Annotated in this window: 44 protein-coding genes and 1 tRNA gene; 23 read left to right on the top strand and 22 right to left on the bottom strand. The window is 63.1% G+C overall.

Features of this window, described 5'->3' with window-relative positions:
* Positions 1 to 157: 157 nt before the first annotated feature.
* The 6 genes from LJ655_RS28740 to LJ655_RS28715 all read right to left on the bottom strand — a co-directional run bounded on the left by LJ655_RS28740 (position 158) and on the right by LJ655_RS28715 (position 7,064).
* Positions 158 to 245 (bottom strand) — tRNA-Ile (locus tag LJ655_RS28740).
* Between the two features lie 152 nt (positions 246 to 397).
* Positions 398 to 2,791, bottom strand: coding sequence for an RNA polymerase sigma factor RpoD (gene rpoD, locus LJ655_RS28735; RefSeq protein WP_230564543.1), 2,394 nt, complete (start codon positions 2,789 to 2,791; stop codon positions 398 to 400).
* A gap of 92 nt (positions 2,792 to 2,883) precedes the next feature.
* Positions 2,884 to 4,758, bottom strand: coding sequence for a DNA primase (gene dnaG, locus LJ655_RS28730; RefSeq protein ID WP_230564545.1), 1,875 nt, complete (start codon positions 4,756 to 4,758; stop codon positions 2,884 to 2,886).
* 120 nt (positions 4,759 to 4,878) lie between these two features.
* A complete protein-coding gene (locus LJ655_RS28725) occupies positions 4,879 to 5,325 on the bottom strand; it encodes a GatB/YqeY domain-containing protein (protein ID WP_018433893.1) in 447 nt (148 codons plus the stop codon).
* A 241-nt stretch (positions 5,326 to 5,566) separates the two neighbouring features.
* On the bottom strand, positions 5,567 to 5,779 hold the full coding sequence (gene rpsU, locus LJ655_RS28720) for a 30S ribosomal protein S21 (RefSeq protein ID WP_008919901.1): 213 nt from the start codon (positions 5,777 to 5,779) through the stop codon (positions 5,567 to 5,569).
* Positions 5,780 to 5,828: 49 nt separating this feature from the next.
* A complete protein-coding gene (locus tag LJ655_RS28715) occupies positions 5,829 to 7,064 on the bottom strand; it encodes a BaiN/RdsA family NAD(P)/FAD-dependent oxidoreductase (protein ID WP_230564542.1) in 1,236 nt (411 codons plus the stop codon).
* A gap of 145 nt (positions 7,065 to 7,209) precedes the next feature.
* Between LJ655_RS28715 and tsaD the strand changes: the two genes are divergently transcribed.
* A complete protein-coding gene (gene tsaD / locus LJ655_RS28710; protein ID WP_230564541.1) occupies positions 7,210 to 8,238 on the top strand; it encodes a tRNA (adenosine(37)-N6)-threonylcarbamoyltransferase complex transferase subunit TsaD in 1,029 nt (342 codons plus the stop codon).
* Between the two features lie 99 nt (positions 8,239 to 8,337).
* Here the strand turns inward: tsaD and folE2 are convergent, their stop codons facing one another.
* The 4 genes from folE2 to LJ655_RS28690 form a co-directional block, all read right to left on the bottom strand.
* The gene (gene folE2 / locus LJ655_RS28705; protein ID WP_230564540.1) at positions 8,338 to 9,144 is read right to left on the bottom strand and encodes a GTP cyclohydrolase FolE2; all 807 of its coding nucleotides are present in this window, start codon (positions 9,142 to 9,144) and stop codon (positions 8,338 to 8,340) included.
* Positions 9,145 to 9,368: 224 nt separating this feature from the next.
* Entirely contained in the window at positions 9,369 to 11,276 is a 1,908-nt protein-coding gene (gene dxs, locus LJ655_RS28700) for a 1-deoxy-D-xylulose-5-phosphate synthase (RefSeq protein WP_230564539.1), read from the bottom strand.
* A gap of 87 nt (positions 11,277 to 11,363) precedes the next feature.
* On the bottom strand, positions 11,364 to 12,245 hold the full coding sequence (locus tag LJ655_RS28695) for a polyprenyl synthetase family protein (RefSeq protein ID WP_230564538.1): 882 nt from the start codon (positions 12,243 to 12,245) through the stop codon (positions 11,364 to 11,366).
* Positions 12,242 to 12,550, bottom strand: coding sequence for an exodeoxyribonuclease VII small subunit (locus tag LJ655_RS28690; protein ID WP_230564537.1), 309 nt, complete (start codon positions 12,548 to 12,550; stop codon positions 12,242 to 12,244). Before LJ655_RS28690 ends, LJ655_RS28695 begins: the two co-directional genes overlap by 4 nt.
* A 320-nt stretch (positions 12,551 to 12,870) precedes the next feature.
* On the opposite strand from LJ655_RS28690, the gene LJ655_RS28685 reads away from it, so the two are divergent.
* Together LJ655_RS28685 and LJ655_RS28680 are read left to right on the top strand one after the other, a co-directional pair.
* Positions 12,871 to 13,977 (top strand): aromatic ring-hydroxylating oxygenase subunit alpha, encoded by a 1,107-nt coding sequence (locus LJ655_RS28685; RefSeq protein WP_230564536.1) that lies wholly within the window; start codon positions 12,871 to 12,873, stop codon positions 13,975 to 13,977.
* A 149-nt stretch (positions 13,978 to 14,126) separates the two neighbouring features.
* Positions 14,127 to 14,996, top strand: coding sequence for a sulfurtransferase (locus tag LJ655_RS28680; RefSeq protein WP_230564535.1), 870 nt, complete (start codon positions 14,127 to 14,129; stop codon positions 14,994 to 14,996).
* Positions 14,997 to 15,092: 96 nt separating this feature from the next.
* On the opposite strand, the gene LJ655_RS28675 is transcribed toward LJ655_RS28680, so the two are convergent.
* From LJ655_RS28675 to polA, 3 genes are all read right to left on the bottom strand, one after another.
* A complete protein-coding gene (locus tag LJ655_RS28675; protein ID WP_230564534.1) occupies positions 15,093 to 15,965 on the bottom strand; it encodes a dienelactone hydrolase family protein in 873 nt (290 codons plus the stop codon).
* Between the two features lie 90 nt (positions 15,966 to 16,055).
* Positions 16,056 to 17,411: an NAD(P)/FAD-dependent oxidoreductase gene (locus tag LJ655_RS28670; RefSeq protein WP_230564533.1), complete on the bottom strand. Its 1,356-nt coding sequence runs from the start codon at positions 17,409 to 17,411 to the stop codon at positions 16,056 to 16,058.
* A 168-nt stretch (positions 17,412 to 17,579) separates the two neighbouring features.
* On the bottom strand, positions 17,580 to 20,321 hold the full coding sequence (gene polA, locus LJ655_RS28665; RefSeq protein ID WP_230564532.1) for a DNA polymerase I: 2,742 nt from the start codon (positions 20,319 to 20,321) through the stop codon (positions 17,580 to 17,582).
* Position 20,322: 1 nt separating this feature from the next.
* On the opposite strand from polA, the gene LJ655_RS28660 reads away from it, so the two are divergent.
* Both LJ655_RS28660 and LJ655_RS28655 read left to right on the top strand, forming a co-directional pair.
* Positions 20,323 to 21,066: an LOG family protein gene (locus tag LJ655_RS28660; RefSeq protein ID WP_230564531.1), complete on the top strand. Its 744-nt coding sequence runs from the start codon at positions 20,323 to 20,325 to the stop codon at positions 21,064 to 21,066.
* Between the two features lie 341 nt (positions 21,067 to 21,407).
* The gene (locus LJ655_RS28655; protein WP_230564530.1) at positions 21,408 to 22,253 is read left to right on the top strand and encodes a glycosyltransferase family 2 protein; all 846 of its coding nucleotides are present in this window, start codon (positions 21,408 to 21,410) and stop codon (positions 22,251 to 22,253) included.
* 96 nt (positions 22,254 to 22,349) lie between these two features.
* Here the strand turns inward: LJ655_RS28655 and LJ655_RS28650 are convergent, their stop codons facing one another.
* Together LJ655_RS28650 and LJ655_RS28645 are read right to left on the bottom strand one after the other, a co-directional pair.
* Positions 22,350 to 24,296, bottom strand: coding sequence for an acyltransferase family protein (locus tag LJ655_RS28650; protein WP_230564529.1), 1,947 nt, complete (start codon positions 24,294 to 24,296; stop codon positions 22,350 to 22,352).
* A 231-nt stretch (positions 24,297 to 24,527) separates the two neighbouring features.
* Positions 24,528 to 26,054 (bottom strand): AMP nucleosidase, encoded by a 1,527-nt coding sequence (locus LJ655_RS28645; RefSeq protein WP_425605847.1) that lies wholly within the window; start codon positions 26,052 to 26,054, stop codon positions 24,528 to 24,530.
* A gap of 190 nt (positions 26,055 to 26,244) precedes the next feature.
* On the opposite strand from LJ655_RS28645, the gene LJ655_RS28640 reads away from it, so the two are divergent.
* The 6 genes from LJ655_RS28640 to LJ655_RS28615 all read left to right on the top strand — a co-directional run bounded on the left by LJ655_RS28640 (position 26,245) and on the right by LJ655_RS28615 (position 30,487).
* A complete protein-coding gene (locus LJ655_RS28640; protein ID WP_230564528.1) occupies positions 26,245 to 26,640 on the top strand; it encodes a hypothetical protein in 396 nt (131 codons plus the stop codon).
* Between the two features lie 177 nt (positions 26,641 to 26,817).
* Positions 26,818 to 27,813 carry a homoserine kinase gene (locus tag LJ655_RS28635; protein WP_230564527.1) on the top strand — a complete coding sequence of 332 codons (996 nt, stop codon included), beginning with the start codon at positions 26,818 to 26,820 and terminating at the stop codon, positions 27,811 to 27,813.
* Positions 27,804 to 28,610, top strand: a complete 807-nt coding sequence (locus LJ655_RS28630) for a BPSS1780 family membrane protein (protein WP_230564526.1) — start codon at positions 27,804 to 27,806, stop codon at positions 28,608 to 28,610. The genes LJ655_RS28635 and LJ655_RS28630 overlap by 10 nt, the downstream gene beginning before the upstream one ends.
* A 157-nt stretch (positions 28,611 to 28,767) precedes the next feature.
* Positions 28,768 to 29,220: a MarR family winged helix-turn-helix transcriptional regulator gene (locus LJ655_RS28625; protein ID WP_230564525.1), complete on the top strand. Its 453-nt coding sequence runs from the start codon at positions 28,768 to 28,770 to the stop codon at positions 29,218 to 29,220.
* A gap of 171 nt (positions 29,221 to 29,391) precedes the next feature.
* Complete coding sequence (locus tag LJ655_RS28620; protein WP_230564524.1) at positions 29,392 to 29,811, top strand: organic hydroperoxide resistance protein; 420 nt, start codon at positions 29,392 to 29,394, stop codon at positions 29,809 to 29,811.
* Positions 29,812 to 30,028: 217 nt separating this feature from the next.
* Complete coding sequence (locus LJ655_RS28615) at positions 30,029 to 30,487, top strand: TspO/MBR family protein (RefSeq protein WP_230564523.1); 459 nt, start codon at positions 30,029 to 30,031, stop codon at positions 30,485 to 30,487.
* A gap of 152 nt (positions 30,488 to 30,639) precedes the next feature.
* Here LJ655_RS28615 and LJ655_RS28610 read toward each other — a convergent pair whose 3' ends face one another.
* Together LJ655_RS28610 and LJ655_RS28605 are read right to left on the bottom strand one after the other, a co-directional pair.
* A complete protein-coding gene (locus LJ655_RS28610; RefSeq protein WP_230564522.1) occupies positions 30,640 to 30,822 on the bottom strand; it encodes a DUF3563 family protein in 183 nt (60 codons plus the stop codon).
* Positions 30,823 to 30,932: 110 nt separating this feature from the next.
* Positions 30,933 to 32,102, bottom strand: coding sequence for an extracellular catalytic domain type 1 short-chain-length polyhydroxyalkanoate depolymerase (locus LJ655_RS28605; RefSeq protein WP_230564521.1), 1,170 nt, complete (start codon positions 32,100 to 32,102; stop codon positions 30,933 to 30,935).
* Between the two features lie 67 nt (positions 32,103 to 32,169).
* Between LJ655_RS28605 and LJ655_RS28600 the strand changes: the two genes are divergently transcribed.
* The 5 genes from LJ655_RS28600 (at position 32,170) to LJ655_RS28580 (ending at position 35,523) form a co-directional block, all read left to right on the top strand.
* Positions 32,170 to 32,364 carry a hypothetical protein gene (locus LJ655_RS28600; protein ID WP_230564520.1) on the top strand — a complete coding sequence of 65 codons (195 nt, stop codon included), beginning with the start codon at positions 32,170 to 32,172 and terminating at the stop codon, positions 32,362 to 32,364.
* A gap of 99 nt (positions 32,365 to 32,463) precedes the next feature.
* On the top strand, positions 32,464 to 33,222 hold the full coding sequence (locus LJ655_RS28595; protein ID WP_230564519.1) for a phosphatase PAP2 family protein: 759 nt from the start codon (positions 32,464 to 32,466) through the stop codon (positions 33,220 to 33,222).
* 118 nt (positions 33,223 to 33,340) lie between these two features.
* Positions 33,341 to 34,114, top strand: coding sequence for a molybdate ABC transporter substrate-binding protein (gene modA, locus LJ655_RS28590; RefSeq protein ID WP_230564518.1), 774 nt, complete (start codon positions 33,341 to 33,343; stop codon positions 34,112 to 34,114).
* 22 nt (positions 34,115 to 34,136) lie between these two features.
* Positions 34,137 to 34,811: a molybdate ABC transporter permease subunit gene (gene modB, locus LJ655_RS28585; RefSeq protein ID WP_230564517.1), complete on the top strand. Its 675-nt coding sequence runs from the start codon at positions 34,137 to 34,139 to the stop codon at positions 34,809 to 34,811.
* Between the two features lies 1 nt (position 34,812).
* A complete protein-coding gene (locus LJ655_RS28580) occupies positions 34,813 to 35,523 on the top strand; it encodes an ATP-binding cassette domain-containing protein (protein ID WP_230564516.1) in 711 nt (236 codons plus the stop codon).
* A gap of 38 nt (positions 35,524 to 35,561) precedes the next feature.
* Here LJ655_RS28580 and LJ655_RS28575 read toward each other — a convergent pair whose 3' ends face one another.
* Positions 35,562 to 36,401, bottom strand: coding sequence for a TOBE domain-containing protein (locus tag LJ655_RS28575; RefSeq protein WP_230564515.1), 840 nt, complete (start codon positions 36,399 to 36,401; stop codon positions 35,562 to 35,564).
* A gap of 155 nt (positions 36,402 to 36,556) precedes the next feature.
* Between LJ655_RS28575 and LJ655_RS28570 the strand changes: the two genes are divergently transcribed.
* Positions 36,557 to 36,805: a hypothetical protein gene (locus LJ655_RS28570; protein WP_230564514.1), complete on the top strand. Its 249-nt coding sequence runs from the start codon at positions 36,557 to 36,559 to the stop codon at positions 36,803 to 36,805.
* 38 nt (positions 36,806 to 36,843) lie between these two features.
* Here the strand turns inward: LJ655_RS28570 and LJ655_RS28565 are convergent, their stop codons facing one another.
* A complete protein-coding gene (locus tag LJ655_RS28565; RefSeq protein ID WP_230564513.1) occupies positions 36,844 to 37,560 on the bottom strand; it encodes a transposase in 717 nt (238 codons plus the stop codon).
* Positions 37,561 to 37,798: 238 nt separating this feature from the next.
* Here LJ655_RS28565 and LJ655_RS28560 point away from each other — a divergent pair, with 238 nt between their 5' ends.
* Complete coding sequence (locus LJ655_RS28560; protein WP_230564512.1) at positions 37,799 to 38,977, top strand: AAA family ATPase; 1,179 nt, start codon at positions 37,799 to 37,801, stop codon at positions 38,975 to 38,977.
* A 64-nt stretch (positions 38,978 to 39,041) separates the two neighbouring features.
* Here the strand turns inward: LJ655_RS28560 and LJ655_RS28555 are convergent, their stop codons facing one another.
* Entirely contained in the window at positions 39,042 to 39,425 is a 384-nt protein-coding gene (locus LJ655_RS28555; RefSeq protein WP_230564511.1) for a tautomerase family protein, read from the bottom strand.
* Positions 39,426 to 39,521: 96 nt separating this feature from the next.
* Here LJ655_RS28555 and LJ655_RS28550 point away from each other — a divergent pair, with 96 nt between their 5' ends.
* Entirely contained in the window at positions 39,522 to 40,373 is an 852-nt protein-coding gene (locus LJ655_RS28550; RefSeq protein ID WP_230564510.1) for a LysR family transcriptional regulator, read from the top strand.
* A gap of 44 nt (positions 40,374 to 40,417) precedes the next feature.
* Here the strand turns inward: LJ655_RS28550 and LJ655_RS28545 are convergent, their stop codons facing one another.
* A complete protein-coding gene (locus tag LJ655_RS28545) occupies positions 40,418 to 41,101 on the bottom strand; it encodes a hypothetical protein (protein ID WP_230564509.1) in 684 nt (227 codons plus the stop codon).
* Positions 41,102 to 41,213: 112 nt separating this feature from the next.
* Here LJ655_RS28545 and LJ655_RS28540 point away from each other — a divergent pair, with 112 nt between their 5' ends.
* On the top strand, positions 41,214 to 41,651 hold the full coding sequence (locus tag LJ655_RS28540; RefSeq protein ID WP_329959749.1) for an MbcA/ParS/Xre antitoxin family protein: 438 nt from the start codon (positions 41,214 to 41,216) through the stop codon (positions 41,649 to 41,651).
* Positions 41,648 to 42,349 (top strand): RES family NAD+ phosphorylase, encoded by a 702-nt coding sequence (locus tag LJ655_RS28535; RefSeq protein WP_230564507.1) that lies wholly within the window; start codon positions 41,648 to 41,650, stop codon positions 42,347 to 42,349. Before LJ655_RS28540 ends, LJ655_RS28535 begins: the two co-directional genes overlap by 4 nt.
* Before the next feature lie 38 nt (positions 42,350 to 42,387).
* Here the strand turns inward: LJ655_RS28535 and LJ655_RS28530 are convergent, their stop codons facing one another.
* Positions 42,388 to 43,128, bottom strand: a complete 741-nt coding sequence (locus tag LJ655_RS28530; protein ID WP_230564506.1) for a metallophosphoesterase — start codon at positions 43,126 to 43,128, stop codon at positions 42,388 to 42,390.
* Here LJ655_RS28530 and LJ655_RS30295 point away from each other — a divergent pair.
* Positions 43,045 to 43,401, top strand: coding sequence for a hypothetical protein (locus LJ655_RS30295; protein ID WP_230564546.1), 357 nt, complete (start codon positions 43,045 to 43,047; stop codon positions 43,399 to 43,401). The genes LJ655_RS28530 and LJ655_RS30295 overlap by 84 nt on opposite strands.
* Positions 43,402 to 43,484: 83 nt before the next feature.
* Positions 43,485 to 44,147: a DUF1345 domain-containing protein gene (locus LJ655_RS28520; RefSeq protein WP_230564505.1), complete on the top strand. Its 663-nt coding sequence runs from the start codon at positions 43,485 to 43,487 to the stop codon at positions 44,145 to 44,147.
* Positions 44,148 to 44,371: the final 224 nt, after the last annotated feature.

The raw sequence follows: 44,371 nt of genomic DNA, 5'->3' as shown, positions 1-44,371 counted from the left end.
CCTCGAGCGTGACCATCTCGAGTTCGTGCTGCATCGGTGTTGGTTTCTTGAGCATGACGCCCATTAAACGACAAAGCCCGGCGTGTGGCCAGGCTTTGGGGGTACTTTGTCAGCAGTCTGAAGGGTTCCGGAATACGGAACCCTTCTTTGGATACTTTGGTGGGCCGGGTGGGGTTCGAACCCACGATGTCCTTTCGGAGGTGGATTATGAGTCCACTGCCTGCAACCAACACGGCGTCCAGCCCAAGAAAAAAGACCCGGTCGTAAGGCCGGGCCCGTTTCATCGATTGGCCGACATACTACACGAAAAAGGGGCCTGCGCAACCGCTTCGCTTCTGCGAAACGACCACGAGGCCCCTTTGATCACGTCTTTTTCAGCCGGCTAAGGCCGCCTCGATCAATTTCCTTCGAGGAACGACTTCAGCTTGTCCGAGCGGCTCGGATGACGCAGCTTGCGCAGCGCCTTCGCCTCGATCTGACGAATCCGCTCGCGCGTCACGTCGAACTGCTTGCCGACTTCCTCAAGCGTGTGATCCGTGCTCATCTCGATACCGAAACGCATGCGCAACACCTTCGCTTCGCGCGGCGTCAGCGAGTCGAGCACGTCCTTCACGACGTCGCGCATGCTCGCGTGCAACGCGGCATCCGCCGGGGCGACCGTGTTCGTATCTTCGATGAAGTCGCCCAGATGAGAGTCGTCGTCGTCACCGATCGGCGTTTCCATCGAGATCGGCTCCTTCGCGATCTTCATGATTTTGCGGATCTTGTCTTCCGGCATCTCCATCTTCTCGGCCAGCGTTGCGGGATCCGGCTCGAGACCGGTTTCCTGCAAGATCTGACGCGAAATGCGGTTCATCTTGTTGATCGTTTCGATCATATGAACCGGAATCCGGATCGTGCGCGCCTGGTCGGCGATCGAACGCGTAATGGCCTGGCGAATCCACCACGTCGCATACGTCGAGAACTTGTAGCCACGACGATATTCGAACTTGTCCACTGCCTTCATCAGGCCGATGTTGCCTTCCTGAATCAGGTCGAGGAACTGCAGACCGCGATTCGTGTACTTCTTCGCAATCGAGATCACGAGCCGCAAGTTCGCCTCGGTCATCTCCCGTTTCGCCTGGCGCGCCTTCAGCTCACCGGCCGCCATCTGACGGTTGGTTTCTTTCAGGTCCTTGAGCGGCAGCACCACGCGCGCCTGCAGATCGAGCAGACGCTGCTGCTGTTCGCGGATCGCCGGAATGTTGCGCGTGAGGATCGCGCTATACGCGTGACCTTCGGCGACGATCTTGTCGGCCCATTCGAGGTCCGTCTCGCTGCCCGGGAAACGTGCGATGAATTCCGCGCGCGGCATGCCGCACTTATCGACGACCGTATGCAGAATCTGACGCTCGACCTGGCGCACCTCATCCACCTGCGCACGCAGCGTGTCGCACAGACGCTCGACGGTACGCGCGGTGAAGCGGATCGTCATCAGCTCGTTCTGGATCGTTTCCTGCGCCTTCAGATACGACTTGGACTTGTAGCCTTCCTTCTCGAACGCACGGCGCATCTTGTCGAACCATTCGCTGATCAACGCGAATTTTTCGAGCGACGCGCGCCGCAGCGCTTCGAGCTGCGCGGCGTTGGCCGTGGCTTGCGCCGCGCCATCGTCTTCTTCCTCGTCCTCTTCGTCCTCTGCTTCGGCTTCCTCGTCTTCGTTCTCGATCGCTTCGGCTTCCTGCGCGGAAAAGCCGTCGGCGTCTTCCGCGTCGGCGTCGATCAGACCGTCGACGAGTTCGTCGATGCGCACTTCGTCGTTGGCGACGCGCTCGGCCATTGCGAGGATGTCGGCGATCGTGGTCGGGCACGCGGAGATGGCCATCACCATGTGCTTCAGGCCGTCTTCGATACGCTTTGCGATTTCGATTTCGCCTTCGCGCGTAAGCAGCTCGACCGTGCCCATTTCGCGCATGTACATGCGCACGGGATCAGTGGTGCGGCCAAATTCGGAATCGACGGTGGACAGCGCGACTTCGGCTTCCTCTTCGACTTCGTCATCCGACGAAGCCGCGGGCGCGTTGTCGTTGAGCAGCAGCGTTTCGGCGTCCGGGGCCTGTTCGTAGACCGCGACGCCCATGTCGTTGAACGTGCTGATGATGCCTTCGATCGCCTCGGTCTCGGTGAAATTGTCCGGCAGGTGATCGTTGATTTCGGCGTACGTGAGGAAGCCGCGTTCCTTGCCGAGCTTGATCAGCGCGCGCAGCTTGGAGCGACGCTCTTCGAGTTCCTCGACCGTGCCCGGCTGCGACGACGCGAACGCGTCTTTTAGCAGCGCTTTTTCCTTCGCACGACGGTCGCGAGCCTTGACCTTCTCCGTCTTGCCCGGTGCGGCGGCAGCGGTTTCTTCGGTCTGGGTTGCATCGTCTTCGACGGGTACTTCGTTCAGCTTTTTCGTCATGGAGTTCGCCGTACCGGCTGTAGTCTCGACCCCCGGCTGTTGAACAACAGCCGGTTGAACCGTGGATACTGGAGTCACGCGCGCTACCGCATCGACCTCAACGGCAGCCGCTTCCCTTGCGCTACTGACACCCGACCGCTTGGCAGCCGGCGGTGCTACAGCTTTCGCCGTCCGAACCTTTGCCGCCTGCGCGGCCGCAGTGGTCGACGACTTCTTCCCGGCAGCGGGCGCAGCGCTGACTGCAGAGGACGTTCTCCTGGCGGACGCAGTCAGTTTGGCTTCGGCAACTTTGCCGGTGCGCTCTTTAGAGCGTGAGCCTGTTGTCTGATTTCCGCCTGTCGTCTTTGCCATCGCATCGCCTTTCGCCTTTGCTAGGAAAACCCTTGAGAAAACAAAACGCTAGAAACTTTTTGATTGTACCATCCGAGGTTTCGGCATCTCCGTTACAGCCCGAGCTGACGCTTCATGTCAGCCCGCTTCCGGTTCAGCTCCGAAAACTCGGCGAATTCTTCCGGCGTATGCCGGGTTTGCCGTGAAAGCTGCTCAAGACGATCGCAATAAGCGTCGTATCGCATTTTCAGAATCGCGGCCTTCAACTCCTCGCCCACAATCCGTTCCTGCTCGCGCCGTTCCTCGATGACGGCCGCGTCCTGTGGGTCTTTCAGCAGCAAATCCCGGACGTTTTCATCATAGTCTAGAATTTTGCGAAAGATTTCCTCGAAAGTTGGGGCGTTCGCACCATTTCGCAAGAGATCGGACAACAACTGGAACGCCGCCGAATCGCCGAGCGCACGTGCGTGCGTCGCCACTTCCGCGAACAGTTCCGCGTGCCGCGTCACGGTGAGCAGCGCCTCTTCGGCCTCTTCGTCGAGCATCGCGATCGTGCGCGGATACATCACCAGATTGCGCAGCGTCTTTTCCTCTATACCGGTCACGCTGCGCCGGTCCTTGCGGGCCGGCGCCTCGCGCGCGGCGGCCGCGATCCGGGCGTCGACCTCGCAAAGGGCCGCGACCTCGCTGAACGGCACATCGAGCCGGTCCGCGAACATGTGCATGATCTGCGCGCGCAGCGCATTGGCCGGCAATGCCTGCAGCAACGGTTTCGCGTCGAACAGCGCGCGGGCCTTGCCTTCCGGCTGATCGAGCTCCTTGCCGGTCAGCACCTCGTTAAGCATGAATTGCGATAGCGGCATCGCCCTTTCGACCTGCTCGGCAAACGCCTCGGTGCCGAACTCGCGCACGTAGCTGTCGGGGTCGTGCTCGGTCGGCAGGAACAGAAAGCGGATCGTCCTGTTGTCGGCCGCATGCGGGAGACAGGCATCGAGCGCGCGACGCGCGGCGCGCCGGCCCGCCGCGTCGCCGTCGAAACTGAAGATGATCGTATCGGTCTGGCGCATCAGTTTCTGCACATGAATCGGCGTGCAGGCAGTGCCGAGGGTGGCGACGGCGTTCTGGAAGCCCAACTGGGCCAACGCGACCACGTCCATATAACCTTCGACGACCAGCACATAGCGCTGCTCCCGAATCGCGAGACGCGCCTCGAATAGGCCGTATAGCTCGCTGCCCTTGTTAAATAGCGGCGTTTCGGGCGAATTCAAATACTTTGGCTCGCCGCCATCGAGCACGCGGCCGCCGAAACCGATCACCTGCCCTTTCACATTGCGAATGGGGAACATGATCCGCTCGCGAAAACGGTCGTAGCGGCGGTTCTGCCCCTGCGCGTCGGACTTTTCGCTGACGATCACGAGACCCGCTTCGACGAGTCCGTCGTCGCGATAATTCGGGAACGCCGCCTCCAGGTTCTGCCAGCCATCCGGTGCGTAGCCGAGCCCGAAGCGCGCGGCGATTTCACCTGTCAGGCCGCGCTTTTTCAGATACTGAATCGCGTCCGGCGCGCCGCGCAGCTGCTTTCGGTAGTAGTCGCAGGCGGTCTGCATGAGGTCGGACAGCGCGGTGGTGACTGCCTTGGAAGCCGCCGGCGCATAGCCGCCGGCGCTCCCGCCCGCGCCACCATATCCGGGCGAAGGTTCGTGCGGCACGGTGAGACCCACCGATTGCGCGAGCTCGTTGACCGCTTCGGGGAACGACGCACCCACGTGCTCCATCAGAAAACCGATGGCAGTGCCATGCGCACCGCAGCCGAAGCAGTGATAAAACTGTTTAGTCGGACTAACCGTAAACGAGGGGCTCTTCTCGTTGTGAAACGGGCACAGCCCCATGAAGTTCGCGCCGCCCTTTTTCAGCTGCACATACCGGCCGACCACGTCGACGATATCGACGCGGTTGAGCAGGTCCTGCAGGAATGACGGTGGGATCACAGTAAATGACGCTGCCAGGAAAGCTTCAAAATCCAAGCCCGGAGTCCGGGCTCGACACCGCGGCCGGGCACGGCGCCTCGCCTTCCACGAAGCACGCGCGACCCGGACAAACCAACGGAGTTACTTCGCGAGCGCGGCTTTGACCTGGGCCGAGACAGCGGTCATATCGGCTCGGCCAGCCAGCTTCGGTTTGAGCACGCCCATCACCTTGCCCATGTCCTGAGGGCCGGCTGCGCCGGTTTGTGCGACCGCCGCCTGCACTTCGGCAACGATTTCCGCTTCGGACATCTGTTCAGGCATGTACGCGGAAAGAATGGCCAGTTCGGCCTTTTCCTTGTCTGCGAGATCCGTGCGTCCCGCGGCCTCGAACTGGCTGATCGAATCCTTACGCTGCTTGATCATTTTGTCGACGACGGCGGTTATACCAGTGTCGTCGAGCGTGACACGCTCATCGACCTCGCGCTGCTTGATCGCGGCGAGCAGCAGACGGATCGTCCCGAGACGCTCGGTCTCGCGCGCCCGCATGGCAGCTTTCATATCGTCGTTGATCCGGTCCTTGAGACTCATCACTCACCTGAATTGCGTTGAAAAGTTGAAAAACCGGCCGGTCGCTGGCGGCAATGCCGCCGCATCAACACAAATACCCGCTTGGGACTTCTTCCTCAAGCGGGCTGGCGCAATATGCGTAGTGGATCCGACCCTGCCGGCTGGCCCGATGGGCCGGGTTTTCCGTGATGACACCTGTCGTGTCGTCATCGGCTTGGATGCTGCCGTGCTGTGTGCGAAGCAGAGCGCGGCAACGCCAGAATCAGTAGAGCTTCTTCGGCAGCATCTGGCCACGCAGACGCTTGAAATGACGCTTCACTGCCGCCGCTTTCTTCCGCTTGCGTTCGGCCGTGGGCTTTTCGTAAAACTCGCGAGCGCGAAGTTCCGTCAGCAAGCCGTTTTTCTCCATGGTCCGCTTGAAACGGCGCATGGCGACTTCGAACGGCTCATTGTCTTTTACGCGGATGGTCGTCATTTTTCAATAACGGAACTTTGTAAAGGTTCAGGAGTATAGCAGAGCTTTCTCACAAAGCCATCGCGCCGTCAAGCCCCCGCGCGTATTCCGCGGCCGCCTCGCCCGCCGCTACGCCTGATGCCCATGCCCATTGGAAATTGTAGCCGCCGAGCCAGCCGGTAACGTCGACTGCTTCGCCGATGAAGTAGAGCCCGGGCACCCGCGAGCTCATCATGGTCGTCGACGACAAGCCGCGCGTATCGACGCCGCCGCGCGTCACTTCGGCCTTGCGATAGCCCTCGGTGCCGTTCGGGGTGATCGTCCATCGCGACAGGGCCTCGCCGATGCGGCGCAGCGTCTTGTCCGGCAAATCCGCCACGCGGGCCTCGGCCGGCACCTGATGGGTGTCGAGCCAGGCATGTGCAAGCCGCTGCGGCACCCATTCCGACAATAGATTGGCGATCTGCCGCTTCGTGCCGTTTTTGGCCTCGATGAGCGTGGCCGCGGCGTCGCGCTCCGGCAGCAGATTGATGTGAATCGGCTCGCCGGGCTGCCAGTAACTCGAGATCTGCAGCACGCCCGGGCCCGACAGGCCGCGATGCGTGAGCAGCAGATCTTCAGTGAACTCGGCACCGGCCTTCTTATTGCCCGTCGACAGTTGCACTTCGAGCGAGACGCCCGACAGCGCGGCGAACGGCTCCCAGTCGGCGGGCGCGAACGTCAGCGGCACCAGCGCGGGGCGCATGTCGATCAACTTGTGGCCGAACTGCTTGGCGATCCGGTACGCGAAATCGGTCGCGCCGATCTTCGGGATCGACAGGCCGCCGGTCGCGATTACGAGCGCCCGGGCGGCCATCGTGCCCGCCATCGTGCCGAGCAGAAACCGTCCCTCGGTGTCCTGACGCACCTCTTCGACGGACAGTGGCTTGCGCCATGCAACCCCGCCCGCGTCGCACTCGCGTTTCAGCACGTCGATGATCGCATCGCTCGACTGGTCACAGAACAGCTGGCCCTTGTGCTTCTCGTGCCATGTCACGCGATGCTGCTTGAGCAAGGCCATAAAGTCGCGCGGCGTATAGCGCGCGAGCGCCGAGCGGCAAAAATGCGGATTCGCCGACAGATAATTGGCCGGCCCCGCGTACAGATTCGTAAAGTTGCAGCGCCCGCCGCCGGAAATGCGGATTTTCTCCGCGAGGCGCTGCGAGTGGTCAATGAGCGCTACGCGCCGGCCGAGTTGACCGGCCACGGCGGCGCACATCATGCCGGCCGCACCCGCGCCGATCACCGCGATATCAAAGGATTCCATGGGGCCGCATTGTACCTGCCGGACCGGCGCGGCCGAGGAGGCGGTCTGCTGGCCGCCTGCGGCTGCCTGTCCGCACTGGTATACTTTCAGGCTTACCTTTCACTTTCGGGCGCGCCTCGCGCGTGTCCGCCTCAAGCGATTCATCATGCTCGTTCTCGGCATCGAAAGCTCCTGCGACGAAACCGGTCTGGCGCTCTACGACACAGAGCGCGGCCTGCTCGCGCACGCGCTGCATTCGCAGATTGCGATGCATCGGGAGTACGGCGGCGTCGTGCCGGAGCTTGCGTCGCGCGACCATATCCGCCGCGCGTTGCCGCTGCTCGAAGAAGTGATGGAGCGCGCCGGCGTCGCGCGCGGCGACATCGACGCGATCGCTTACACGCAAGGGCCCGGACTCGCGGGCGCGCTGCTAGTCGGCGCGAGCGTCGCCAATTCGCTGGCGATGGCGTGGAACAAGCCGACCGTCGGCATTCATCACCTCGAAGGGCATCTGCTGTCGCCGCTGCTCGTCGATGAGCCGCCGCCGTTTCCGTTCGTCGCGCTGCTGGTGTCGGGCGGGCATACGCAACTGATGCGTGTGACGGACGTCGGCGTCTACGAGACGCTCGGCGAAACACTCGACGACGCCGCCGGCGAAGCCTTCGACAAAACCGCCAAGCTCCTCGGCCTCGGCTATCCTGGTGGCCCGGAAGTCTCGCGCCTCGCGGAGTTCGGCACGCCCGGCGCGGTCGTACTGCCGCGCCCGATGCTGTATTCCGGCGACCTCGATTTCAGCTTCAGCGGCCTGAAGACCGCCGTGCTCACGCACGCGAACCGGCTCGGCGGCACGAACATCTGCGAGCAGGCGAAGGCCGACCTCGCGCGCGGTTTCGTGGATGCAGCCGTCGAAGTGCTGGCCGCCAAATCGCTTGCGGCGCTCAAGCGCACCAAGCTGAATCGGCTGGTTGTGGCGGGCGGTGTCGGCGCGAACCGGCAGTTGCGCGAAGCGCTGTCGGCCGCCGCGCAGAAGCGCAATTTCTACGTGCACTACCCCGACCTTTCGCTGTGCACGGACAACGGCGCGATGATCGCGCTGGCCGGCGCGCTGCGCTTGCAACGCTGGCCCGAACAGGCCGGCAACGACTACGCGTTCACGGTGAAGCCCCGCTGGGATCTGACGACGCTCGCGCACTGAGCCCCTTTCGCAAGGCAAAAAAAAGCCGCTTTGGAGGCGGCTTTTTTTGCTTCGATTCTCCCGCAATGAGACCGTGCGGGCCGGCGAAGAACGAACGTATCAAGCAACGCGCTTGTCCCGCTCGATCACTGCATAGGCGCTGTGATTGTGAATCGACTCGAAATTCTCGGCTTCGAGCACATACGCGGCGATGCGCTCGTCGGCATTCAGACGCTGGGCGACATCGCGCACGAGGTCTTCGACGAACTTCGGATTTTCATACGCGCGCTCGGTGACGAACTTTTCGTCCGGGCGCTTGAGCAGCCCCCACAGTTCGCACGACGCTTCTTCCTCAGCGATACGGATCAACTCTTCGGGAGCGACGTCGCCGCTCAGCTCGGCGTTGATCGTCACGTGCGAGCGCTGGTTGTGCGCGCCATACTGCGATATCTTCTTCGAGCACGGGCACAGGCTCGTGACCGGCGCCAGCACCTTCAGAAACAGCCGCGTTGCGCCATTGCGGGTCTCGCCCGTCAGCGTGACTTCATAGTCGAGCAGGCTCTGCACACCCGACACCGGCGCGGTCTTGTTCACGAAGTACGGGAACGACACTTCGATGCGGCCCGCCTTGGCTTCCAGCCTTTCGAGCATTGCCGCGAGCATCGTGCGGAACGTGGCCGGCTCGCGCGGTGCCTTGTTCTCCTCGAGCAGCGCGACGAAACGCGACATATGGGTGCCCTTCTGCTCGGCCGGCAAATGCACGTCGAGATTCCACGTGCCGACCGTCGGCTGCACTTCGCCACTCTGGGTGCGAACCGTCAACGGATGACGCACGCCCTTCACGCCGACCCGCTGGATTGGAATCTGGCGCGTGTCAGGCGTGCTTTGCACGTCGGGCATCACGAAGGCGGGATTCATCTGATTCATTCTTTTGTCCTTTCAGGAAAGCGCCGGGCCGTGCCGAGCTTCGTTGCGTCGGAGGGCTGTCGCGCAGCGACTTCGGAACGCCCGGCGGCCGCGCGGATCAGCATGCGCAACGGCGAACGCCGGCTGCTGCCGGCGTTGGGTGACGGGCCGCAACGCCCGTCGGTTCGATCTGGAAATTGCGGAAACCGCCGTCGCACGACGGCGGCAAGACAGGCGACAGCGTCTTACGCGACGCGCTTCACCGACGACTGGCCGCCAACCGCTCCGCTCGTGAGAAAACGTTCGCGGATCGACCGGGCGATACCTGCGGCGTCGAGACCGCACGCGGCGAGCAGCTTGGCCGGGTCCCCGTGATCGATGAACCGGTCGGGGAGGCCCAATTGTAGTACGGGGCGCATAACCCCACTCCGGAGCAGGGCTTCGACGCAGGCCGAACCCGCGCCGCCCATGATGCAGCCTTCTTCGACGGTGACGATTGCATCGTGCGTTTCGGCCAGCTTGCGCACGAGCTCGGTGTCGAGCGGCTTCACGAAGCGCATGTTCGCGACGGTGGCATCGAGTTGCTCGGCCGCCGCGAGCGACGGCGCGACCATCGTACCGAACGCGAGAATCGCGATACGCTTGCCGGCTGGCGCCGAAGTCTCGCGACGCACTTCGCCCTTGCCGAGCGGCAACGCGCTCATCTGCTTGACGGTGGCGACGCCGGTGCCTGCACCGCGCGGATAGCGCACCGCGGTCGGATGCGATTGCTGCAACGCGGTGTACAGCATTTGCCGGCACTCGTTTTCATCCGACGGCACCATCACGGTCATGTTCGGGATGCAACGCATGAACGCGAGGTCATATGCACCCGCGTGCGTCGCGCCGTCCGCGCCGACGAGACCCGCGCGATCGATCGCGAACACCACCGGCAGGTTTTGCAGGGCGACGTCGTGGATCAACTGGTCGTACGCGCGTTGCAGGAAGGTCGAATAGATCGCGACGACCGGCTTCATGCCGTCCGCGGCAAGCCCGCCCGCGAACGTCACCGCGTGCTGCTCGGCGATGCCGACGTCGAAGTAACGGTCCGGAAAGCGCTTTTCGAACTCGACCATGCCCGAGCCTTCACGCATCGCCGGCGTAATGCCGACCACGCGCGAGTCGAGCTCGGCCGCGTCGCACAGCCATTCGCCAAACACCTGCGTATAGGTCTTCTTCGATGGCGTTGCGGCCGGCTTGATGCCCTCGGCCGGGTTGAACTTGCCCGGGCCGTGGTACAGCACCGGATCGGCCTCGGCCAGCTTGTAGCCCTGGCCTTTCTTCGTGACCACGTGAAGGAATTGCGGACCGCGCAGTTCCTTGATGTTTTGCAGCGTCGGAATCAGCGAATCGAGGTCATGACCGTCGATCGGCCCGATGTAGTTGAAGCCGAACTCCTCGAACAGCGTGGCCGGCACGATCATGCCCTTCGCGTGCTCTTCGAGCTTGCGCGCGAGATCGAGCACCGGCGGCGCGACGCGCAGCACGCGTTCGACGCCCGCGCGCGCAGCTGCATAGAAGCGCCCCGACATCAGACGCGCGAGATGGCGATTGAGCGCGCCGACCGGCGGCGAAATCGACATGTCGTTGTCGTTGAGGATCACGAGCAGTGGCACGTCGTCTTCGACGCCGGCGTTGTTCATTGCCTCGAAAGCCATGCCGGCCGTCATCGCGCCGTCGCCGATCACGGCGATGCCCATGCGGTTGTCGCCCTGCAGCTTGCTCGCGATCGCCATGCCGAGCGCGGCCGAAATCGACGTGCTCGAGTGCGCGGTGCCGAAGGTGTCGTATTCCGATTCGTCGCGTTTCGGGAAGCCCGAGATGCCGCCCAACTGACGCAGCGTGTGCATCTGGTCACGGCGACCGGTCAGGATCTTGTGCGGATAGGTCTGATGGCCGACGTCCCAAACGATCCGGTCATGCGGCGTATCGAACACGTAATGCAGCGCGATGGTCAACTCGACCGTGCCGAGGTTGGACGAGAGATGGCCGCCCGTCTGCGATACGCTGTCGAGCACAAAGGCACGCAACTCGTCGGCAAGCGGCTGCAATTGGCGGCGATCGAGGCGGCGCAAGGCTGCCGGGTCGTCGATGGTTTTCAGCAAGTCGTACATCGTCGTTCCATTGTAGGAAAACTTACGCGCCCGCACTTCATACATGCACCCTTCGGATGGAGGGTGCGCGGCGGCGGGCTTTCGCGTTCAGCTGACCCGGTTCACCACCAGGTCGGCCAGTTCGGCAAGGCGCTGCGCGCGCGCGCCGAACGGCGCAAGCGCGGCGTGCGCGTCGCTGCGCAGTTGCGCCGCGAGCGCGCGCGACGCGTCGAGCCCGATAATCGACACGTAGGTCGGCTTGCCGTCCTTCGCGTCCTTGCCGGCGGTCTTGCCGAGCGTTGCGGAGTCAGTCGTTACGTCGAGAATGTCGTCGACGACCTGAAACGCGAGACCGACCGCGGCGGCGTAGGCATCGAGCGACGCCAGCGCCGGCTCGTCCGGCGTCTCGCCTGCCAATGCGCCCATGCGCACGGCCGCGCGCAGCAGTGCGCCGGTCTTCATCCGATGCATGGTCTCGAGCTGCGGGCGGGTCAGCGTGTGGCCGACACTCGCCAGATCGATGGCCTGTCCGCCACACATGCCGATTGAGCCGCTTGCCAGCGCGAGTTCGCGCACGAGCGAGGCCTGCTGCGGCGCGCCCAGCACGTCGGACGTGAGCACGACGAATGCCTGCGATTGCAGCGCGTCGCCGACCAGAAGCGCGGTCGCTTCGTCATACTTGACATGGACCGTCGGCTTGCCGCGGCGCAGCGCGTCGTCGTCCATGCACGGCATGTCGTCGTGCACGAGCGAGTACACGTGGATCATTTCCAGCGCCGCAGCCGCCGCATCGAGGCATTCGGCGCGCGCGCCGGTTAGCTCGCCGGCGGCGTGGCACAGGAGCGGTCGAACCCGCTTGCCGCCACCGAGCACCGCATAGCGCATCGCCTCGTGCAGCTTGGCGGGTTCGGTCGTCTCGGCCGGCAGATAGCGTTCCAACGCCGTTTCGACACGTTCGAGCACCAAGCGCGTCCATTGTTCGAATGTCATAGGTCGTCCCCGCTCTCAGTCGCGGCTGTGCCTGCGCTATTCACGGGCAGCGGCTTGAGTGTCTCGCCGTCCAGCACCCGCACTTGCTGCTCGACTTTTTCGAGCTGCTGTTGACAGAATGCGACAAGTGCCGCCCCACGGCGGTACGCTGCCAACGATTCCTCGAGGCTCAGGCTACCGCCTTCCATGCGCGCGACCAGCTCTTCCAGCTCAGCCTGCGCGGCCTCGTAGTTCTCCGGCAGCGGCGCGCTTTCGCCGCTTTCAGTTGGCGCGGCGGCGGGATCTCTCGATGCGGTCTTCGCCATGAATAGTCGCAAAATTAAAACAAGTCGGACATTCTACGGCAAAAGCGACATCTTCGATCCGCTCGGCCGCCCGCGCCCCGCCTTGCAGCCTCGCTTCGAGCCTGACTCATGCCCGCCTTTGCCCCGCTTTGACCCTGAAGTCTCGCAGAAAAAAAGCTCGAGGTCTGCGGCGAAAATGCCGAACTTTCTTGACATTTTTAACCCAAATCAGGCACTTAAGTGCCCCCATCACGGGGAAACGGGTATAATTGCGGGCTCCCTAAATCGAATCTTCGATGGTTGGGTTGTTCACTGCTTTCACGTCTTCATCGGGAGTGGGAATGTCCAATCTGAGCAATGCATTGCAGTTGCGGTCTGTCCACAGCCAGCTGCCAGTCACGGCTTACTTTGACGAAGCGCTTCTTACGCGCGAAATCGACACCCTTTTCAAGAAAGGTCCTCGCTACATCGGCCACGATCTCATGGTGCCCGAGGCGGGGGATTATTTTGCCTTGCCCAGCGAACGCGAGGGGCGGGTGCTCGTCCGTAACCAGCAGTCGCAAGTCCAGCTGCTCTCGAACGTGTGCCGCCACCGGCAAGCCATCATGCTCAACGGCCGCGGCCAGACGCAGAACATCGTCTGTCCGCTGCATCGCTGGACGTACGACCTGAAGGGCGAGCTGCTCGGCGCGCCCCATTTCGCGGACAACCCGTGCCTGAATCTCGGCGCCACGCCGCTGCAGAACTGGCAAGGGCTGCTATTCGAGGCGCAGGGACGCGACGTCGCGAAAGATCTCGCTCGCCTTGGCACCAAGCGCCATTTCGACTTCTCGGGCTTTATGTTCGATCACGTCGAAGTCCACGAGTGCAACTACAACTGGAAGACCTTCATCGAGGTCTATCTGGAGGACTATCACGTCGCGCCGTTCCATCCGGGGCTAGGCAGCTTCGTCAATTGCGACGATCTGACGTGGGAGTTCGGCGACTGGTACAGCGTTCAAACGGTCGGCGTGCACAAGGCGCTCGAGCAACCGGGCAGCCCGACGTACCGCAAGTGGCACGACGAAGTGCTGCGATTCCGCGACGGCAATCCGCCCGAGTTCGGCGCGATCTGGATGGTGTACTACCCGGGCATCATGATCGAGTGGTACCCGCACGTGCTGGTCGTGTCGTGGCTGATTCCGCGCGGTCCGCAGAAGACCACCAACGTGGTGGAGTTCTATTACCCCGAGGAAATCGCGCTGTTCGAACGCGATTTTGTCGAAGCCGAACGTGCCGCCTACATGGAGACGGCCCGCGAAGACGACGAGATCGCCGAGCGCATGGACGCCGGCCGCCTCGCGCTCATGGAGCGCGGCGAGTCGCAGGTCGGTCCGTACCAGAGCCCGATGGAAGACGGCATGCAGCACTTCCACGAGTTTCTGCGGCGCGAACTCGGCACGATCTGATCCTCGCCACCCGGCGTCTCGATCGACTCAAGGAAAGACGGGCTTCGACCCGTCTTTTTTTGTTTAGACTACCGACATAGACCGGCCATGCGCCAGCCCCGTGAATGGCGCGGCCCGCAGCCGCCATCGCCCGTATCGAGGAGACGTTCATGCCCCACACTCATTACACCACCCTGATCTCCGCAACCAATCTCGCGGAACGGCTCACGGCCGCGCCGGCCAGCGTGTTCGTGATCGACTGCCGGTTCGACCTCGCCGATACCGAAGCGGGTGAGAAAGCCTGGCTGGCCGGCCATATACCGGGCGCACATTATCTGCATCTCGACCGCGATCTGTCCGGGCCGAAGAACGGCTCTAACGGCCGGCATCCGCTTCCCGATCGGGCGCGGCTCGTCGAAACGCTGGCCTCGCGTGGGCTGAAGCAAGGCCAACAGGTCGTCGCGTACGACGCGCAGGGCGGCATGTACGCGGCGCGCGTCTGGTGGCTGTTGCGCTGGCTCGGACACGACGCGGTCGCGCTGCTCGACGGCGGCTTGCAAGCGTGGGAAGCGGCCGGCCAACCGCTAACGCAGGAGGTGCCGGCGCAGAACACCGGCGACTTCGCGGCAGCCGCGCCGCTCGCGGTGACCGTCGATGTCCAGGCGGTGGAGCGCAACCTCGACTCGAAGGAGCGGATTGTCGTCGACGCACGCGCGGCCGATCGCTATCGCGGCGAAAACGAGACGCTCGATCGCGTCGGCGGCCATATCCCAGGTGCGCTGAACCGCTTCTTCAAGGACAACCTGACCGCCGACGGCCGCTTCAAACCCGCGCACACACTGCGCGAGGAATTTCTCGCACTGCTCGGCGACACGCCGCCGGAACATGTGGTGCTGCAATGCGGCTCGGGCGTGACCGCATGCGTGAATTCGCTCGCGATGGAGGTCGCCGGCCTGCACGGCTCAGCGTTGTACCCAGGGTCGTGGAGCGAATGGAGTTCTGATCCGAAACGGCCAGTGGCAACGGGGCCAAACCCTTGAGCGCAAGCCGCGCCAGGTGCTAACCAGACAAAAAGGCCGTGGCCGCCTCAAAGCGGCAACGGCCTTTTTTATATCGGATTTACCATTGGGCTCGCTTCAAGCCACGCCATGTTGCTTGAACCACACGAGCGTGCGACGCCAGCCATCCTCGGCATCGGCTTTCCTGTAGCTCGGACGGTAATCGGCGAAAAACGCGTGACCGGCGTCGTCATACACGACGAACTGCGACCCGCGTCCTGCTTGCGGCCCTTGCGCGATCGCCTGCTTCATCTGCTCCAGGGTGGCCTGCGGAATGCTTTGATCCTGGCGCCCATACAGGCCGAGCACCGGCGCATGAAGGTCAGCGACGAGATCGATCGGATTGGCCGGCGTCTTTGCATTCTTCTCGCCGGTTACGCGACCATACCAGGCGACACCCGCTTTCACCCGCGGATTGTGCTCGGCATACAGCCATGCAATGCGCCCGCCCCAGCAGAAACCGTTCACGCCGAGCCGGCTCAGGTCGCCGCCGTTTTCGCCGGCCCAGGCGGCGGCCGCGTCGAGGTCCGCCAGCACCTGCTCGTCGGGTACCTTGCTGACCAGTTGCTCGTTCAGTTGCTGCATGCTGGTGTAGACGGTTGGATCGCCCTCGCGCTCGTACAGGTTCGGCGCGATCGCCAGATAGCCTTGCTTTGCGAAGCGCCGGCAGACGTCGGCGATATGCTCATGCACGCCAAAGATTTCATGCACGACGAGGATCACCGGCAATTGCGTCTTGCCCTTCGGCTGCGCGCGATAGGCGGGTATCAGCGTGCCGCCCGAATGAAACGCCACTTCCCCTGCTTCGAGGCCATCGCTGTCTGTATGAATGGTTTGCGCCGAGACGGGCAGAACCGCCGCCGCGAAGCCGGTGCCCAGCGCGGCCTTGATGAAGGTGCGCCGATTGAAGGGAACGTGCGGGACCAGGCTGTCGACTTCAGGTTTCAGCATGCGGCGCTCCTCGAAGAATTGTTAGACGCAACAGGATACGCCATACGCGAATCCCGTTGCGCATTCAACCGAGATTCGCGCGGGCGCGCGTCAGTGGAGCTTGACGCGCGGCAGCGTGGTACGGTGCAACCAATGCGCGAAGGTATCGAGCACCATGCGCGGGTAGCCGTGGAGCGCCGCGATATGGAGCCGGTAGAGCGACATGTACATGAAGCGTGCAAAGAGCCCTTCAATCAGCATGTTGCCGCCGATCACCCCTCCCATCAGATTGCCGACCGCGCTGAAGTGTCCGAGAGAGACAAGCGAGCCGAAGTCGCGATAGGTGAATTCCGGCAGCGGCCTGTTATCGAGGCGCGCCGCCAGAGCCTTCAACAGAAAAGTCGCCTGCTGGTGTGCCGCCTGTGCGCGCGGCGGCACGTTGCGCTCGTTGCCAGGCCACTCGCAGGCGGCACAGTCGCCGAGCGCGAAGATGTTCTCGTCGATTTCCGTTTGCAGCGTGCGGCGCACGACCAGTTGACCAAGCCGGTTGACCGGCAGTCCGTCGAGCTGAGCCAGCACCGCCGGCGCCTTGATGCCCGCGGCCCACACGGTCAAATCAGCGCGCACCGTATGACCGCTCGCGGTGCGGATATAGCCGGGCGCGACCTCGGCCACGGTTTCGCCGATCATCAGCTTAACGCCGAGCTTGGTCAGCAGTTCAGCGGTGGCCGTGGAAACGCGCTCCTGCAACGCGGGCAGAATGCGCGGGCCCGCCTCTATCAACACGATGCCGACGTCGTGCCGCGGATCGAGCTTGTGCAAGCCATACGCCGACAACACCTGCGCGGTATTGCGCAATTCCGCCGACAACTCGACCCCAGTCGCGCCGCCGCCGACGATGGCCACCTGAATGCGTGGCTCGCTGGATGACCACGTCCCGGGTCCCGGTCTCGACTCGACTGGCTCGTGCACTTGATGCTCGGCGCGTATGCACGCCGCGATCAGGCGCTTGCGGAAACGTTCGGCCTGACCGACGGTATCGAGTGCAATGGAGAATTCGGCCGCTCCCTTGACGCCGAAGAAGGCCGTGGTACTGCCAATCGCAATGACCAGCGTGTCGTACTCGAGCTCGCGTTCGGGGAGCAGTTCGCCGCCGTCGTCGTCGAGCACGATGCCGAGCCGGATGCGCCGGTTCGCCCGATCGAGCCCGGTCAGCTCGCCCTGCTGGAATTCGAAGCCGTGCCAGCGCGCCTGCGCCGCGTATGCGAGCTCCTGAGTGAACGGGTCCATGCTGCCCGCCGCCACCTCATGCAGCAGCGGCTTCCAGATGTGCGTCGGGTAGCGGTCGACCAGCGTGATCTGGGCCTGCGCACTGCGCCCCTTCTTGCCGGCGCCGTAGCGATCGCCAAGGCGAGTCGCCAGTTCCAGTCCTCCCGCACCTCCGCCAACGACGATAAATCGATGCATAGCACTTCTCCGTGTTGCCGATGAATTATCTGTCGCGACGCCGCGCATGAATGCGCCGTCCTGAGCTGATTGTCCTCGACCCGCACGGAAAGTCACAAGTCGCCAAAACTCATGTGTGACATGCGCACGACGTGGTCATGCGCCGAACGTGCTCATGTCACAGGCGTGTCAATGCGCCTCCTCCCAGTTCAGGCCCGCACCGACCTCGGCGACGAGCGGCACCTTCAGCGCGGCGACGCCGCACATCAGTTCGGGCAGGCGCTTGCGGACTTCGGACAACTCTGCGTCGGGTACTTCGAGAATCAGTTCGTCGTGCACCTGCATGATCATGCGCGTGCCGACCTTCGAGTCTTCGATCCAGTTCTGCACGGCGATCATCGACATCTTGATCAGGTCGGCCGCGGTGCCCTGCATCGGCGCGTTGATCGCTGCACGCTCGGCGGCCTGACGGCGCGGTCCGTTGCCGCCGTTGATCTCGGGCAGCCACAGACGGCGGCCGAACACCGTCTCGACGTAGCCTTTCGCCTTCGCGCTCGAACGCGTCTCGTCCATATAGCGCGCAACACCCGGATAACGCGCGAAGTAGCGGTCGATATACATCTTCGCCGCATCGCGCGTGATACCGAGGTTCGACGCGAGACCGAACGCGCTCATGCCGTAGATGAGCCCGAAGTTGATGACCTTGGCGACGCGCCGCTGATCGCTCGACACTTCGAGCGGCGTCACGTTGAAGATTTCCGACGCGGTCGCGCGGTGAATGTCCTCGCCCTGCGAGAACGCGCGCATCAGCGATTCGTCGCCGGAGATGTGCGCCATGATGCGCAACTCGATCTGCGAATAATCGGCGGACACGAGCTTGTGCCCCGGCGGCGCGATGAACGCCTCGCGAATGCGGCGGCCCTCGCCGGTACGCACCGGAATGTTCTGCAGGTTCGGATCGTTCGACGCGAGCCGCCCCGTCACCGCGACGGCCTGTGCGTAGTTGGTATGAACGCGGCCGGTCTGCGGATTGACCATGCGCGGCAGCTTGTCGGTATAGGTGGACTTCAGCTTCGACAGGCCGCGATGCTCGAGCAGAATCTTCGGCAACGGATAGTCTTCGGCGAGCTTCTGCAGCACTTCCTCGTCAGTGGACGGCGCGCCGCTCGGAGTCTTCTTGATGACCGGCAGCTCGAGCTTCTCGAAGAAGATCTGACCGATCTGCTTCGGCGAACCGAGGTTGAATTCGCCGCCGGCCAGTTCGTACGCCTTGCCTTCGAGTTCGATCAGACGCGTGGCGATCTCACTGCTCTGCTGACGCAGCTTCTGCGCGTCGATCAGCACGCCGGTGCGCTCCATTTTGCGCAGCACGCGCGAGGTCGGCACTTCGATCTCGCGATACACGTGGTCCAGAGTCTTCTCCGCGGCGATTTGCGGATACAAGGCCTGATGCAAACGCAACGTGATATCGGCATCTTCGGCCGCGTATTCAGCGGCTTTGTCGAGCGCGACTTCGTCGAAGCCGATCTGTTGCGCGCCCTTGCCCGCAACGTCTTCATACTTGATCGTCTTCACGCCGAGGTGGCGCAGCGCGAGGCTGTCCATGTCGTGCGTGCGATGCGATTCGAGCACATACGATTCCAGCAGCGTGTCATGTTCGACCCCTCGCATTTCGATGCCGTAGTTCGCGAGCACCTGTTCGTCGTATTTCAGATGCTGACCGACCTTCTTGTGGTCCGCGCTTTCGAGCCAAGGCTTGAGCTTCGTGAGCACTTCGTCGCCAGGCAGTTGCACCGGCGCGTCGGGGCCGCGATGCGCGAGCGGCACATACGCGGCATGGCCCGCTTCGACCGAGAGAGACAAGCCGACGATCTGCGCGACCATCGGATCGAGCGACGTGGTCTCGGTGTCGAAGGAAGTCAATTCGGCCGCGTTGATCCGCTCGAGCCACGCGTCGAATTGCTCCCATGTCTGCACGGTCTCGTAGTGGCGTTCGTGGTCGACAGTGAGTGCGGGCGGCACGTCAGTTTCCGGGCCTTCTACCGCATCGGCGATTTCGACCTCGCGCAGCCATGTCTTGAAACCATGACGCGTGAAGAGCTCGCGCAACTCTTCTCGCGACTCGGGACGGCTCGGCAGACTTTCCTCGATCGAGACGATGTGACCGGTCAGATCGCACTGACGCTCGACGGTCACGAGCTTGCGCGCCATCGGCAAAAAGTCCAGCGCGCGGCGCAGATTGTCTCCTACCGCACCTTTGATTTCGTCCGCATGTGCGACGATGCCATCAAGCGAATCGTATTGCGTCAGCCATTTGACGGCGGTTTTCGGGCCGCATTTCTCGACGCCGGGCACGTTGTCGACGGTATCGCCGATCAGCGACAGATAGTCGATGATGCGCTCCGGCGGCACGCCGAACTTCGCGACCACGCCGTCGCGGTCGAGCGTTTCGTTGGTCATCGTATTGACGAGCGTCACGCGGTCCGAGACGAGTTGAGCGAGGTCCTTGTCGCCGGTCGACACGACCACGTTCATGCCGAGCTTTTCCGCTTCGGTGCACAGCGTGCCGATGACATCGTCCGCTTCCACGCGGTCGATCATCAGCAGCGGCCAGCCGAGGGCGCGCACGGCGACGTGAATCGGCTCGATCTGACGGGCAAGATCTTCCGGCATTGACGGACGGTTCGCCTTGTATTCCGGATACCAGTCGTCGCGAAACGTTTTACCCTTGGCGTCGAACACGCACGCGCTATACTCTGCTGTGACTTCCTTGCGCATGCGCCGCAGCATGTTGATCATCCCGTAGAGTGCACCCGTCGGGCCACCCTCCGGACCGCGCAGATCAGGCATCGCATGGTAGGCCCGGTACAGATAACTCGAACCGTCGACCAACAGCAGGGTCTTACCTTCAAGGCTTCGTTCTTCAGGCATTATGACTAAGAGAAAAGTGATTCCGAGTCTGCGATCACTCGCAGATCAAGAGCGCGCGACGGCCAAAAAAGCGCGCGCATCGTGGCAGATGTTCACGATTATGGCAGAGTTTATCGAGGCGACCGAGTACCTGTCGGAGATCCGCCCGGCGGTCAGCATCTACGGTTCGGCGCGCCTGAAGCCGAACTCGCCGTACTACAAACTGGCCACGCAGATCGCACGAAAATTGTCGGATGCGGGCTTCGCGGTGATCTCCGGCGGCGGCCCCGGCATCATGGAAGCGGCCAACAAGGGCGCACATGCGGGCAAGGCACCGTCGGTCGGTCTGAACATCGAGTTGCCGCACGAGCAATCGGGCAACCAGTGGCAGGACATCTCGCTGCGCTTCCGTCATTTCTTCACGCGCAAGGTTACGTTCGTGAAGAATTCGGACGCGGTGATCGTGATGCCCGGTGGCTTCGGCACACTCGACGAACTCGCCGAAGTCCTCACACTGATCCAAACCAAGAAGTCGCGTCACGTACCGATCATCCTGGTGGGCGCCGAGTTCTGGGAGGGTCTGCTCGCATGGTTCAAGAGCGCGCTGATCCCGATGGGTCTGATCAATCCGACCGACATCGATCTGATGCAGGTAATCGACAATCCGGACCAGGTGCTCGAAGCGGTGCTCAAGTTCTACGAAGACCGCGAAGAAGCTGAAGCACATCCGGTCAAGTCGGACGAAGACCGCATGTTCTACCTGTGATGGCCTGACGTTGCGCGCCTGGATTCGCGCACGTCGCGGGCAGCCTTCGGGCCGCCCGCTTTCGTTTTACAGCCCAGTTTGCGGTGCGCTCACGGTCAACCGCATTGGCGAATGAAAAACGTTTGGAACGCTTGCCGTTCGGCACGGACCTGCTCGGCCTTGCCGATTGCGGCCGGAAGCCCGGCAGCTGCCGTCGTCTGGGAAGATCGTCCATCTGTCATTAAGCGTCTCTCGGCGCGTGCGGCGCGTCGCGCTTCATTCCGTCGTCGTGACGGCAGCACCCTTTACAATGGCACGCCATCGTTCTCTTTAACGATTCCACCACCGAACGCCGCTGGACCATGCCGAAAGTTTCCATAGTTGTCCCCTGCTACAACCAGGAAGAATTCATTGCTGACGCTCTCGAATCCGTGCTGAGCCAGTCCTATAGCGATTGGGAATGCATCATCGTGAATGACGGCTCTAGCGACGGCTCCGATTCGATCATCCGTCGCTACACCGAGAAAGATCCTCGATTCCTCGCCCTCACGAAGCAAAACGGCGGCGTTGCCGCAGCCCGCAACTTCGGCTTTTCGTGCGCGCGCGGCGAACTGTTTGTACCGCTTGATGGCGACGACATGATTCACCGGGATTTCCTCCGGCTAGCCGTTGAGCGCTTCGAGGCACAGCCCGACACGGTTCTCGTGCATTCTGGGACACAACGTTTTGGCGAAAATCGCAAGGTGTGGCGATTGCCGGCATACAGCTACGAAAAACTGCTTTGGCAAAACATGATCGTCAACACGACCATGTACCGGCGCGAGGCGTTCATTAGCGCGGGCGGCTATTCGTCGGAGATGGTCTATGGGTTCGAGGATTGGGAATTCTACGTGCGGATGCTGAGCCCGGAATCAAAGGTCCAATACATTGACGCGCCGCTCTACCTCTACCGCATCAAGAAAAGCTCGCGCTCCACTGAACTGGCCGCGCTTGGCAAGATCGAGGAATCGCAGCGGCTCATCTACGAACGCAATCGTGACAGGTATATCGAGCTCGCAGCCAACCCGATCAACCTTTTCGGCAAGCGCATGAAGGACTTCGCACCGTCGTTCACGGCCCGCTACAAGCGACAGGCCCGTTACGTTCACGCCGCGTATGGCGCGGTTATCGCTGGCCTGGTGTGCGTCGGTGCCATGCTCGCGCGGTAATGAATCAAGCGGAATTTTGTCCCTTTTGCTCATCGGGTCATTGGTCGCGCACGGCTACGAAAGGGGACGGCGTCAACGCGCGTTCAGTCGCAACGACTATGAATGCGCGCCCGACTGACCCTCGCTTGCGATAATCTCGTCATTGGCCCTCTTGAGCGCGTTGATGATGTCTGGCGCTATGTACTTCACACCAACATCACTGAGATGGTCCCCGTCCGAAAAAAGCGCCTGATTGTTTTTTACAAAGAAACATGAGTCGCGAGAGCAGAGCCTGGAGAACGGGTCCACTACCGTGACATTGCCGACTTGAGCAGCGGCTGAGGTGATCTTCATGCCGCCGGCGAAGATGCTCGACTGACTGTCGCGTGGGGCTGCCCACTCGGGAATGGCGCGGCCCACACAAACCTGCCGTCGAGCCCATTCTTTCGGGACGATCTCTGGCGGATGAGGAACGGCTGATACCAGGACGAGCCGCCCCCCGCGCCTCGCAAGAATGCGTGCAATATCCCGCAACACCATCCCTTCATAATTCGCGTCGTAACGCTTCCACTCTCCTGCGATTACCACGAGGCGAATCGTCGGATGCTGTGCAAAGTAGTCGTAGACAAAGTTGGCATAGCGTTCGCATCCGGGGAAGACGTTGGCTCCCGAACCGTCGAATGCCTTGCCCTTGAACGGCGGGCAGCCGCCGTGTGTCGCAACGATTCCTGAAAGACCGAGTGCTGCAGCGGTATCGTCGACCGTCGATTGCAGCCTGCCGGCAAAGGAGTCGCCCCACAGCATCATTGTGGGTTCTCCGGATTTGACGCCAATGCGGCAGAAATCTCCATCCATCTTTATCTTCTTCGTTCCATCGCTTGCGCGCATGCACAAAGATTCCTCCGGATTTCCCACGATCTTCGCCTGCACCGCGGGCTGGAGATAGGCGGGAAGCCTTTGCGGGAAGCCATGGGTCGCCCCCAGCATTGCTGTGAGAGCGAACCCCACGCAAATGGACATCACCCAGCCGGCGAATGTCTGGCCATTGCCAAGGCGCTTGCGTGTCGGACGCTCAACGAGTTCATACGAAGCCCAGCCTAGCAAGATGCTCCCGCCGAGCAGCGCGATCGTTTCCTCGAATGAAGGCGCACAATCTGCCCTTTCCCGAAAGGCAAGCAGAAGGGGCCAATGCCACAGGTAGACGGAATATGAAATGCGCCCGACGAATTGGAGGCTGTGTGCATGAAGCAGGGGCGCCACCAAGCCGCCTTGCGACAGTATCAGCAGGACGGTTCCTGCTACGGGGAGAATCGCCCTCCAGCCGGGGTATAACGAGGCAGTGTCAAGGCCGAAGATAGCGATACTGAGCAGCGCCAGTCCCGCAATCGCCAGGAGGTTATTGGCGGCATCGCTACGCGGGCTGCGTAGATAGACTGCGGTCGCGGAACCCGCAAGAAGCTCCCATGCACGGCTCGGGAGAAGGTAAAACGCCGAGTTCAGCGAAGTGACTGTGCGCCATTGGCACCAGGCAAACGACGCGACAACGATCGCAGCGAACAACACTGCGCCTGCTACACGTCGCCCACTTCCGGAGCGCGGCCAGACCACTCCGCAGAGGACGGCAAAGACAATGTAGAACTGGACCTCGACCGACAAAGACCACGTATGTAGCAAGAGATTTTGCGCAGCGTCTGGCGCAAAGTACCCGACATCGTCAGCGAACGCGTGGTTGGACCGCATCAGGATCGCTGCTGTCGCGACTCGCGAAAAATGCATGTAGTCGTCAGGCAGATAGAAATAGCCTGCCCACAACACGCAGAATGCGATCATTATCACCAGCGCTGGCAGGATGCGGCGTATTCGCCTCATCAAGAACTGCCAAATGCTGAATCTGCCCGCCTGTATATCGGCATAGGCGATCGAAGTCAGCAGAAAGCCCGATAGGACAAAGAAAATATCTACGCCAACAAAGCCCCCGGTGAATGGCCAAATGCCGTAGTGGTACAGAACGACTGCTGTGACCGCTATGGCGCGCACCCCGTTTATGTCTTTTCTGAAATTCATTCTATTTGTTTATTGTTGTTAGTCGGGCGTACTTGATCTCTCAGGTCGCCCTCAACTTCATACAAACGGCCGTATCATACTTTTCTTACTTCGAGGAAGGAAGTGAAAGCACCGGAAACAGTGCTGTAGAGGGGTGCGGCGATAGCCGTAGAAGCCATCGCCGGCTGAGTTACACCGCCGGCCTCACGATGCTCCGGAATAGCCTCAGAATTCCCGCGCAGCAAGGCTCCGCTATTGAAACGCCACTTCAGCAAAGCTGCGCAGCTTGCGGCTATGCAATCGATGCAGCCCATTCATGCGCAGCAGTTCCATCGCCTTCACGCCGATCTGCAGATGCTGATCGACCTGCGCGCGATAGAACTGATCGGCCATGCCCGGTAGTTTCAACTCGCCGTGCAACGGCTTGTCCGACACGCACAGCAGCGTGCCGTAAGGCACACGGAAGCGAAAGCCGTTCGCGGCGATCGTCGCGCTTTCCATGTCGAGCGCGATCGCGCGGCTCTGCGAGAGCCGCTGCACCGGCTCGCGATGATCGCGCAGCTCCCAGTTGCGATTATCGACGCTCGCCACCGTCCCAGTGCGCATCACGCGCTTCAGCTCCACGCCATCGAGCTGCGTGACCTGCGCGACCGCGCGCTCGAGCGCGACCTGCACTTCGGCGAGCGCCGGAATCGGCACCCACAGCGGCAAATCGGCATCGAGCACATGATCTTCGCGCACATAGCCGTGCGCGAGCACGTAGTCGCCGAGACGCTGCGTATTGCGCAGCCCCGCGCAGTGGCCGAGCATGATCCACGCATGCGGACGCAGCACCGCAATGTGATCAGTGATCGTCTTCGCATTCGACGGCCCGACTCCGATGTTGATCATCGTGATGCCGCTGCCGTCCGCACGCTTCAGGTGATACGCCGGCATCTGCGGCAGACGCGGCGGCGGCGTGCCCTCCTGCGCCTGCTCGCCGAGATTCTCGTTGTATGTGACGACGTCGCCCGGCTCGACGAACGACGTGTATTCGCTGCGATAAGCTCGCAACTCCTCGTCGTCGGTACGGGCCATCATGCCGCGGCCGAGTTTCACGAATTCGTCGATGTAGAACTGATAGTTCGTGTAGAGCACGTAGTTCTGCACATGCGTCGGCGAGGTCGCCGTGTAGTGCTTCAGCCGATGCAGCGAAAAATCGACGCGCGCCGCCGTAAACAATGCAAGCGGATGCGGTTCGCCCGGCAGCGGCTCGTACGTGCCGTTGACGATGCGGTCGTCGAGCAGCGCGAGGTCCGGGGTGTCGAAGATGTCGCGCAAGAGAAACAGGCGCTCGCGGTCCAGATCGCCCTCGAGGTGTATACCCTCGGCGAACGCGAAATGAATCGGAATCGGCTGGTCCGACACGCCGACCTCGATCTGCACGTGATGGTTCTTCGCCAGCAGCCTCAGTTGCTCGCGATAGTAGTTGCCGAACAGATCGGGCCGCGTGACGGTCGTCTCGAACACGCCCGGCCCCGAGACGAACCCGTACGAGCGGCGCGAATCGACGTGCGTGTTGACCTCGGTGCGCACGCGCACGAACGGATAGCAGGCCCGCACGCGATGGTCGAAATGCTCGTTGCGGCGATAGCGCGCGAACGCATCGCGCAGGAACGACGTGTTTGCCTCGTAGATCGCGGCGAGGCGAGTAACGGCCTCGGCCGCGTCGTCGAAGCCTTCGGTCGGGAAGCTGTTGGCGGGAGTCTGCACCGTGCGCTGATTGATATCGTTGTTGATCATCATCGTTCACCCTTTTTGATGAGACGACATTACCACGGAACCCGCTCCTGCCAAATGTCGGCGGCGAAGCTTGCAACACAGCTCGCGGGAATGCACGCATGTCGCGCGAAAGCGGCGCAAAATAAGGCTTCGCGCCCGTACGCGAGGCCGGATTTGCTAGAATCGGGCACCCAATCGGAGAATCACCATGAAGCCGCTCCTTCCCATCGCCGTTGCGCTGGCCCTTGCCTTCGGCAGCGCCGCGATGGCTGCCCAGCCTGTCGACGAACCGCCGCCCGCCAACGCGCCCCAGTCCGCCAATGAACGGGCCGGTCTTCCCGACCTGGACAAGATCAATCGTCCGGCCGCTGAGGTCAGCTCGAAGGTCGACATCAACGTTCCGCGCACGCCGAGCTTTCACGAAGTCAGCCCGACCGGCACCGAAATAACTGAATTCCGCGACAAGGGCAAGCCGGTCGAAATCGACGTGCACTCGAATTTCGGCACGCGCTACCAGATGAGCGCGTCGCCCGACACATCGCCTACCGTCCACGACAGCGGCAAGCCCAGTACGCGCCTGCCGTCGGTGAATCTCCACTATTGATCGTTGCGAACGCGGCGCGCCGGCAACGGCAGCCGCGGCGCAGCCGTGCCGCGATCGCAACCGGTCGTGGCCGCGGCGCGATGAACACACGCGCCGCCCGGTCCACCGCATTCATTTGTCTTACCCTCGCACTGGCCGCACCGCGCCAGCCCGAACAACCTGATCCGACGTTTCCGCATGGCCGTCTTCACCGCTGTCAACGAATCCCAACTCGCAGAATGGATGAGTCACTACGATCTCGGCGATGTCGTCGAGTTTCGCGGCATTTCGTCCGGCATCGAAAACAGCAACTTCTTTCTGACGACGACGCGCGGCGAATACGTGCTGACGATTTTCGAAAAGCTGACAGCCGAGCAACTGCCGTTTTATCTGGATCTGATGCGGCATCTTGCCGCTCACCGTGTGCCGGTACCGGATCCGATGCCGCGTCTCGACGGCGCGCTGTTCGGCATGCTGCTCGGCAAGCCCGCGACGATCGTGACGAAACTCGAAGGCGCGCCCGAGCTCGCGCCGGGTGTCGAGCACTGCGCCGAGGTCGGACAGATGCTGGCGCGCTTACACCTGGCGGGTCGCGACTATCCGCGTTATCAGCCGAACCTGCGCAGCCTGCCGTGGTGGCGTGAAACCGTGCCGACGATCCTGCCGTATCTCGAAGGCGAGCAGCGCGATCTGCTGGCGTCCGAGCTTGCGCATCAGGAAGCATTCTTTGCATCGGCCGACTACGCCGCGCTGCCCGAAGGCCCTTGTCATGCCGACCTGTTCCGCGACAACGCGATGTTCGCGCACGCGGCGCCCGGCACCGGCCACGAAGTGCGGCTCGGCGGCTTCTTCGATTTCTATTTCGCCGGCTGCGACAAGTGGCTGTTCGACGTCGCGGTGACGGTCAACGACTGGTGTGTCGACCTCGCAACGGGCAAGCTCGACGCCGCGCGCACCGAGGCGCTGTTGCGCTCGTATCAGACGGTGCGGCCGTTCACCGTCGAGGAAAATCATCACTGGGGCGACATGCTGCGTGCGGGCGCGTATCGTTTCTGGGTCTCGCGCCTGTATGATTTTCATTTGCCGCGCGCGGCGGAACTGCTGAAGCCGCACGACCCCGGCCATTTCGAACGCATTCTTCGCGAGCGCCTGCAGGGCGCCGCGAATCCAGGCATCCATACCTCATGCAACTGATCGAAGTCCCCGCGAAAACCGGCTATGTGTGGTTCCGTCAGGGCATCTGGCTGTTCCGCAAGAATCCGCTCGCCTTCCTGACGCTGTTCTTCACCTACTTGCTGGTGATGACGCTGGTGTCGCAGATTCCGGTGGTCGGCGGCGTATTGCCGCTGCTGTTCATTCCGGGCGTCGCGGTCGGCTTCATGGCAGCGTGCCGCAATACGATCGCGGGCAAGCCGGTGTTTCCGACCATTCTCGTCGACGGCTTTCATTCGTACGGCCCGGTGGTCGCGCGACGCTTGCTCGTGCTCGGCGTGCTCTATGTCATCGCGATGGCACTCGTGCTGGCCGGCTCGGCGCTCGCCGACGGCGGCATGCTGCTGAAGGTGATGCTCGGCAGCGCGTCGATGGATGAGAACGCGATCGCCAACAGCAACATCCCGCTTGCGGTCATCACCGCACTCGCATTCTATGTGCCGGTCGCGATGCTGTTCTGGTTTTCGCCCATTTTGGCCGCCTGGCACGACGTGCCGCCTATCAAGGCGATGTTCTTCAGCGTCGTCAGTTGCTGGCGCAATCGCGGCGCTTTCATCGTGTTCGCGGCGCTGTGGTTCGCAGTCGCGACGGTCGTGTCGTTGGGGCTCTCCGCGCTGATGCAGGCACTCGGCGCGGCCGACTTCGCGTTCGCGATCCTGATGCCCGCCACCATGATCGTCACGACGATGCTGTACTGCTCGTTCTACGCGACCTATCGCGGCTGCTTCGGCGTACAGACGCCGCAAACGCCGGATCTGCCGACCACGCCGGCAGCCTGATCCGTCGTTGCCGCGCGGGTGCCGTCCTGGCGCCCGCGCGACTTCGCTCGGGGACTCTCTCGCACCACCTCTTGCCGGAGCTCGTCATCCTGAATCGATTTGCGGCACAATGGTTTGCGTGCAATCCATTCGTACACTCTTTTAGCCGAGATGGATCATGACCCAGCGTCCCGCCCCGCCCTTCACGCTCGACGAACAACTCTGCTTCGCGCTCTACTCGACTTCGCTTGCGATGACGAAAGCGTACAAGCCGCTGCTAGAAAAGCTCGGCCTCACGTATCCGCAATATCTGGCGATGCTCGTGCTTTGGGAAACCGACGACGTCACCGTCAAGGACATGGCTACGCGCCTGAGTCTCGATCCAGCGACGGTCACACCGCTGCTGAAGCGCCTCGAGGCGCAGGGCCTGGTCGAGCGTGTCCGCGGCACCGACGATGAGCGCCTCGTATACATTCGCCTCACCGGCGCGGGCAAGGCGCTCAAGCGTCAGGCGCGTGAGGTGCCCGGCGAAATTCTCTGCGCGACCCAGCAAACGCCGGACTTCCTGCTGCAACTGCGCGACGACCTGACGCGCCTGCGCAAGACACTCAACGATTTCATGGACCAGTAGTGCGTTCGATGCAACAGACCGGCTCACGCGGCGCTACACAAATCATTTGCACGCAAATGATTTGTGTACTATCTTAACCACACGCCGCGTTCCTTGCGCTTCGTCAAACCGTTGAAGCGGCACACGGCGGCAAACATGCCAACCCCGACAACCCTGATTAGGAGCAGCACCATGAACATCCTCTACAAAGCAAGCGCAACCAGCACCGGTGGCCGCGACGGCCGCGCCGTATCGTCGGACAATGCATTGGACGTCAAGCTGGCCGCGCCGCGCGAGCTCGGTGGCAATGGCGCAGCGGGCACCAATCCCGAACAGCTGTTCGCTGCAGGCTATTCGGCCTGTTTCCTGAGCGCCATGAAGTTCGTCGCCGGCCAGCGCAAGCAGGCTCTGCCGGCTGACACGCAGGTTTCCGCCGACGTCGGCATCGGTCCGAACGACAAGGGCGGCTTCGCGCTCGACATCGATCTGCGCATCTCGCTGCCGGGCGTGGCTCCGGAGGCAGCGAAGGAACTGGTCGACGCAGCGCATCAGGTGTGTCCGTACTCGAACGCCACGCGCAACAACGTCGCGGTTCGTCTGCACGTCGCGTGAGTTAAAGTCGGCCGTTGGGCCGATCGCACGGGCATTAGGGATCCGCTCACGGCTCACCGCAGGGCGCGGAGCGGATCGTTTAATTTGGCATGGTCGTGGTGGAGAATTTCCACGAACCGATCGTCGATCATGAGCCGATCCGCGAGCGTCCCTTGGTTCTACCCGGAAAGTAAGTGCCCGCTCACATCAGGAAATTACAAGCTCTGGAGGGCTGAAAATGCGCCGTCTGCCGTCGTTGCTCGTGTTTCTGATCCTGACGCTGGCGGCCGGCTGGACCGCGAGTCTGTCTTTGCCGGACGCATGGTACGCGGGTCTGCAAAAGCCTGCCTTCAATCCGCCGAACTGGGTCTTCCCGCCGGTCTGGGCTGTGCTTTACGTCCTGATGGCGTTTTCCGCCTGGCGCATATGGAAGCGCGACGGCCTGACCGCGGCAATCGTCCTGTGGGTCGTGCAGCTAGTGTTCAACGCCGCATGGATGTGGCTGTTTTTTGGCCTGCATCGGCCGGAGATGGGGCTGCTCGACATCGTGATCCTGCTCGTACTGATCGTGATGCTGACGTATGTGTTCTGGCGACGTGATCGCTTGGCGGGGATTCTGCTGGTGCCGTATGTCGTGTGGGTCGCGTATGCGGCGCTCCTGAATTACGCGCTGTGGCAGATGAATCCGGCTGCTTGAGCGAAGCCGGGCGAGCGCAACCGAGGGCCGCTTCACGGTGAAGGAGACGACGCGACTGCCAGCCTGAGTTGGCTGACCCCGGAGCACCGGCGCCTTACCGCGCGCCGATGTTCCGATAACTAACGGCCTGAAGCCGGTTCGAGGCAGGCGGATTAGCCGTGTTGCTGGCTGATCCACGACGGCTGACGCGCGTTCGCTTCGCGATCGAGGTTACGCATGCGGAATTCGAGGTCGTAGAGATCGGTCGCTTCAGCGAGATAGGCGTCAGCGCGCTCTTTCGCGAGCTGGTCGGGCGACTTGGTCAAGAACAGGAACAGGCGGCTAATCAGATACATGGTCGACCTCGGCAATGAAAGCTAGGCGTTTACGACTAAGGGATAACCCGTATTATAGGGAAAACCCTAGATCCGCGCTACTGTTCAATTTCCGAAGTGTTGTTGCGACGTCATCGCCCAGCCGAGGACGTCGCCAGTCCTTCCGCGACGCGCCCCGCGTCCGCGCGACGCTGATGCCGGAAAAACTCCCACAGCATGGCGCTCGCATCCGGGCCCTTGGAGGAATGGAACGGGAGCGCGTCATCACCGCCGGCCCACGCGTGGCCGAGCCCTTGTACGCGACACACCCGTACCACGCGCCGTCCGCCGCGCAGATAATCGCGCGTCACGACCCCATTCTTGCGGTCTTCGCGCGTCTCGCCGGCTTTGCGCGCGCCGTTGGCGTCGATGAAGCGGTTCAGGCGCAGGAACTGTGCCGCCAACTGATCCGCGTTGACCGGCGTGACCACGTGGTCGGCGTCGCCGTGGACGATCAGAGCCGGCATGCCCGGATACTGCGCGACGTTGGTGTTCTGGTCGACGAGCTCGACCGGCTCACGACGCGCGCCGCGCCGCATCACGTCCATGGCGGTCACGCCGGAGCGCGCCTCGCCGAAAGCGGGGCCCGAATGCAGCGCAACTGCGGCGAAATGTTCCGGATATTTGACGGCCAACAGCGCCGTTAGCCCCGCGCCCGCTGAAATCCCGGCCGCGTAGACACGTTCGCGATCAAAGCCGTGCTGCTCGACCAGCGCATCCACCAGCGACACGACCGCGCGCGCCTCCGCGTCTCCGGCGGCGTCGTACCAGTGCCAGCAGCGGTGCGAATGGGCATGCTTCGACTGCTCGGGATACACAACCGCGAAGCCATAGCGGTCGGCGAGCAGGTTCATACGCGTACCTTCGGCGAAATCGTCGATTGACTGCGTGCAGCCGTGCAGCATCACGACGAGCGGGAGCGCCTCACGTGCGTGACCGGACGGGATATAGAGCCCGTACTGCAGGTGATTGACGAGCCGGCCGGGCGCGGCCGGCGCGGAATGGAACGAGCGCGTCCATGCGCCGCTCGCCCACGCGGCCGCGCGTGGACGCACGCGCGACTCGCGCGGCGCTTCGCGTCTCGTGAGCGTGCGCAGCGCAGCGGCCGGCTTGAGTGGATGAGTCTTGCTCGACGGTTTGGCGGTGGCGGCGCGAACGGGCCGCGCTTGCGCTCGCTTGGCGGTTTTTTGCGCGTGTTCGGTTTGGATCGCGAGCAGGCGCTTGAAACCGCGCAGCCAGATTTTCGACAGGCTTTTTGCCATCGGCGATGACCTCGCAAAAAGGGGTAAATAGCGAACTCCAGGACAACAGAACGCATGAAGTTGTGCAATGCACAATAACATCAATTTTCATGCGTTGCTGAACACTGAGTCCGCTACGTTTCCCGATCGCAACCTCGGCGAACCTTGCTGCCGCCTTGCCGTCACCCGGCTGGATGCCTGTTCGGCAGCCCACACTCGACGCACAAAAATGCGCAGTGCGTTGCAAGACCGCCGCGCCATGCCCGACTATACTGGCGGTTGATTCCCTGAGGGATCGATCCGGGCCACACCGGCGCTTCGTGCCGGTGGCGCGCCGATTCTCGCCAACCCGATTTGACGTGACCCGTGTCGCGCCCCTGCCATGCCCGAATTACCGATCCACCTGTGGTATTCGATCACCAGCCTCGGCGGCGCAGGTATGACGCTGCCGCTCGCGCTCGCTATCGCGCTGTGGTTGGCGGTCGGCTACTCGTGGCGGCTCGCGGCCTGCTGGCTCGCCCTGCTCGGCACGGCAATCGGCGTCGTGACCGTGACCAAGATCGCTTTCCTCGGCTGGGGTGTCGGCGTGCGCGAACTCGATTTCACTGGCGTCAGCGGTCACGCCATGCTGTCCACGGCCGTCTATCCAGTCACGCTATTTTTGATGCTATTGCCCGCGCGGCGCTCCGTTAGGCTGCTCGGCGTGCTGGCGGGGCTTGCCGCCGGCATCGCGGTGGGGTTGTCGCGCGTCGTGCTGAGCGCGCATTCGCCGTCCGAAGCGATGACCGGCTGCGTCGTCGGCGCGCTCGCAGCGCTCGTGTTCGTGCGCATCGCGTGGGACGCGCAGCCGGGCCAGCTGCAGGCGCTGCCGGTCGCCATCAGCATGATGGTGCTGGCCATCGCGATGCACGGCGTGCATGTGCCGACGCAACGCTGGGTCACCCATATCGCACTGAAAGTGTCCGGCCACGACCGGCCGTTCATCCGCGCGAAATGGAGGGCCAGCCGTGACGTCCGTCCGGTGGCCGCGCCACTGTCGCAAACGCTCAATAGGCTCGAGCCCGCTGGTGCGTCGGACCATGTGAGCACACTTGCGCCGCGCTTTCCGGCGCGTTTTCAAACTTCCTTGACGGTTTCGTAGCGCTTCACTCCACGTGTGAAGCGCGACGCCAAATCGTGCGCACCGCTATAACCGCGCATATATTACGATAGCGTTTCCAAGCCGCTGCTTTCCGCTCACGTTCGACTCCGGGTCCTACATGACACTCTCTCGCCGTCTGGCGCGATACGCGCTGTGCGTCGCAGCCGCCGCCTCTGTTGTGGCCAGCATGAATGCCCATGCGGATGAACTGGTGGTCTCTGCCGCCGCCAGCCTGACCAATGCGTTCAAGGCGGTCGGCGACGCGTTCGAGCAGCAGCATCCGGGCACCAAGGTCCTGCTGAACTTCGGCGCGTCCGACGTGCTGATGCAGCAGATCGTCAAAGGCGCGCCCGCCGACGTATTCGCGTCCGCGGATCAGAAGGCGATGGACATGGCCGCTGCGCAAAAGGTCGTCGCGCCGTCCACGCGACGCAACTTCGCGGCCAATTCGCTGGTGCTGATCGTGCCGAGCGACAGTCACTTCGCACCCGCCAGCCTCGGCGATCTGACGACCGCAAACGTGAAGCGCGTCGCCTTCGGCGATCCGGCTTCGGTGCCGGTCGGCCGCTACACGCAAGGCGCGCTCAAGGCCACGGGCGTGTGGGACGCGGTGAGCGCCAAGGCGGTGCTCGCGTCGAATGTGCGTCAGAGCCTCGATTACGTCGCGCGCGGCGAAGTCGACGCCGGCTTCGTATTTGGCACCGACGCCGCGATCATGCCCGACAAGGTCAAGGTCGCGATGAGCCTGCCGACGCAAACGCCGATCACCTACCCGATCGCGCAAGTCGACGGCAGCCACCATGCGGCCGACGCGCAGGCCTTCATCGACTTCGTGCTGTCGCCGGCTGGCCAGGCGGTGCTCGCGAAGTACGGCTTCAAGCCCGCGCATTGATTCGCCGGAAAGGCGCATGCTCATGGAACAGGTCTGGGTGCCGCTGCTGCTGTCGCTGAAGGTCGCGGGCTGGGCTACTGCGCTCAATCTCGTGCTCGGCGTCGCGGTGGCGCTCGGTCTGTCGCGCTGGCGCTCAGGCGCGCGCGACGTGATCGATTCGCTTCTGATGCTGCCGCTCGTGCTGCCGCCCACGGTGCTCGGCTATTACCTGCTCGTGCTGCTCGGCCGGCGCGGTGTGATCGGCGCGTGGCTTTACCGCTTCGACATCCAGCTCGTGTTCACGTGGCAAGGCGCGGTAATCGCGTCGACGGTGGTGGCGTTTCCGCTCGTGCTGAAGTCGGCGCGCGCGGCCTTCGAAGGCGTCGATCCGCAGTTGGAAAGCGCGGCGCGCACGCTCGGCGTCAGCGAAGCCGCGGTGTTTTTCCGCGTGACGCTGCCGCTCGCCGCGCGCGGCATCCTCGCCGGCGGCCTGCTCGCGTTCGCACGCGCGCTCGGCGAATTCGGCGCGACGCTGATGATCGCGGGCAATCTGCCGGGCCGCACGCAGACGCTGTCGGTGGCGGTCTATTCGGCCGTGCAGGCCGGCGACGACAGCACCGCCAACTTCCTCGTGCTCGTGACCTCGGTTGCGTGCGTGACGATCCTGCTGCTCGCCGGGCGCCTCGTGCCGCAGCACACGCTTCTGAGATCCCGCTGACATGCTGCTCGACGTCGCCATCCGCAAAACCTTCGAGACCGCCGAGCGGCACTTCACGCTCGACGTCGCCTTCCGCGCCAGCACCCAAAGGCTCGTGCTGTTCGGGCCGTCGGGCGCGGGCAAGAGCCTGACGTTGCAGGCGATCGCCGGTCTGCTGCGTCCCGACGAAGGGTCGATCACGCTGCATGGCACCACGCTGTTCGACAGCGCGGTCGGCATCGACCAGAAGCCGCAAGCGCGCAAGATCGCGTATCTGTTTCAGGACTACGCCCTGTTTCCGCATCTGAACGTGCGGCAGAACATCGGTTTCGGGCTGCGCCGGAGCTGGCTCAATCCGCGTACGCGCGGCGCGCATCCGCAGGTCGATTACTGGCTCGACGCGCTCGAGTTGAGGGGCGTGGCCGGCAATCATCCGGCGCAACTGTCGGGCGGGCAGAAGCAGCGCGTCGCGCTGGCGCGCGCATTCGTTTCGCAGCCGCGCCTGCTGCTGCTCGACGAACCGTTTTCCGCGCTCGATAGCGCGCTGCGCCAGCGCATGCGGCGCGAGCTTTCGGACCTGCAAACGCGACTCGATATTCCGATGGTGCTGATCACGCACGATCCGGACGACGTCGCCGCATTCGGCGACCAGGTCGTGCAGGTCAGCGATGGCCGCGTGCGCGAGGATCATCCGTTCGCGGGGTATGCGCGAAGCGAGGCGTCGCCTCGTTGAACGGATGGCTTTGCACCCTCGTTACGGCCAGGCAGCGCTCAATCCTTCACGCCGAGTATCACGCTCGACGCCTTGAATGCCGCGATCGCGCTCGCGCCTTCCTGCAAACCAAGCATGTCGATGCTGCCATTGGTGACGACGGCGGTGACCACTGCGCCGCCCGCGAGCCCGAGCGACACTTCCGCGTTCACCGCGCCGCGCTTCACGCCCTGCACCGTGCCACGCAACTGATTGCGCGCCGACAGCTTCAGCGGTGAATCGCCATCATCGGCGACGAGCAGCACGACCCACGATGCCTTGATCAGCGCAAACGCGGCCGCGCCTACGGCGAGCCCGAGCGCTTCGGCGCTCTCATGCGTGAGCACCGCGACGATCGTGTGACCGCCGGGCAGCGCGAGCGACACTTCGTCATTGACGGTACCGCGCTCGATCGCCGACACCGTGCCGTAGAACTGATTGCGCGCGCTCGTCTTCACGCCGATGCGGCCGATCAGATCCCAGTCCCGCGCAAAGCCCTCGCCGATTGCCGCGCCCGCGCGTTCGAGAAAGCGCCGATGCTCGCGCTCGATTGCCCGAAACGTTTCGATCAGCTTCATGGCGCGTGGCGTCAGCGTCGTGCCGCCGCCGCCCTTGCCGCCGGTCGAACGCACGACGAGCGGCTCGCCGGCGAGGTTGTTCATCGTGTCGACGGCATCCCAGGCGCCTTTGTAGCTGATGCCGACCGCCTTCGCCGCACTCGTGATCGACCCGGTCTCGCCGATCGCCGCAAGCAGCGCGATGCGCGCCGCGCCGCCGAGCGTCTGCGTGCCGGCCTGAAACCAGACAGAGCCGCCGAGTCCGAGGGCGTCGCGGGCAGGATCGGGGTGCTCGATGGTCATGGCGGGAGTTGTTGAGGGTCAGTCGAACGACGGCCAATCATTATCTCGCACCATCGCGCCCCACGGCGCGACTGCCCCGGCCTGGCAATGGGTACGCTCCCGACGGACCGCTAATCGTCGACAATGAGCAATCATCCGAATCTGGAGACCGCGCGATGTCACCCACACATGAATACTGGTTCCCCGCGAAACGCTATGGCTGGGGTTGGGGCCTTCCGGTGCGCTGGCAAGGATGGGCGACACTGCTCGCTTACGTTTTATTGCTCGGCGCGGTCGTTTTCAGGTTTCAACCCGCCGGTCATCCGCTGACGTTCGCCTTTCTGGTTGTGTTGCTCACCATTGCCTTCGTGATCGTGTGCTGGTTGAAGGGCGAGCCGCCACGCTGGCGGTGGGGTAAAGACTAGCTCCCAGTCTATTTACGTCGTCGACCGGACGAAGAAGATTAGTCCACCTGTGCAAGAGCGCGCGTCGTGCGCACCTTGGGCGGCCGGTCTCGCAGCAGCAGGGGCATCAGACGCCGGCTGGCTGTCTGCGCCGCCCACTCGCAATACGCGGCGCTGCCGAGCACCCAGCCGTTGAGCGTCGACTGAAGCAGGTTATCGACCTCGCGTTCGTCAAGAGGCAGTGCGCCAAGATCGCGGTAAGCCTGGTGGCGCTCGGATGGTGTATTGCCGAGCCCGCGGTAAAGTGGATGGTCTTTGATGAAGCTATCGACACGTAGCCCGATGTGGTGCGTGTAGCTCGACCACTGATAGTTTCCGGGCTCCGCCACCAGGCGGTTGCGTACCGGCGCTTGATCGATGACCTGGCTCGCCAGCATGAAATACCGATCGGGCTCGATCACGATGGCCCGGTACTCGCCACGCCACACCGTACCGCGGCGTCCATGGCGGCGGTTGAAGGCCTCGACATAGCGACGGCCGACCGCCTGCATCGCCATGGCCACGCTCGACTCGTATGCAGGCGTGACGAGAAGCTGTACGGTGTCAGGCATGAGCACCCACGCATGGACTGCCAGATCGGCGACACGCGCTGCGTCTGCCAGGCAGACGAGGAAGTACAGATAGTCTCCTTCGTCCAGGAATGCGGGCCCAGTGAGCCCCTGCAAGATGACGTGCTGCGGTTGGTCTGGGACGTAGTGCCGTGCGAGCCGTGCCATGCTGAATTAACCGGAAATCCGATGTGAGAAAGCGATCCGACAGGTATCGGACGCGTGACAGTGCGTAACAAAATTCTATCGACCGTGTGCAATCGTTTGCGTCGCGAAAAGGCCTTTTATCTGGCCTCTTTTCGCCGATTTGCCGGTCGCCGCCAGCGCGCCTTTCAAGCCATAGCCGAATGGAATTGCCGATATATTTTGTCGCGTGCCGTATGAATATTGGCGGCCTGTACCCGAGGTGACAATGCTGACGACATTCGCAGTAAGCAACTATCGATCGATAAGAAATCTCGTCCTTCCCCTGACGTCACTGAATCTGATCACTGGCGCGAACGGGAGTGGGAAATCTAATCTTTACAGAGCGCTTCGCTTACTTTCAGAAACCTCGCAGGATGGCGTGATCGCGCCGCTCGCTCGCGAGGGCGGCATGAAATCCACCATGTGGGCCGGTCCTGAGTCCATCTCTCGAGCAATGCGGCGTGGCGAGACCAGCGTTCAGGGCGGTCCCCGAAAGCACGCTCACCGCCTGAAGCTCGGCTTCAGTGGCGACGCGTTTGGCTATGCGGTCACGCTGGGGTTAAAACCGCGTTCTCAATCCGTATTCTCATTGGACCCCGAATTCAAGCGCGAGTGCATATGGGCCGGCCCTTATCTTCGTCCAGCAACTTTGCTCGTGGATCGTCAGGGTTCGCTTGTCCGGCGACGCGTCGACGGCGGCTGGGATGTCGTGACGCATCAACTGCCGACTTATGAAAGTCTGTTTTCCCATCTCGGCCGGGACCGGCAAAGTCCCGAAGTCCTCGAAGTCCGCGAGGTCATGCGGAGTTGGCGCTTTTACGATCATTTCCGTACCGACGCACACGCGCCTGCCCGACAAAGCCAGCTCGGCACGCATACACCTGTCATGCACCACGACGGAAGAGACGTCGCGGCCGCCGTGCAGACCATTCGTGAGATCGGCGACGCGCAAGCGCTCGATGAAGCGATCGATGACGCCTTCCCCGGTTCGCGTGTGGACGTCAAGTGCGAGCCGGGCGGGCTCTTTACCCTGACATTGCATCAGCATGGGCTTCTGCGTCCGCTCTGCGCCGCGGAACTGTCGGACGGTACGCTCCGCTATCTGCTTCTCGTTGCGGCGCTATTGACCCCCAGGCCTCCGTCGTTGATGGTGCTGAACGAACCGGAGTCCAGCCTGCATCCGGACCTTTTGCCCGCGTTAGGACGTTTGATCATCCGCGCCTCGGCCCACTCGCAGGTATGGGTGGTTTCTCATTCGACCCGACTGGCTGCCTCGATCGAGAGTCACCCTCAATGCAACGTCGTTGAGCTGACAAAGGAGCTTTCGGAAACAGCCGTGACGGGGCAAATGCCGCTCGACCGGCCTGCATGGTATTGGCCCGACAAGGATGAACCATAAGTGGAACGCGCACTGGTGCCGTGATCGGAAGATCAAGCCTCACGGCATCAACGCCCCCTCGAGCTCAAACCGCATACTGCGCAATCCCATTCCCAAACGACCAGTTCTCCTTCTCGACCTCGACGAGATTGATGAACACGTCTTCCGGCCGCACGCCCGGCGACTTACCGAGTTCATCGACGATGCGTCGATACAGCGCCTTCTTCTGCTCGACCGTGCGCGTGTTGCTGACGGTCAACTGAATCACGACGAGGTCGTCGCCGCGCGCGATGTTCTGGTACTGGCGGTCGTAGATCATGTTGTCGGGCGTGTGCTCGCTGATCAGCACGAACATGTCGTCCTTCGGGACGTTGAACGTCTCGACCAGCGAGCGCTGGATACCGGCGGTTAGCGCGTGCCGATAGTCGGCGGGCTTGCCGGCGCGAAGTGAGATTCGGGTGAGCGGCATGACGGGCTCCTTGTTGCGGTGTTGTTAAACACAGCTTAGGCGCGCCGGTTCATAATAAACAGATATCTTCGCTGATTTCATTCATTTTCATCCGAAATGAAAGTCCTCGATCTCGATGCGGTGCGGGCCTTCGTGCTGGTCGCCGATCTGCGCAGTTTTACGCGCGCCGCGGACGCGCTCGATACCACGCAATCGGCCGTCAGTCTGAAGCTGAAGCGGCTGGAGGCGCACCTGGGCAAGCAGTTGCTGGAGCGCACGCCGCGCGTCGTGCGTCTGTCCGCCGACGGACACGCGTTTCTCGGCGCCGCGCGCGAGTTGCTGAACGCGCACGAGCGCGCACTGGGCGCGCTGTCGGTTGAGCGGCGGCGGCTCGTGCTCGGGCTCAGCGAGCATGTCGCGGGAGCGGATCTGCCGCATCTGCTCGGCCGGCTCAACGCGCACGATCCGGGTCTCGTCGTCGAGCTGCATATGGGCACGTCGGTGGCGCTGCTCGCGCAGTTCGACGAACGCCGGCTCGATGCGGTAATCGTCCGCTACGGCGCCGACGAGCCCCCGCGTGACGATGCACAGACGCTGTTCAGCGAGCCGCTCGGTTGGCTCGCGATGCCGGACTGGCTGCCGCAAGCCGGGGAGCCGCTGGCGCTCGCGCTATTGAGTCCGCCGTGCAACGTCCGTGACGTCGCGTTGCGCACGCTGACGGCGGCGGGGATCGCATGGCAGGAGGTGTTTGTCGGCGGTGGCGTCGCGGCGGTCGGCGCTGCCGTGGCGGCGGGACTCGCCGTGTCGCCGCTCGCGCGCCGGGTCGCGCCGCGCGGTCTGATCGACGTTGGCGCGCGGCTCGGCCTGCCGGCGCTGCCGGAATCACGCGTGACGCTGCATTCGCGCGTGCGCGAGCCCCGCTCGGCTGGAACGCTGCGGCTGCTCGCAAACGGCTTGGCCGCGGCGTGAAATCGCCACTGCCGCCGCACCACGCCGCACCGCCGAAAGCGGCTTCAGTGAAGGATTGGGGGGAGCGAACCGCTGCTGGCGGTCGCCGGATTCGGCACGGAGCCCATCGGCGCGATGTTGCTAACGTTTGCGGACGTGTCCGGCGAAGGCTGCACCGCCGGCCTGATCGGATTCGCGCGGGAAGCCGCTGGTTTCGCCGCGACTTTGTCCACGTGCGGACGCGCGGTGTGGCCTGACGCGAAATTGGCGCGCACGACCTTGCCCTGAGCCGGCTCCGCATGCGCCAGTTGCACATGCGGCTGCGCGTGTTTCGCAACCTGCGCGCTGACGCTGGCGTGCGCCCGGTTCGGGCCCGATGCCGCGACTTGCGTACCGCCTCTCGCGCGGCTCTTCACGTTCGCGCCCGCCGCGACTTGCTTCACGCCGCCGTGCGCCGCAAGTTTGCCGCCGTGACCCGCGCCGCCCGATGCGGCATGGTGCGCCACGTGCCGGACGCTCGCCATCTGCTTCGCATGGGGGTCGGCTTTAGCCTTGTTTCCGCCCTTGGCGGCCGCCTTCACCTTCATGGCCTCTGGCTTCTTCCGTGCGTGCGCCTGCCTCGTCACGTGTCCGCTTGCGACATGCCCGCTCGCCTCCGACGGATTCCACACTTCCGTATAACCGGCAGCCAACGCCGCTTCCGACACACACCACACGGCCAGCGCCGCTGCTACTGCTCGAACCCGCATCTGTTACTTCTCCTGATCGACGACTGCCAAAACGAGCCGGGATTATATTCTCTTGCAAAAATCCACTTTTAGACTAATATCGGAAACAAGTACACATAGGGACTTACCCGCAATGGCTCACGCCGCCCGAATTTCCTCGCCCGAAGCATCTCCACGACGACAGCTCTCGGAGCCCACGATGCCGCAGATGTCCGCAGCAGGTTTGCGCGCGTTCTTCAACATCGCGCGCGACTGGGATCTCAACGCCGACGAGCAGATCGTGCTGCTCGGCAAGCCGGGCCGCTCGACGTTCTTCAAGTGGAGGCACGAGCCCGAGACCGCACGCCTCAGCCGCGATACGCTGGAGCGATTGTCGCTGCTGCTCGGCATCTACAAGGCGCTGCAGATCCTGCTGCCGCAGCCGAGCGCCGCCGACACGTGGGTCAAACGTCCCAACAGCGCGCCGCCGTTCGGTGGCCGCCGCGCGCTGGACCGCATGCTGGCGGGCAACATCAGCGACCTCGTGGCGGTGCGCCAGTATCTCGATGCGATGCGAGGCGGCTGGGCGTGACACGACCGCAATGGCAGGACCGCTGGACCACCTCCGCGTTCGACTGGTCACCGGCGTATCGCGTGATTCCGACGCGCTTTCCGGCCGTCAATCTGTTCGACCGGGTCGCTTCTCCGGAAGATTTCGACGCGCTCTATGCGCTCGAAGCGATGACCAACGACCGTCTGCGCACCGAAATCGGTGAACTCGATCTGGTGCCGCGCGAGGAGCGCCGTTTCGGCCCCGGCTACGGGCCGATCATGGCCGCGCTCACGCACCTGAATCCGCTTGGCAGCCGCTTTTCCGACGGCACGTACGGCGTGTTCTATTGCGCGCGTTCGCGTGCGACAGCGATCGCCGAAACCCGTTACCACACCGGCAAGTTCCTCGAAGCGACCGCCGAGCCGCCGATGCGTCAGCAGATGCGTCTTTACACGGTCATCGCGCAGGGCAGCGTGGTCGATTTGCGTCATGATCCCGAGCTCGATCCCGCCGTGCTGTCGCCCGAGGACTATCTGGCCGGGCAGGCACTCGGACGCGCGGTGCGCGAAGCGGGCGCGCCGGGCATCGTCTATCCGTCGGTGCGCGATAGCACCGGCGAATGCCTCGCCGCGTTTCGCACGACGCTGCTGCGCGAATGTCATCACGCGGCATACCTCGAATACAACTGGAACGGCACGAGCGTGGATATGGTGTTCGAGCTGAGCCAGGTCGGGTGAGGCAAGAGCGGCGAAGCAGCGTGGCGAACTTCACCCGCTCAAGGCAACGCCAGCTCCCTCGCCCCTTCCGCGCGCGCGGCCTCGACCGAGATCGACCAGCGGCGCAGCGCCTGCGGCTGGACGATCGTCAACGCGCCGTCCGGCCCGAACGCGCCGGTATCGATGAACACCTGCGAGCCGATCTGCGTGATGTCGCGCATCGGCGTATGGCCGCAATAGGTCAGCGACAGTCCGCGCTGCCGCAGCGGATCGCCATTGCCGAGCGCTAGCTCGCGGCCCCACAGCATTTGCTGGCGCGTTTCGGCCGAATAGTTGCCCGCATCGAGCTCGGCGTCCGAGCCAAAAAATTCGGCATGCAGAACGTTGAAGCGCGTCGGGCCACTACCGACCACGCGCGCGAGCGGCAGCGTGCGCAGATGCTCGGCGTAGTAGCGAAGACGTTCGTCGGGCACGCCGGCCGCCCAGGCGCCGCCGATGCCGTACCACCACTGCCGCCGCATGCGGCCCTCGGCGACCGCGCACAGCGCGTCCTCGTGATTGCCGAGCACCGCGTAGAACCACGGCTTCGCGAGCAGCGCGAGCGCCTGCTCCGAGTGCTCGCCGCGATCGACCAGATCGCCGACCGAAAACAGCCGGTCGACCGTCGGATCGAACGCTATCTGACACAGCAGGTAACGCAACGCATCGACGCAGCCGTGCAAATCGCCGACCACAAAATCGCGGCCGGCCTCGTTGGCGGCGTGATGCTGAACGAAATTGATGACGGGGGTGGAGTTCATCCGCCCATGATAATGCGGCGGATGCCAACGCGTATGCGGGGTGCCTATCGTATCCGCACGCGTCATCGAGCGGAAAAGAACTCGAACGACGCAAAAATGACGTTGAAACGTCACGTTCGCGGTATGCGTTACCGGGAATGCACCGTTGCGATGATCACTCCTGCCGCGCGCTCGCGGCGCGTCGCAGGCTATTGCGGCGTGCGCAGCTTTCCGCCAATCGCCTTTCAACTGAAAGCGGCGCGCAAGGCCGCTGCGAAAGACTATAGCCTGTGACCCCCATTCGACGATCGGTCTGCATTGCACGCGTAGAATCCGCGGCATTGGCCGTCATACACTTTCGTTGCTCAGCGAATTCCATGACCATCAAATATTATCCGCAGGTTCTTCGCAATCGGCCCCGCACCGTGATCGGGCTCGTGATCGGCATCATCGTCGCGTTCCTCGTGCCTGGCCACACGAGTCCAATGGCCCGCACGCTGATCGGCTGGGACGCGGCCATCTGGAGCTACCTGCTGATGATCTGGGTGCACATGGCTCTGGCCGACGAACATCGCGTGCGTGAATACGCGATGCGTGACGACGAAAACGCGGGCGTCGTGCTGTTCGTGATCTGTGTCGCGACGGTCGCGAGCATCGCGGCAATCGTGCTCGAACTCGCCTCGGCGAAGGGCACCGCCGGCGCCTCGGTCGCCTGGCACTACCTGCTGACCGGTCTGACGCTCATCGGTGCATGGTTCCTGATTCCGACGATCTTCACGCTGCACTACGCGCGCCTCTACTACGACACCGACGCACTCGAATCCGCGTTGAAGTTCCCCGATCACCATCTGCTGCCGAACTACTGGGACTTCATGTACTACTCGTTCACGATCGCGGTCGCGTCGCAGACCTCCGACGTCGTGCTGCGCTCGCGTGATATTCGTCGCGCGACGCTCGCGCAATCGATCCTCTCGTTCTACTTCAACGTCGCGGTGCTCGGCTTGTGCGTGAACATCGCGGCGGGGCTGCTGGGTTCCTGACCCTGCTCTCGTGCGGCTTGCGGACGAACTTCACGCGAATGCCACACATGTGCCATCGAATGCCACATCGTTGACCCGGCAGGTAAAACCATCCCCATACCGCAAGCCCATCGCCTAATCTGTTGACGATTTGGTTTGGGTAGACTGACGCCGGCGTTGTTTCGAAGCCCCTTTGAACTTGGTTCTTAGGGGCTTTTTCTTGCCTCATGAACACCAAGCAGCTC

Origin of the sequence: Paraburkholderia translucens (assembly GCF_020881035.1) — a bacterium.
In the GTDB taxonomy this organism is placed as follows: Bacteria; Pseudomonadota; Gammaproteobacteria; order Burkholderiales; family Burkholderiaceae; genus Paraburkholderia; species Paraburkholderia translucens.
This window is presented reverse-complemented; position numbering and strand designations above follow the sequence as displayed.

Bases quoted from the DNA above. Each gene is read 5' to 3' on its own strand.
- LJ655_RS28555 (WP_230564511.1), bottom strand. From the start codon at position 39,425: ATGCCGCTCACCCGAATCTCACTTCGCGCCGGCAAGCCCGCCGACTAT.
- LJ655_RS28550 (WP_230564510.1), top strand. From the start codon at position 39,522: ATGAAAGTCCTCGATCTCGATGCGGTGCGGGCCTTCGTGCTGGTCGCC.
- LJ655_RS28575 (WP_230564515.1), bottom strand. From the start codon at position 36,401: ATGACCATCGAGCACCCCGATCCTGCCCGCGACGCCCTCGGACTCGGC.
- LJ655_RS28615 (WP_230564523.1), top strand. From the start codon at position 30,029: ATGCGCCGTCTGCCGTCGTTGCTCGTGTTTCTGATCCTGACGCTGGCG.
- LJ655_RS28570 (WP_230564514.1), top strand. From the start codon at position 36,557: ATGTCACCCACACATGAATACTGGTTCCCCGCGAAACGCTATGGCTGG.
- LJ655_RS28690 (WP_230564537.1), bottom strand. From the start codon at position 12,550: ATGGCGAAGACCGCATCGAGAGATCCCGCCGCCGCGCCAACTGAAAGC.
- LJ655_RS28685 (WP_230564536.1), top strand. From the start codon at position 12,871: ATGTCCAATCTGAGCAATGCATTGCAGTTGCGGTCTGTCCACAGCCAG.
- LJ655_RS28670 (WP_230564533.1), bottom strand. From the start codon at position 17,411: ATGCATCGATTTATCGTCGTTGGCGGAGGTGCGGGAGGACTGGAACTG.
- LJ655_RS28650 (WP_230564529.1), bottom strand. From the start codon at position 24,296: ATGAATTTCAGAAAAGACATAAACGGGGTGCGCGCCATAGCGGTCACA.
- LJ655_RS28540 (WP_329959749.1), top strand. From the start codon at position 41,214: ATGGCTCACGCCGCCCGAATTTCCTCGCCCGAAGCATCTCCACGACGA.
- tsaD (WP_230564541.1), top strand. From the start codon at position 7,210: ATGCTCGTTCTCGGCATCGAAAGCTCCTGCGACGAAACCGGTCTGGCG.
- LJ655_RS28530 (WP_230564506.1), bottom strand. From the start codon at position 43,128: ATGAACTCCACCCCCGTCATCAATTTCGTTCAGCATCACGCCGCCAAC.
- LJ655_RS28725 (WP_018433893.1), bottom strand. From the start codon at position 5,325: ATGAGTCTCAAGGACCGGATCAACGACGATATGAAAGCTGCCATGCGG.
- modA (WP_230564518.1), top strand. From the start codon at position 33,341: ATGACACTCTCTCGCCGTCTGGCGCGATACGCGCTGTGCGTCGCAGCC.
- LJ655_RS28565 (WP_230564513.1), bottom strand. From the start codon at position 37,560: ATGGCACGGCTCGCACGGCACTACGTCCCAGACCAACCGCAGCACGTC.
- LJ655_RS28620 (WP_230564524.1), top strand. From the start codon at position 29,392: ATGAACATCCTCTACAAAGCAAGCGCAACCAGCACCGGTGGCCGCGAC.
- dxs (WP_230564539.1), bottom strand. From the start codon at position 11,276: ATGTACGACTTGCTGAAAACCATCGACGACCCGGCAGCCTTGCGCCGC.
- folE2 (WP_230564540.1), bottom strand. From the start codon at position 9,144: ATGAATCAGATGAATCCCGCCTTCGTGATGCCCGACGTGCAAAGCACG.
- LJ655_RS28715 (WP_230564542.1), bottom strand. From the start codon at position 7,064: ATGGAATCCTTTGATATCGCGGTGATCGGCGCGGGTGCGGCCGGCATG.
- LJ655_RS28625 (WP_230564525.1), top strand. From the start codon at position 28,768: ATGACCCAGCGTCCCGCCCCGCCCTTCACGCTCGACGAACAACTCTGC.
- LJ655_RS28595 (WP_230564519.1), top strand. From the start codon at position 32,464: ATGCCCGAATTACCGATCCACCTGTGGTATTCGATCACCAGCCTCGGC.
- LJ655_RS28635 (WP_230564527.1), top strand. From the start codon at position 26,818: ATGGCCGTCTTCACCGCTGTCAACGAATCCCAACTCGCAGAATGGATG.
- polA (WP_230564532.1), bottom strand. From the start codon at position 20,321: ATGCCTGAAGAACGAAGCCTTGAAGGTAAGACCCTGCTGTTGGTCGAC.
- LJ655_RS28600 (WP_230564520.1), top strand. From the start codon at position 32,170: ATGCACAATAACATCAATTTTCATGCGTTGCTGAACACTGAGTCCGCT.
- LJ655_RS28545 (WP_230564509.1), bottom strand. From the start codon at position 41,101: ATGCGGGTTCGAGCAGTAGCAGCGGCGCTGGCCGTGTGGTGTGTGTCG.
- LJ655_RS28640 (WP_230564528.1), top strand. From the start codon at position 26,245: ATGAAGCCGCTCCTTCCCATCGCCGTTGCGCTGGCCCTTGCCTTCGGC.
- LJ655_RS28675 (WP_230564534.1), bottom strand. From the start codon at position 15,965: ATGCTGAAACCTGAAGTCGACAGCCTGGTCCCGCACGTTCCCTTCAAT.
- rpsU (WP_008919901.1), bottom strand. From the start codon at position 5,779: ATGACGACCATCCGCGTAAAAGACAATGAGCCGTTCGAAGTCGCCATG.
- LJ655_RS28660 (WP_230564531.1), top strand. From the start codon at position 20,323: ATGACTAAGAGAAAAGTGATTCCGAGTCTGCGATCACTCGCAGATCAA.
- LJ655_RS28680 (WP_230564535.1), top strand. From the start codon at position 14,127: ATGCCCCACACTCATTACACCACCCTGATCTCCGCAACCAATCTCGCG.
- LJ655_RS28655 (WP_230564530.1), top strand. From the start codon at position 21,408: ATGCCGAAAGTTTCCATAGTTGTCCCCTGCTACAACCAGGAAGAATTC.
- LJ655_RS28605 (WP_230564521.1), bottom strand. From the start codon at position 32,102: ATGGCAAAAAGCCTGTCGAAAATCTGGCTGCGCGGTTTCAAGCGCCTG.
- rpoD (WP_230564543.1), bottom strand. From the start codon at position 2,791: ATGGCAAAGACGACAGGCGGAAATCAGACAACAGGCTCACGCTCTAAA.
- LJ655_RS28580 (WP_230564516.1), top strand. From the start codon at position 34,813: ATGCTGCTCGACGTCGCCATCCGCAAAACCTTCGAGACCGCCGAGCGG.
- modB (WP_230564517.1), top strand. From the start codon at position 34,137: ATGGAACAGGTCTGGGTGCCGCTGCTGCTGTCGCTGAAGGTCGCGGGC.
- LJ655_RS28695 (WP_230564538.1), bottom strand. From the start codon at position 12,245: ATGACATTCGAACAATGGACGCGCTTGGTGCTCGAACGTGTCGAAACG.
- LJ655_RS28610 (WP_230564522.1), bottom strand. From the start codon at position 30,822: ATGTATCTGATTAGCCGCCTGTTCCTGTTCTTGACCAAGTCGCCCGAC.
- LJ655_RS28630 (WP_230564526.1), top strand. From the start codon at position 27,804: ATGCAACTGATCGAAGTCCCCGCGAAAACCGGCTATGTGTGGTTCCGT.
- LJ655_RS28520 (WP_230564505.1), top strand. From the start codon at position 43,485: ATGACCATCAAATATTATCCGCAGGTTCTTCGCAATCGGCCCCGCACC.